Below are 55,246 nucleotides of genomic sequence, written 5' to 3' on the forward strand. Positions count from 1 at the left end.
CCGGCGCGGCCCCCCCACGTCGCGGTGGCCGAGGCGGAGCGGCTCGGCGCGCCCGCGCAGATCGCCGCGGCGCTGCACGCCCGGGCGCTCGCCGAGCCGGACGCGGCCCGGCGGATCGGGATGTGCCGCCGCGGGCTCGCGGTTCAGCCCGGCGGGCTCGAGGGGGTGCGGCTGCGGCTCGAGCTCGGGGCGGCGCTGGCCTACGTCGGCCGGCGGGTCGATGCGCGCGAGGCGCTCCGGCCCGCGCTGGCCGCGGCGGACGCGCTCGGTGCGGTGCCGCTGTCCCAGCGCGCGCGGCGGGAGCTGGTCGCGACCGGGCTGCGGCCGCGGCAGGCCGCCACCGAGGGCACCGCGGCGCTCACGCCGCGGCAGCGGCAGATCTGCGAGCTGGCGGCGGTCGGCAAGGGCAACCGGGTGATCGCGCAGGAGCTGTTCCTGTCGATCAAGACGGTCGAGACGCACCTGGCCGCGGGATACCGCAAGCTCGGCGTGAACACGCGCGCGGACCTGGCCGCCGAGCTCGCGGCGGCGGCCTAGCCCAAAGACCATTTCGCTCAGCCTTCGCGAACCGGTACGGTCGCGCGTGACGGATGAGTTTCGCCGTCGGGGGCGCCGCCGCCGCGGCGCCCCCGCGACTCGCCTACTCGAAGTCGAAGCCGTCCGCGCTCTGGGACGCGCGGAACTGGATGACCTGCACCGTCGCGACGCCCTCGCGCACGAACGGGTCGGCCGCCGCGAGCGCCTCGATCGCCGACCGGTCTTCGCCGCGCGCGAGGATCACGCCGCCCACCCGCGGGACCTGGCGGCCGCTGACGACGAAGTGCCCGTCGCGGTAGCCGGCGTTCAGCCACGCCATGTGCTCGCGCATCAACGCGTCCACTTCCTCGACCGGCCGGGTGTAGGTCAACACGATCACGAACATGCCGCAGAGAACCTCCTGAACGCCTCGCGGACCGCGTCGGGCCGCTCGAGCCACGGGAAATGGCCACCGCCGTCGATCACGGCGCGGTCGGCGGCGGCGAAGCGCGCCACGTCCCACAGCGACTGGTCGACGATCCGGTCCTCGCTCCCGCTGACGATCAGCACCGGAAGCGCTGCGGGCCACCACCGCGCCGCGTACGTGTGGTCGAAGTGCTCGTCGGACCACGCGACCGCCGCGCCGTTGTAGGGCATCCGCGCGAGCAGCTCCGCACCCGCCTCGACGTCCTCGAAGTTCCACGGCGCGGACGCCACGGCCAGCGCCCGCAGGTTCGCGTCGGACGGCTCCGCCTCGTAGCGCGCCGTCGCCTCGTCGACCGGCGGCAAGGGATGCGCCTGCGTCATCGCCGCGAACGTCGCCATCCAGGACGCGTCCGGCGCCGTGTCGACGAGCACCAGGCCGCGCAGCAGCGGCTCCAGCTCCGGCGTCGCCAGCAGGTACATCCCGCCCGTCGAATGCCCCACGAACACGGGCGCGTCCACGGCCTGCGCCGCCTCGACGACCGCACCCGGCCAGACCGAGTACGGATCGGCGGGGGCGCCCGGCGCGTCGACGTTCGACCCGTCACCGGGCAGGTCGACCATCCAGCACGTGCCGGGAACGTCCAGCGCGTCGACGAGCTCGTGCAGCGACTCGGACCCGATGCCCGGCCCGCCGGGCAGGAACAACCAGTCCGGCCCGGCGCCGCGCGACGCCCGCCGCCGCAGCCGCACGCCCGACGCCGTGTACCGGGTCACTTGCGGATGCGGCGCAGCATGTCCACGACCAGGAATGCGAGCTCCAGCGACTGCTGGGTGTTCAGGCGCGGGTCGCAGGCCGTCTCGTAGCGGGAACCGAGGTGCTCGTGGTCGATCATCTGGGCGCCGCCGAGGCACTCGGTGACGTCCTCACCGGAGTGCTCGACGTGGATGCCGCCCGGGTGCGTGCCGCACTTGGAGTGCACCTCGAAGAAGCCCTCGACCTCGTCCATGATGCGGTCGAAGTGGCGCGTCTTGCGGCCCGTCGGGGACTCCTCGGTGTTGCCGTGCATCGGGTCGCACTGCCACACCACGCGGTGTCCGGACCGCGTCACCGCGTCGACGATCGGCGGCAGCAGGTCGCGCACCTTGTCCGAGCCCATCCGCGAGACGAGCGTCACGCGCCCGTCCACGCGGTTCGGGTCCAGCGCCTGGACGAGCTCGACCGCCGTCTCGGGCGTCGTGGACGGCCCGATCTTCACGCCGATCGGGTTCGCCAGCAGCGCGCCGAGCGCCACGTGCGCGCCGTCGAGCTGGCGCGTGCGGTCCCCGATCCACACCTGGTGGGCGCTGAGCAGGTACAGCCGGTCCTCGTTCAAGCGCAGCAGGGCGCGCTCGTAGTCGAGCACCAGCATCTCGTGCGAGACGTACATGTCGACCGTCCGCAACGAGCTGTCGTCCACGCCGCACGCCGACATGAACCGCAGCGACCGCTCGATCTCCCGCGCGACCAGCTCATATCGCTGCCCCGCGGCGCTCCGCCGCACGAAGTCCATGTTCCACTCGTGCAGGTGGTGCAGGTCGGCCATGCCCGCGCCCGTGATCGCGCGCGTGAGGTTCATCGCCGCCGCCGCGTTCGCGTACGCGCGCACGAGCCGCCCCGGATCGGGCCGGCGCGCCTCCTCGGTCGCCTCCAGCGCGTTGACCATGTCGCCGCGGTAGGAGGGCAGGCCGGCGGCGTCGTAGTCCGACGAGCGCGGCTTGGCGTACTGCCCCGCGATCCGCCCGAGCTTCACGACCGGCGTCTCGGTGCCGTACGTGAGCACGATCGCCATCTGGAGCAGCGTCCGGATCGTGCCGCGCAGGTGCGGCTCGGTGTTGTCCATGAACGTCTCGGCGCAGTCGCCGCCCTGCAGCAGGAAGGCGTCGCCGCGCGCGACCTCGCCCAGGCGCTCCTGCAGGCGATCCACCTCCTGCGGCACCGCGATCGGCGGGACGCTCTCGAGCAGCGTCCGCACGCGCGTGAGGTACTCGAGATCGGGCCACGGTGGCTGCTGGGCGGCTGGTCGGTCCAGCGCATCTGCAAGCGCCTCGGCCAGGTGGTCGGGCAGCGGCGGCAGGACCGGCAAGGCGGCCACGGGCACGTCGACGGTCCAAGTCATGGACGAGACGTTAGTAGCCCTCACTCCGGGACGAACAAGCGGGCGCTCAACTGCTCGTCGGTGTGGGGGTGAAAGTCCCACAGTTGCTTGAGCTCGGCGCGCAGGTCCTCGGGAAGTCGGTCGACGCCCGCGGCGTCCACTTCCAGCAGGTTTCCGGCCGGGTCGCGCAGGTACAGCTGGACGACGTCGCCGGGCAGCTCGACGAGGTGGTTGCTGAACGCCTGGTCGTCGAACGCGCCGCGCGCCTGCGCCGCCCGGTACACCGGCTCGAGATCGTCGACGGTGATGCCGAAGTGGTGGTGACTGGTCGGGTGCAGCTCGCGCTCGAACAGGTGCAGCTGCGTCCGGCCGAGCGCCAGCCACTGCACCGGCAGGCCGAAGTTCGGCGTGGTCAGCGGCTCGGCGCCGAACAGCTCGACATAGAAGGCGACGGACTCGCGCAGGTCCGTCGCGTTCACGCTCACATGGTTGATCCGCAGACCCATCGGCTCCTCCGTCTGACCGGGACGGAGCAGAGCATCGCATGTCCGACAGTCAGACGTGGAGCCCGCCGGAGACCTCGATCCGCTGCCCGGTGATCCAGCCGTTGCCGGGACGCAGGAGGTTCGCGATCGCGGCGCCGATGTCGTCCGCCGTCGCGATCCGCCCGAGCGGGGTGAGCGACGCTATGTGCGCGGCGATCTCCGGCGTGTCGCGGATCAGGCCATCGGAGAAGTCGGTGGCGACCGGGCCGGGCGCGATCACGTTCGCGGTGATCGCGCGCGGGCCGAGCTCAACCGCCAGGTAGCGCGTGAGCACCTCGACGGCGCCCTTGACCGCGCCGTAGACGGCGCGCTGCGGCGAGGTGAAGCGGGTCAGACCCGTGGAGACGTTGACGATCGCGCCGCCGTCGGCGAGCCGGGGGAGGAGCGCCTGGGTCAGCAGCAGCGGGCCCTTGAAGTGGACGTCGATCAGGGCGTCGACGTCCTCCTCGCTGATGTCGGCGACCGTGCCGCCGCGGGAGAAGCCGGCGTTGTTGACGAGGAAGTCGAAGTCGTCGCGGCCGAACGGCGTGGTGTCGAGCGTGAAGCCGTGCGGGCGGGAGACGTCGAGCGGCACCGCGACCGCGCGCCGGCCGAGCGCCTCAATCTCCCGCACGACCTCCCGCGCCTCGTCCGCGTGGGAGCGGTAGGTCGCGATGACGTCGACGCCGTCGCGGGCGAGGTGCAGGGCGGTACTGCGGCCGATGCCGCGGTTGGCTCCGGTGATCAGGGCGAGCTTGGTCATGGACCGCATGCTGCGGCGCGTCGCCGCCCGCCACCAGAGACCGGTTCAGCCAGGGACAACCTGTCCCTGGCTACGGGCACGCCAGGCGCGATCATGTCCGCCATGGACCGCGACGGGCTCGCCCACTTCCTGCGCCGCCGGCGCGCGGCGCTGCAGCCCGAGGACGTCGGGCTGCGCCCGGGCCCGCGGCGGCGCACGAGCGGGCTGCGGCGCGAGGACGTCGCCGCGCTGGCGCACATGTCGACCGACTTCTACACGCGGCTCGAGCAGCGGCGCGGTTCGCGGCCATCGGAGGCGATGGTCGGCGCGATCGCCCGCGCGCTGCGGCTCACGCTCGACGAGCGCGACCATCTGCTCGCGCTGGCCGGCCACACGCCGCCGCCGCGCGGCACCCGCAGCGAGCACGTCACCCCGGCGCTGTTGCGCGTGCTCGACCGGCTCGACACGCCCGCGCAGATCGTCAACGACCTCGGCGTCACGCTCGCCCAGAACTCGCTCGCCGAGGCACTGATGGGCGCGCACGTGGGCGGCGCGAGCGTCTTCTACCGCTGGTTCACCGGCGACCCGGCCGAGCGCGCGCTGTGGCCGCCCGAGGACCACGACGAGCACTCGCGCCGCTACGTGGCCGGCCTGCGCGCCGTGCACGCCCGCGACGAGGAGGCGCGGGCGTTCGTGGCGACGCTGCTGCGCGAGAGCGAGGAGTTCGCGCGGCTGTGGTGCGAGCACGAGGTCCGGGCGCCGGCGACGACCCGCAAACGGATCGCGCACCCGCAGGTCGGGCTGATCGAGCTCGACTGCCAGATCCTCACGGCCGAGAACCAGACCGAGATGCTGGTCGTGTTCACCGCCGCGCCGGGCAGCGAGGACGCCGAGAAGCTCGCGCTGCTGGGCGTGATCGGCACCGAGACGTTCGCGCCGTAGAAGTTTCTCGCGCAGCATGTATCAGGGCCCGGACGGTGGGCTCTGTGTGGGTGTTCCTCCCCAACCGAACGGAGCACCATCCCAATGCGTTTCAAAGGGACACTGACGTCCACCATCCTGATCTCGACCTTGGCCGCGAGCGCCGCTCCCGCGCTCGCCCAGGAGAAGCGCTCCGAGATCCAGGACATGTCGGCGGCGATCTCGCGTGATCTGGGACTCTCGGCCGAGCAGGTCAAGACGCTCGGCTCCCAGCAGGAGCGCGCGATCGCGCTCGACCAGCAGCTGCAGAAGGAGCTCGGCGACGGGTTCGCTGGGTCGCACTTCGACATCAAGAGCGGCGTACTGACCGTCAACGTGAGCGATCGCGGCCTGCTCGAGCGCGTCAAGTACGCCGGCGCGCAGCCGCGCCTGGTCGAGCACAGCCTCAAGGAGCTCACCGAGATCAAGAACACGCTGTGGGGCGACCCGCACGTCGGCGGCGAGCAGCGCGAGATCGTCAAGAGCCAGTCCGCCTTCGCCGCGCTGGCGCTGGACCCGATCTCCAACACGGTGAAGATCACCGCCACGCGTGAGCAGGCCGGCGCCGCGCGCGAGGCGCTCGCCAAGTTCGGCGACGCCGTGTCGGTGGAGACGATCGACTCGCTGCCCGAGCCGACGATCAACTACATGGACGGCGGCGACGGCTACAACAGCAACAACTGCTCGGCCGGGTTCAACCTGCGCAACCCCTCCACTGGTGCCAAGTACATGCTGACCGCGGGACACTGCCTCGACGACGGCCAGCTGGTGTGGGGCCACGACGGCGTCTTCTTCGGCACCACGCTCGAGAGCTGGTTCCCGACCTTCGACGACGCGATCGTCCGCAACCAGAACACCGGCCACTGGATCCAGGGCCCGTGGTTCGATTCCAACCCGTCCAACGGCGCGTTCAACAGCTTCTCCGGCTGGACCGACGCTCCCGTCGGCACGGTCGTCTGCAAGGCCGGCATCAACACCAAGTTCACCTGCGGCACGATCTCCCTCAAGGACGAGGACGTCACCTACAGCAGCGGCGACACCGTGTTCAACATGACCCGCCACAGCGCCTGCGTCCAGCCCGGTGACTCCGGCGGCTCCAACCTCTCCTGGATCGGCGGCAAGTTCCGCGCCGAGGGCGTGACCAGCGGCGCCCGCATGCGCGTCAAGGACGGCAAGAAGCGCTGCCTGTCCGTCTTCGGCGAGAAGAACGTCTCCTGGTACTTCCCGATCGCCGACTCGCTGCCCTACTACGGCTCCAAGTACGGCGTGACCCTCTGGTAGGCGAATCTGGGTAGGGGCGGGCCATGGAGGCGCCGCCCCCACCACAGCATCTCCAGATCGAGGTCACCGGCGCCTGCAACCTGCGCTGCCGGATGTGCCTCGTCCGCTACGCGCCCGCCGTCTCGAGACGTGCGGGCGCGTTGTCGTTCGAGGACTACGTCGCGCTCGTCGACGCGTTGCCGGACCTGCGCCGGCTCACGCTGCAGGGGCTCGGGGAGCCGCTGCTCTCCCCACACCTGCGGGACATGATCCGGCACGCCGCGCGGCGCGGCGTGCACGTCGGGTTCAACACCAACGGCGTCCTGCTGACGTCCGTGGTGGCCGAGGAGCTGGTGGAAGCCGGCACCGGGCACGTGCACGTGTCACTGGACGGCGCCAGCGCCGTGACGTACGAGGACGTGCGCCACGGCACGGGCTTCGCTCCGCGACCCGGCCAGTTCGAGCAGGTCGTGCGCAACCTGCGCGGGTTGATCGCGGCGCGCGGGAAGCGTGAGGCGCCGCGCGTGGTGCTCGTGTTCGTGGCGATGCGCCGCAACGTCGGCGAGCTGTGCGCCCTGGTGGAGCTGGCGGCCGACATCGGCGTCGACGAGCTGTGGGTGCAGAACCTCTCGCACGTGTTCTCCGACACCGACGCGGCCGGCTCCTACGAGGGGATCCGGTCGTACGCGGAGTCCGAGGCGCTGTTCGCGGACGCGACCACCGCGGCGAGCGCGCGCAGGGTCTTCGGCGCCGCCGCGGAGCGCGCGGAGGCGGCCGGGCTCAAGCTCCGGCTCCCGCAGCTCTCGGACCCGGGTGGCGGACAGTGCACGTGGCCGTGGGACGGCGCGTACGTGACCCACCGCGGTGCCGTCCAGCCGTGCTGCATGGTCATGGGCTCAGACCGCGCGACCCTCGGGCGCCTGTCCGACGCGTCCTTCGCAGAGATCTGGCACGGCGAGCCGTACCGCGCGTTCCGGCGGGCGCTCGCCTCCAGCGATCCGCCCGACGTCTGCGTCGGCTGCTCGCAGTATCGCGGCGTGTTCTGAAGCGATGAACCTCGAGGCACGTGCGTCCCGCTGCGCTTCGCGTCCGAGCACCTGGACGCGGAGACGCGGGCGCAGCTCAGAGCGCGACCGAGCCGATGACCGCGAACGCGACGGCGATCCCGGCGGCGGCGATGGCGAACACCAGCCAGCGCGTCGCGCGGCGCACCAGCCACAGCACGAGGCCGAGGACCACGAAGGCGCCGATGATGATCGGCACCCACAGCGGCCCGCTCCAGTCCACGACGCGCTCGCTGACGCAGTCGCCGCCGGTCGGCCCGTCGATGCAGAAGCCCTGGAGCTCTCGCGTCTCGGCACCCGTGAGCACGACCGCGCCCACCACGGCGGCGAGGACCACGGCGCTGATCAGGAGCCTCATCCAGGGCGAGTACCCGCGCTGATCGCGATCACTGCGCCCTGTGGGTCGGCGATGACCGCGTTGCGCAGGCCTTCGGCCTCGAGCGGGCCGAGCAGGACGGTGCCGCCCAGCCCGGGTGCGCGCGCGACGGCGGCGTCCACGTCCTCGACGCGGAAGTTCACGGCCCAGTGCGGGGGCACGCCGTCCTGGACCGGGGCCATGACGGCGATGACGTCTTCCGCCCCGGCGAGCCGCCAGCGCACGAGCGGCGGCGTGTGCTCGGCCTCCCACCCGAAGGCGTCGGCGTAGAAGCGGGTCGCGCGCTCGGGGTCTGGGGAGTGCAGCGCGCTCATCGCCCACGCGCCGGGCTCACGCGTCAGCTCGAAGCCGGTGGCGGACTCCCACAGGCCGAGCGGGACGCCGTCCGGGTCGGCGACGGCCGCCGCGCGGGCCTCGCGGTTGATCTGCATCGGCCGGACGAGCACGGAAGCGCCGGCGGCGGCGAGCCGGTCGAGCGCGGGCTCGAGCGCGTCCACGCCGACGTAGGTGGACCAGAACGCGCCCGGCACGCCGGGCGGGGCCTGGCCGATGCCGGCGACCCGCCGCCCGTCCACCCGCGCGATCAGATAGTCACCGTCGGCGCTGAGCTCCCAGCCCATCAGGGCGCCGTAGAAGGCCGCGGCGGCCTGCAGGTCCGGCTGCATCGTGTCGGCCCAGCGCATGGCCCCGGGGGTCATGCGCGGACGGTATCAAGCAACGCCTCCACGTCCGGGCGGCAGCCGCCGCAGCCCGTGGCGGCGCCGGTGTGCTCGGAGACCTGCGCGACGGTCGTGAGCTTGCGCTTCCGGATCGCGCCCAGGATCTCGCTGCGGGACACGACCTGGCAGGAGCAGACGAGGTGATCGGCCTCGCTCGGCTCGGCGGTGCCGCCCGTCTCGAGCAGGTCTTCCGGGACCGCTTCGCCGGCGGCGATCAGCGTGCGCAGGCGGCGGGCGTCGCTGACGTCGCCGAGCAGGGTCGCGCCGGCCAGGGCGCCGTCGCGCAGGACGAGCTTGCGGTAGCGCTCGCGGCGCGAGTCGAGGACGATCACCTCCTCGGCCAGCGGGTCCGGCTCCGCGGCCGCGCCGGCGCAGAAGAGGTCGATGCCGGCGACCTTCAGCGTGGTCGCGGGGACGGCGCCGTGGAACGCGTTCGGGCGGCCGGCGATGGCCGCGCCGGCCGCGCGCGCCTGCTCGAGCACGGGCGCCCACAGGCCGTAGACCGTGCCGCGGTGCTCGGCGCACTCGCCCACGGCCCAGACGCCCGGGGCGGACGTCCGCAGGTTGTCGTCGACCAGCACGCCGCGATCGATCTCCAGGCCGGCGTCACGGGCGAGGGCGACCTCGGGCCGGATGCCGGTGGCGAACACGACCAGGTCCGCCGGCAGGTCGGTGCCGTCGGCCAGCGACACACCGCTCGCCGTCACCGCCTCCGTGCGCTGGCCGCACAGGACGTTGATGCCGAGCGCGCGGATGCGGCGCTCCAGCAGGCGCGCGGCGAGCGGGTCGAGCTGGAGCTCCATCAGACGGTCGGCGAGATGGACCACCGTGACCTCGACGCCGCGCTCGCGCAGGCCGCGCGCGGCTTCCAGCCCGAGCAGGCCGCCGCCGACGACCACCGCGCGCTCGGCGGTCCCCGCCGCCTCCCGGATCGCGCGCATGTCCGCCAGCGAGCGGAACGCGAACACGCCGTCGCGGTGCAGGCCGGGGACGGGCGGGACCCACGGCGCGGAGCCCGTGGCGAGCACGAGGTCGTCGTACGCGAGCACGCTGCCGTCGCTCAGCTCCACCGTCCGCCCGCGCGTGTCGACGGAGCGCGCGCCGGCGCCGAGCCGCAGGTCGACGCTGTCCGGGCGGCGCAGCGCGAGCCGCGCGTCGTCTATGTCCCCCGCGAGCGCCTGGGAGAGCAGGACGCGGTTGTAGGGCGCGTCGTCCTCGCGGCCGATCAGCGTCACGCGCCAGCTCGGCTCGTGGGCCAGCACGGCCTCGGCGACGGCGTTGCCGGCCATCCCCGCACCGACGATCACGACGTGGCGGCCGCCGGGCGCGGCCGTCACCACCGGCACGGGCTCCAGCCGCACCGCGCAGGCCTTGAGCTCCGGCTGCTTGGAGACCGGATCGATCGCGCGCGAGGTCACGTTGTTGAGCGCGCCCTCACCCGCTTCCAGGTGCAGCGCGCCCCAGTGGAAGGGCGCGAACACGACGCCCCGCGGCACCTTCTCGCTGACCCGCAGCCGCAGCACGGCCGAGCCCCGGCGCGAGCGTACGCGCACCTTCTCCGGCAGACCTTCGGCGTCATCCGGGTGCACTTCGACGAACGGGTGCGGCTCGGCGCTGAGCAGCGACGGCGACTTGCCCGTGCGGGTCATCGTGTGCCACTGCTGGGCGACGCGGCCGGTCGTGAGCGTCAGGGGGAAGTCGGGTGAGACGGGATCGGCGGGCGCGGTGTGCGGCGTCGGCGCGAGCCGGGCGCGGCCGTCCTCGGTGGCGAAGCGGCGCGACGTGTACAGCCGCTCGGTGCCCGGATGGTCCGGCGACGGGCACGGCCACTGCAGCGGGCCCTCGCGCCGCAGCCGGGTGTGGGAGATGCCGCTCTGGTCGCAGAGGCGGCCCTCGGTGGTCTGCACGTACTCGGCGTGGACGGCGGCGGCCGTCCGCCACGGGAACGCCTCGCGGTGGCCGAGCGCGCGGCCGACGCGGGCGAAGATGTCCCAGTCCGGCAGCGCGTCGCCGGGCGGGTCCAGCGCGCGCTGGACGAGCGACACGCGCCGCTCGGAGTTGGTCATCGTCCCGTCCTTCTCCGGCCATTGCGCGGCGGGCAGGATCATGTGCGCGAGCGCGCCCGTCTCGGTCGGGAAGTAGGCGTCCTGGCAGATCACGAGCTCGGCGCGGCGCACCGCGGCGGCGAAGCGGCCGGCGTCAGGCTGGGAGACGACCGGGTTGGTGGCGACGATCCACAGCACCTTCACGCGCCCGTCCTCGAGCGCCTCCACCAGCTCGGTGGCGGCCAGTCCCGGCTCGGGCGCGATTCCCGGCGAGTTCCAGAAGCGCCCCATCCACGCGCGGTCCTCGGCGTTGCTCACGCTCCGGTAGCCGGGCAGCAGCGTGGAGAGGCCGCCCGTCTCGCGCCCGCCCATCGCGTTCGGCTGGCCGGTGAGCGAGAACGGCCCGGCGCCCGGCCGCCCGATGTTGCCGCTGGCCAGGCAGAGGTTGATCAGCGCGCGGTTCTTGAGCGTGCCCACCGCGGACTGGTTGGCGCCCATCGACCACAGCGCCATCGAGCGCTTGGACGCGCCGAACCGCCGCGCGGCCTCGACGATGTCCTCGGCGGGCACGCCGCACACCTCGGCGGCGCGCGCGGGCGACCAGTCGGCGGCGACCGTCAGCGCGTCCTCGGCCCCGCGCGTGTGGCGCTCGAGGAAGCGCTTGTCCAGCAGCCCGTCGCGCTCGAGCACGTGCAGCATCGCGTTCAGCAACGGGAGGTCCGTGCCGGGTCGCACCGGCAGGTGCAGCGCGGCGTGCTCGGCCGTCGGCGTCACGCGCGGGTCGGCCACGATCAGGAACGCGCCGCGCGAGCGGATCCGGTTCCACACGATCGGGTGGCAGGAGGCGGCGTTGGAGCCGAGCAGGAACAGCACGTCGGCCTCCTCGACGTCCGCGTACGACGGCGGCGGGCCGTCGGAGCCGAGCGCGCCCGTGTAGCCGGCGACCGCGCTCGACATGCACAGGCGCGAGTTGGAGTCGAGGTTGTTCGTGCCCAGGAAGCCCTTGGCGAGCTTGTTGACCGCGTAGTAGTCCTCGGTGAGCAGCTGGCCCGAGATGTAGAACGCGATCTCGTCCGGCTTGTAGCGCTGCAGCGCCTTGGCGACGTCGCTGATCGCCGCCCGCCAGGACGCGGGCCGCCAGCGCTCGTCCAGCGACGCCCGCCGCAGCGGCGTCGTGGCCCGGTCGGGGGCGTGGACGGCCTCCGGCAGGCGGGTCGGCTTGCGGCAGGTCGCGCCGCGATTGACCGGATGGTCCGTGTCCCCGCGCACGGCGACGAGGCGGCCGTCGCGCACGTCCGCGACCAGGCCGCACCCGACCCCGCAGTACGGGCACGTCGTCTTCACGCGAGCCGGACCCAGAGCTCGTCGCCCTCGACGCGGACCTCGTGCACGGCCACCGACTCGTCCCCGTTGAGCGCCAGCCCCGTCTCCAGGTCGAACCGCCGCCCGTGCAGCGGACACGTGACGCACGAGTCGGCGACGATCCCGTCGGCGAGCGGTCCGGCCGCGTGCGGGCAGTGCGCGTCGATCGCGGCGAACCCGGTGAGCAGCCGGAAGACCGCGATCCGGCGCCCCTCGACGCTGGTCGTGCGGCCCTCCAGCAGCGGGATGTCTTCGACGCGGCCCACCCGCGTCCAGGTCGAGGCGACGGCGGTCATGAGTCGAGCTCCGCGAACTGCTTGGGATGGACGGGGTTGTGGCGCTCACGCCACGGGTCGGGGTCGGCGGCGGCCTTGGCGATCCGGTAGCGCTCGAGCAGGCCCTCCATGTCGCTCATCACCGCCTCACGCACGGGCTCGATGCCGACGCGCGCGATGTAGGCGTAGGTGCGCTCCAGGTACTCCGCCGACTCGCGGTAGTGCTGCAGGAACGCGAGCGAGACGCGGATCGCCTCGTCGGAGGTGGGGACGGTGGCGAGCAGGTCACCCTTACGGACGGTCGCACCGGCCGCGCCGCCCACATAGACCTCCCAGCCGCCTTCGACCGCCACGACGCCGATGTCCTTCACGTACGCCTCGGCGCAGTTGCGCGGGCAGCCGGTGACCGCGCCCTTGACCTTGTGCGGCGTGTAGAGACCCTCCATCGCGCGTTCGAGCTCGATCCCGACGCCCATCGCGTCGCCCAGCCCGAAGCGGCAGAAGTCGGTGCCGACGCACGTCTTGACCGTCCGCACCGCCTTCGCGTACGCGTGCCCGGACGGCATGTCGAGCTCCTCCCAGATCGCGGGGAGCTGCTCCTTCTTGATGCCGAGCAGGTCGATGCGCTGGCCGCCGGTGATCTTGATCAGCGGCACCTCGTGCTTCTCGGCCACGTCGGCGATCCGGCGCAGCTCGGCGGCGGTCGTGACGCCGCCGCGGATGCGCGGGACGACGCTGAACGTGCCGTCGTTCTGGATGTTCGCGTGCACGCGGTCGTTGATGAAGCGCGCGTGGCGCTCCTCGCGGTGGCGGTTGCCGTTGATCTCCGACATCAGGTAGGCCAGGCCCGGCTTGCACGCGCCGCAGTCGCGGCCCGCGCCGCAGGCGGCGGAGAGCTCGCTCACGCTCTCGATCCCGCGTTCGCGGACCACCGCGGCGAGCTCCTCGCGCGTCTGGCGCCGGCACGGGCACAGGAACGTCGCCTCCTCGGCCGCCCCGCCGCGCTCGTTGGCGAGCAGCTCGGCGACGACGGGCTTGCAGGAGCCGCAGCCCGCGCCCGCGCGGGTGACGTTGACGACTTCCAGCGTGGAGCCGAGCCCGCGCGTGCGGATGGCGTCGACGATCTCGCCCTTGCACACGCCGTGGCAGTTGCACACGCGGGCGCTGTCGGGCAGGTCGGCCGCCGTGGCCTGGCTGGCCTCGGCGAGCAGCGCGAGCGGGTCGTCCGCCTCGCGGCCGGTGCGGACGGCGTCCATCAGCAACTCCGAGCCGCGGATGTCGCCGAGCAGGATCGTGCCGACGGTGCGGCCGTCGGGGTCCACGACCAGCTTGCGGTAGGTGGAGTCGTCCGCCACGACCACCGCGCGGCTGCCGTCGGGCGCGCCGGCGCACACCAGGTCGACGCCCATCACCTTGAGCTTCGCGGTGGGGATGGAGCCGGTGTAGGCGGCCTCGACGCCGCAGATCGTGTCCGCCGCGACCTTGGCCTGCTCGTGGATCGGCGCGACGATGCCGTGGACGACGCCGCGGTGTTGCGCGCACTCGCCGACCGCGAGCACGCGTGGGTCCGAGGTCACCATGGCGTCGTCCACGACGATTCCGCGCTCCACGTTCAGCCCCAGGCGGCGTGCGAGCTCCACCTGCGGCCGGATGCCGACCGAGATGACGACCACGTCGGCGGGCAGCTCCTCGCCGCCCGCGAGCCGCACGCCGCCCGGCGTGATCTCCTCCGTGTTGCGCTCCAAGAGCACGTTGACGCCCAGCTGCTCCATCGCGGGCGTGAGCAGGGTCGCCGCGCCCTGGTCGAGCTGGCGCTCCATCAGGCGGTCCATCAGGTGCACGACGGTCGTCTCGCAGCCGAGGGAGGCGAGTCCGTACGCGGCCTCCAGGCCGAGCAGACCGCCGCCGATCACGACGGCCTTGCCCTTGGCCGCCGCCGTGATGGCCGCGCAGTCCTCGGGCCCGCGGAACACGTGCGCGTGCTCGGCCCCGGGGATCGGCGGGACGAGCGCGTCCGAGCCGGTGCACAGCACGTAGCGGTCGTAGCCGTCGAGCTCGTCCACCCAGGTGTCCAGGAGCACCTCGACGTCGTTGTCCTCGTACCAGGACGCGGGGCGCAGGGTGAGCGAGTCGACGTCCGCGCCGTTCGCGAGCAGGGTGGAGAGCGCGACGCGGTCGTAGGGGAGGCGCGGCTCGGCGCACGCGAGCGTGAGCTCGATGTCGCGGTCGCGCTCGCGGATCGCCTCGATCACGGCCTGTCCGGCGATGCCGCCGCCGACGACGAGGACCCTCATGCCCGTGCCCCCGCCAGCGCGACGGTGCTCGGGCGCATCGTCGTGATCAATGCGACGGCCGCGGCGACGGCGATCGCGCCGAGGCCCGGCCCGAAGGAGCCCAGCGCGTCCTTGACGACGCCGAGGATCGTCGGCAGGAAGAACCCGCCGAGCCCTCCGGCCGCGCCCACGAGCCCGGTCAGCACGCCGATCCGTTCCCGGTACCGGACGCCGACGAGCTGGAACACAGCGCCGTTGCCGATGCCGAACGTGCCCATCGCGAGGATGAACGCGGTCGCCGTGGCGGCCAGCGCGGGGAGCGCGCTGGTGAACAGCAGCAGCGCGGCGCCGATCCCGTACACGCCCGTGAGCACCGTGGTGCCGCCGGCGCGGTCGGCGAGGTAGCCGCCGAGCGGACGCAGCAGCGAGCCGAGCGCGGCGCCGACGGCGACGAGCGTCGCGGCGTCGACCTTGCTGATGCCGTACTGGTCGCGGAAGAAGATCGGCAGGAACGACGCGAGGCCGACGAACGTGCCGAACGTGACCGCGTAGAGGCCGCACAGGCGCCAGGCGTCCGGCTCGCGCAGGATGTTGCGCAGGTCGCGGGGCTTCACCGGGCTGGCGGGCGCCGGCGGCTCCTTGGCCAGCAGGGCAAACGCGCCCCACACGAGCAGCACCGGGATCAGCGCGAGCCCGAACACGGCGTGCCAGCCGTAGGCCTCGGCCAGGCGTGGCGCGAACAGCGTGGTGAGCACCGTGCCCGAGTTGCCGGCGCCGGCGATGCCCATCGCCAGGCCCTGACGCTCCGGCGGGTAGTGGCGGCCGGCGAGCGGCAGCGCGATCGCGAAGCTCGCGCCGGCGACGCCGAGCAGGACGCCGACGCCCAGCACCGTCGCGTAGCTCGTCGCGAGCTGCCACCCGGCGAGCAGCGCGATCACCACGAAGCCCATCGAGTACAGGCCGACGCGGCGCGGCCCGTAGCGGTCGCCGAGCAGGCCGAGCGCGACCCGGAAGGCGGCGGCCGACAGCAGCGGCACGGCCACCATCAGGCCCTTGGCTGAAGCCGACAGGCCCAGGTCCTCGCCGATGTAGGCGCCGAGGGCGCCGAGCAGCACCCAGGCCATGAAGCTGACGTCGAAGTGCAGGAGCGCGGCCGCCAGCGAGGGGGCGTGACCGGCGGTTCTCAGTTCCCTCAGGTGCATGACTCGACCGTATGGCGAGCCCCGCGCCGGGCCATCCGACCGCCGGTCGGACATGTGGTCGGCACTTGTCTCCGCGGAGTCGAATCTGAACCGCGCGGTTAGGATTCGGCGGAATGCCCCGGCCGCGCGCCTCGATCGACACCGCCGCGCTCGCCGCGGCCTTCGCCGCCGACGGCCTGCACGGCACGCCGATCGACCGTGTCGTGGCCGCCGCGGGCGTGGCGAAACCGACGCTCTACGCGCGCGGGGGCGACAAGGAGGAGCTGTTCGCGCTCGCGGTCGAGGCCGAGGTCGAGCGCCTGATCGAGCGCTTCGAGGGCGGCGTCACGCAGATCGCGGCCGCGCTCGACGACTACGTGGCGTCCGAGCCGGGCGCGCGGCTGCTGTTCGTCAGCGCCCGGCTGGCGTCCGGCCGCGTCGAGCGCTCCCTGCGGCGGATCTCGATCGCCCTCACCGCCGCCCTGGGGGACGAGCCGACCGCGGCCGCGCTGCTCGGCGCGACCTGGTCCGCGCTGCACGGCGGCCCGCCCATCACCCGTGTCGCCCGCCTGCTCCCGACCGTCGAAGACGCCGGCCCGCCTTCCGGCATCTGGACGGCCTGACCAACCTAAAGAAACATTAACGGGTCTGACCCTCTTAGGTTCCTTTAGGGTTCGAACACGCTGCTGCGGGAGGCCCGAAACCTGAAGGGGTCTGACCCCTTTAGGTTGGGAACGCGTCGCGCATCGGCTCGGGGAGCGGCTCGGCGTGGATCACGGAGAGCGCCCGGGTGGCGCGGGTGAGCGCGGTGTAGAGGCCGCCGACGCCGCCGTCGGGGCGTTCGCGCAGGATCGCTGCGGGTTCGACGACGACGATCGCATCGAACTCGAGGCCCTTGGCGACGTGCAGGTCGAGCAGGTTGATGCCGGCGCCGAGCGCGGCGTGGGTCGCGTCGGCGAACTCGCCCAGCGCCGCGCGCACCTCGTCCATGTGCGCGAGCGGTGCGACGACGCCGACGCTGCCGTTGACGGCCTCGACGAGCCGCCGAGCCTCGTCCGCCGCGGCGGCGCCGAGCGTGTCGGTGTGGACCGCGCGCGGCGGGAACGGGGCGTCGCGGACGCCGCGCGGGGCGGGCGCGCCCGGCGGCAGCAGCGTTCCCGCGATGCGCAGGAACTCGTTCGGGACGCGATAGCTGACCTCCAGCTCGGAGACGTCGAAGCTGTCCACGCCCGCTTCCCGCAGCACGCGCTCCCACGACGACACGCCCGCGTCGGCGGTGCGCTGGGCGAGGTCGCCGAGGATCGTCAGCGACTGGCCGCGGGCGCGCCGCACGGTCATGCGCAGCTCCATCGGCGTGAGGTTCTGGGCCTCGTCCACGACCACGTGCCCGAAGCGGCGGAAGCCCGGGTCGATCAGCCAGTGCGCCTCGTCGAGCAGCGCGACGTCGGTCGGCGTCATGTCGTGCTTGGAGGTCGCGGCGCTCGCCTTGAGCAGCAGCGCGATCTCCTCCGGCTCGAGCAGGTCGCCGGCCACGCGCTCCAGCCGTGCACGGTTCGTGAACAGTTTCTTGACCAGGCCCTCGGGCGTCTCCTTCGGCCACGCCTTCGTCACCGCCCGGCTGTACTCCTTGGCCTTGCGGATGGTGCGGACCGCCTCCTCGCTGCCCGCGAGCGAGTCGCGCGTGAGGATGCGCGAGGCCAGCGTACCCGCGAGGCGCTCGCGGAAGCGCTCGCGCCCGGCCTCGTAGGAGAACGTGCGCTCGCGGACGGCCGCCACGAGCTCGCGCTGCTCGTCGGCGGTCACCGTGGCCGTGACGCGCCGCGAGACGGGGATCTCGATGTCCTCGAAATGCAGCCGGTCCCACAGCAGCCGGTGCAGGACGACCGCGATCCGGGCGCTGCCCTTCAGCGTCGCCAGCTCGCGCGCCTCGTCGGTCTCGCCGTGCGGCTCGGTGACCAGCGAGCCGATCGCGCGCTGCTCGACGGCGCTCTCGCCCAGCGCCGGCAACACCTGCTCGACGTAGCGGATGAACGTCTCGTTCGGGCCGACGACGAGCACGCCCTCGCGGCCGAGCTGGGGATTGGCGTACAGCAGCCAGGCGGCCCGGTGCAGGCCGACGGCGGTCTTGCCCGTGCCCGGTCCGCCCTGGATCACCAGCGCGCCGTCCACGTCCCGCGCGATCAGCTCGTACTGGTCGGGCGTGATCGTCGAGATGATCTGGCGCATCTCGCCGACGCGCTGACGCGTGATGTCCTCGACGATCGCCTCGGTGAGGTGGTCCTCGAAGTCGGAGTCGAGCGGCTCGTCGACGAACCCGAGCACCGTCCGGTCCTCGATCTCCAGCCGGCGGCGCCGGCGCACGCCGTGCGGGTCGCGCTCGGTGGCGGTGTAGAACGGCTCCGCGGCGGGCGCGCGCCAGTTGACGGCGAGCAGGTCGTTCTCGGCGCTCCAGATCGCGTGGCGGCCGACGTACAGCGTCCCGCCCTCGGCGCGGTCGATGCGGCCGAAGTACAGCGGTCCGCTCGCCTCCGTGTACACGCGGATGCGCTCGCGCCGCATCGCTTCGAGCGCCTCGTTGGCGTACTCGTCGTCGCCGCGATACTCGCCGCGGCCGGTCAGCGCGGCGAACGCCGCGTCGAACGCGGCGCACGTCTGGTCTAAGTGCTCCTGCTCCTCCTCGAGCTCCTCCATGCAGAGGATCGTAGGCTGATGGCCGATGTCAGCGCCCGCGCGCAACCTCGTGAACCTCAAGGACGTGGCCAAGGGCTTCGCCGCCCGGACGATCCTGTCCGGTATCACGCTGGGCGTCTCCGCCGGCGACCGCGTGGGGATCGTGGGCCGCAACGGGGACGGCAAGTCCACGCTGCTGCGCCTGATCGCCGGGATCGAGGAGCCGGACGCGGGCGCGGTCACGCGGGTCGGCGGGCTCGCGTTGAGCGTGCTCGGCCAGGGCGACGACCTCGACCCGACCCGCACGGTCCGCGACGAGCTCGTCGGCGGGCTGGCCGACCACGAGTGGGCCGCGGACGCCCGCTACCGCAACGTGCTCGACGGCCTGCTCGGCGGCGTCTCCATGACGCGCTTCCCGCGCGGGCTGGACACGCTGATCGAGCCGCTGAGCGGTGGCGAGCGCCGGCGCATCGCGCTGGCCAAGACGCTGCTCGGCCACCCCGAGCTGCTGCTGCTCGACGAGCCCACCAACCACCTCGACGTCGAGGGCGTGGACTGGCTCGCGAAGCACCTCGCGGCGCGCCGCGGCTCGATGCTCGTCGTCACTCACGATCGCTGGTTCCTCGACGCGGTGTGCACGCACACGTGGGAGGTCTCGGACGGCGAGGTGCACCAGTACGAGGGCGGCTACGCGGCCTACGTGCTGGCGCGGGCCGAGCGCGCGCGCCAGGCCGCGGCGCGCGAGGAGCGCCGCCAGATGCTGATCCGCAAGGAGCTCGCGTGGCTGCGGCGCGGGCCGCCGGCGCGCACCGCCAAGCCCAAGTTCCGGATCGAGGCCGCCAACGCGCTGATCGCCGACGAGCCCGAGGCCCGCGATCGCGCCGAGCTGCTGCGGTTCGCGTCCTCCCGGTTGGGTGGCAAGGTCATCGAGGCCGAGCACGTGTCGCTCGCGTTCGGTGAGAAGCGGCTGCTCCGGGACCTGACCTGGCACATCGGCCCGGGCGACCGGATCGGGATCGTCGGCGTCAACGGCTCCGGCAAGTCGTCGCTGACCCGCATCCTCGCGGGCGAGCTCCAGCCCGACGCGGGTGCGGTCGAGCACGGCCAGACCGTCAAGCTCGCGCACCTGTCCCAGGACACGGCGGAGATCCCCGGCGAGCTGCGTGTGCTGCAGGCGGTCGAAGAGGTCCGCGGCTTCGCCCGCCTCGGCGACGGGAGCGAACTGACCGCCGGCTCGCTGCTCGAGCGCTTCGGCTTCCGCGGCGAGAAGCAGCGCACGCTGGTCAAGGACCTGAGCGGCGGCGAGCGCCGCCGGCTGCAGCTGATGCGCCTGCTGATGGGCGAGCCGAACGTCCTGCTGCTCGACGAGCCCACCAACGACCTCGACATCGACACGCTGACCGCGCTCGAGGACCTGCTCGACGGCTGGCCCGGCACGCTGATCGTCGTCTCCCACGACCGCTACTTCATCGAGCGCGTCTGCGACAACGTCTACGCGCTGCTCGGCGACGGCTCGATCACCCACCTGCCCGGCGGCATCGACCAGTACCTGTCGCTGCGCGCGCCCGAGCCGGCGCCCGTCGCGGCGAAGGAAGCCCGTTCGACCCCGAACCAGGCCGTCGTCCGCGCCGCCCGCAAGGAGGCCGCGCGGCTGGAACGGGCGCTGGAGAAGACCGGCACGCGCGAGGAGGAGCTGCACGCCGCGATGGCGGCCGCGGCCACCGACTTCGCCCGGCTGCGCGAGCTTCAGGACGAGCTGGCGACCGTGCAGTCCGAGCGCGAGGAGCTCGAGGCCGCCTGGCTGGAAGCCGCCGAGCTACTCGATTGACCAGTGGACGAGGATTTGGGTAGTCGCGGGTTCGTCCGTGGCTACGTTTACGGGCATGGTCTCCCGATTGGTCGCAACCGGCGTGTTCGGCGCTGCGTTGCTCGCGCCTGAAGTCGCGTCCGCGTGCAGCGTCGTCCCGGAGTCTGTCGCGATCAGCATCGGCATGTCTCCCGCCTCCCCGCGCGCAGGGTCCGAGGTCGAGCTGACCGGCGGGGCGGGCGCCGACGGCTACGCCTGGGACCTGGACGGTGACGGCGAGTTCGACGACGCGACCGGCAAGCGGGTGACCGCCACGTTCCCCGCCGGTGAGCGAACGGTGCGCGCCCAGGCGGTCACACCGCTGGGGCTGCTGACCGACAGCCGCACGTTCACCGTGCACGGCTGGAACGGCACGCCGACGGGCACGGTCAGTGCCACGCCCTACTCGGCTCGCGCCGGGGCGCCGGTCAAGGTCACCGCCACGGGGAGCGACCCGGACGGGCGCACCGTGCAGACCGCGCTGGACCTGGACGGCGACGGCACGTTCGAGACCACGGGAACGACCGGCACGGCGATGTTCGCGACCGCCGGCGAGCGCGTGATCCGCGCGCGGTTCACCGACGACGCAGGCGCCACGGCGGTCGCGACGACGACGCTCGACGTGCACGCCGGCAACCTCGCTCCCACCGTGGACCTCGATCAGGCCCTGTGCGGTCCCGGAGGGTGGAGTCTCGAGGCGCTCGATCCCGACGGGGAGATCGTCCGCTACGAGTACGACTTCGACGGTGACGGCACCTACGAGACCGACCGCGGCCGCGACGCGCGGGTGCCGAACGTCGACCTCTCTGGTGTCCGCGTGACCGATGACAGCGGCGCCACGGCGACGACGCGCACCTCGAGCCGGTTCCCGCAGGACCGCTCGCGCGTGGTCGAAGTCGGCAAGCCGGTGACGCTGAAGTCCTCGGGCCGGTACGACGCCCAGTGGGACGCGGACGGCGACGGCGAGTTCGACGACGGAACGGGCGAGCAGATCACCTTCACGTACCTGACCCCGGGCACCTACGAGGTGCGCGTGCGCCGGAACGGTGCTCCTGCCGAGCCGGTCACAAGCGTCTCCGCGCGGGACGCCGCCGACATCGCCGTGCCGCGGGCGCACTGGATGGCCGTCTCGCCGGCCCGTCCGTCCGCGGCCACTTTGCTCCAGTTCGCGGGCAGCGGGCCGACGGGCGCCGACTGGGCCGCCGACCTGGACGCCGACGGAGCGTTCGACGACGCGCCGCCGAACGCCTATTCGGTCTGGCGGCGGTTCGACGGGCCGGCGACCCTCGCGCTGCGCGCCACGGACGCCCGCGGCCGCACGGCCGTGAGCACGACCCAGGTGCCGTTCGTCCCGGGGAACCTCGGGCCCGACGCGACGATGCAGACCGGCGACGTCGCGAACCCGCTCCAGGCGGCGTACCGGCGCACGGCGATCGGTGGCGGTGGCAGCGATGCGGACGCCGGCGACCGATGCTGCCTCGGCACGGCGTGGGATGCCGACGGCGACGGGGAATACGACGACGGCCCCTCCTTTGGATGGGACGACGCTGGCCACCTGGCCGCGAGCTTCGGCCTGCGCGTCACCGACGACGGGGACGACTCGGTCACGCTGCGCCGGTCGGTCACGCCGGTCCCGGTTCCGCGCGTCGAGCCGCCGGTGTTGGACGGGATTCCCGCGCCGTGGCTGCGTGTCTCGGCGCGGCGCCCGCAGCTCAAGACGCTGCTGCGCCGCGGCGTGACCGTGGACGTCACGTGCACCAAGCCGAAGTGCCGCACGCGCCTGACGCTCACGGTGGACGCGAAGACGGCGCGCAAGCTCAAGCTGCGCTCCCGGACCGTCGCCAGCCGGACCGTCACCGGCACTCGCCGGGCGACGCTCAAGCTCACGCCGAAGGCGCGCAAGGCGCTCAAGGGCGTGCGCTCGGTCAAGCTCACGCTGACCGCGAAGGCCAGCGTGCCGGGTCAGGCGGGCAGTACGACGACAACCACGATGACGATCCGCAACCGGCGCTGAGGGCCGGCGTCAGCGCCGGTCCACGCGCGAGATCGCGTCGTCGATCAGGTCGCCGACGCGCTTGACGGCCGGGTGCCGGAGCCCTTGGGCGACCTTGCCGGACACCTCGTCCCGCAGGTCGCCGAGGATCTTGGCGATGCTGTCGTCGGTCTCCGCCACGCGCGGCTCGGGCTCGCCGTCGCGGACGGCGTCGCGCGCCGCCTGCCGGGCGCGCTCGCGCGCCGCCTGGGCCTCCCGGAGCTCGCGTTCGAGCTTGACCATCCGCTCCTTGACCGCGTCGGCCGCGTCCGCCGCCCGCTGCTGGGGGCGCGCCGCGCGGGGGCGTGACCGCACCGCCTCGTAGGCCTCCTGGACCTCCGCGAAGCGCCGTGCGGACTCCTCCGAGCCGCCGTTGCGGTCGGGGTGGTGAAGCTTGACGAGCCGCCGGTAGGCGTCGTGCAGCTCCTCCGACGAGGCGGTCGAGGGGACACCCAGCACGCGGTAGGGGTCACGAGGCATGCGTTCAACCTAACGCACCGCTTACACGCAACCTGTGCGCAATACGCACGTTGGAAGTCCCCATGATCAGGTTTTTCACCGCCGCTGTCGTTGCCGTCGCGATCCTCGCCGTCCCGGCGAGTGCCTCCGCCGCGGCGTTGCCCAAACCGGCGCGTGACTGCACCAAGGACGGGCGGATCGACAGCAAGTACTCCAAGTCCGAGCTGCGCCGGGGCATCAAGGCGCTGTCGGGCAAGTCGGCCAAGACCAAGGAGTGCAAGAAGCGCCTGAACCGCGTCCTCAAGCGCGGCGGCGACGGCCGTCTGAGCAGCTCCAGCCGCAGCACGAAGACGATCCTCCGCGACTGCGCCGACAACGGCTGGATCGACCGCCGCTACTCGGTCAGCGCCCTGCGCAAGGCGGTCAAGAACATCCCGACCGAGCTCGAGGAGTACAGCGACTGCGGCTCGATGCTGCGCTCGGAGATCCGCGCCCGCACCAAGAAGCAGCGCTGAGGACGTTCAGCGGCGGGCGGCGCCCCAGTCACGGGCGAACTCGTCCGCCGGCAGGGCTTGGGAGAACAGAAACCCCTGAATGCTGGTGGCTCCCAGCTCACGCAGGCGCGCGAGCTGCTGGTCGGTCTCCACGCCCTCCGCGACCGTCTCGAGCCGCAGCGCCGCGGCCAGCGAGGTGATGGCGGCGACGAACGCGTCGTCGTCGCTGTCCGCGCGGCCGAGCCCGGTGATGAAGGCGCGGTCGATCTTGAGCGTGTCGACCGGCAGGCGGCGCAGGCGCGCCAGCGAGGACGCGCCGGTGCCGAAGTCGTCGAGCAGCAGGCGGACGCCCAGCGCGCGCAGCTCGTGCAGCCGGTCGAGCGCGGAGTTCGGGGAGTTCATGAGCATCGACTCCGTCAGCTCGAGGCCGAGCACCGCCGGGGTGGCGTCGAGCCCGGACTCGGCGAGCGCGGCCGCGACGTCGGCCGCGAGCCCGCTCTGCTCGAGCTGGCGCGCCGAGACGTTGACGGTGACGCCGACGTCCTCGCCGACGACGCCGGCGGCACGCCACGCCGCGAGCTGGCGGCACGCCGTCCGCAGGACATGGCGCCCGATGTCGACGATCAACCCGCAGTCTTCGGCGACGGGGACGAACACCCCGGGGGACACGCGGCCGCGGACCGGGTGCTCCCAGCGCACGAGCGCCTCCATCGACTTCAGCGCGCCGTCGTCGGCGTACACGATCGGCTGGTAATGGACGACCAGCTCGTCCTTGACGAGCGCCGTCCGCAGCTCCTGCTCGACCCGCGCGCGCTCGCGCGCCCGTTCGCGCATCGTGCTGTCGAAGCGGATGTGGCGGCCGGCGGCGGAGCGCTTGGCGGCCATCAGCGCCACGTCGGCGTCCCCGAGGACGCGCTCGGCGTCCTGCACCTGCGTGCCGGCGGCCACGACGCCGATGCTCGCGCGGACGAAGATCTCGCCGTCGGAGGTCACGAGCGGAGCGTCGAAGGTCGCCTGCAGCCGTGCGGCCACCACGTCGCTCTCCTCCTCGGCGGCGAGGTCGGCGTAGACGACGATGAACTCGTCGCCGCCGGCGCGCGCGACGAGGTCGGTCTCGCGGATGGCACCGGAGAGCCGCGCGGCGATCAGCTTGAGGACCTCGTTGCCCACGGCGTGCCCGCGCGTGTCGTTGACGAGCTTGAAGTTGTCCAGGCCGACGGCGACCACGGCGAAGGGCTCGCCGTTGCGCCGCGAGCGCGCGATCAGATGCTCGAGCCGCTCGAGCAGCAGCGTCCAGTTGGGCAGGCCGGTCAGCGGGTCGCGCACCGCCTGGTGCTGCATCTGCGCGTACAGGTCGGCCCGGCGCAGCGCCGTCGCGCCGGCCGCGGCGCAGGCGTCGAGGAAGACGCGTTCCTCCGGGCTGAGCGCACGGTCGCCGAGGAGGGTGAGCGCAAGCGAGCCGATGCGCTGCCCGCTCACCTCCAGCGCCAGCACGCGCTCGACCGTGGGACCGGCCGCGCCCACGAGCTCCTTGCGCTCGTGGACGGTCGCGCCCTCGAGCACCACGGCGCAGTGCTCGGGCGCGACGGCGTCGAACACGGTGTCGACGAGCGCCTGCGCCACCGCGTCGACGCCGACGGCGGCCGACAAGGCGGCCGAGAGCTCCTGCAGCCGCTCGACGCGCTCGCGCGCGGCCCGCTCGACGTCGCGGGCGGCCACCAGCTCGCGTTCGTAGCGCCGCCGGTCGCTCGCATCGAAGAGGCTGGCGCGCACGCTGTCGCCGACCTGCACGGCGCTGAGCAGCACGGGCAGCCGGCTGCCGTCAGGCCGGACGAGATCGATCGGCATCTCGCGCAGCTCGCCCGCGAGGTCGAGCCGCGGGCGCCAGTGCGTCTCCGCGTACAGCCGCGAGCCGGCGGTCATCAGCGACTGCAGCCGCAGGCCCACGAGCGCCTCGGCGCCCATGCCGAGCGAGCGGGCGAACGTCCGGTTGGCACGGGTGATCGTGCCGTCCGCGGTCATCGACAGGTACCCGCACGGAGCGTCCTCGTAGAGCTCCTCGAGCGAGGGGTCGTCGACCGCGGAGCGGGGCATCAGACGGTCGCCGCGGCGGGCGAGAACGCGCGGATGGCGTCGATCGTCTCGGCGGGCGCGCTGAGATGCGGGCAGTGGCCGGAGGCGTCGAGCAGCACGAAGGTGCTGTCGGGCAGCTGCGCGTGCACGTACTCGCCGACCGGGATCGACGCGATCACGTCGTCCTGGCACTGCAGCACGAGCGCGGGCGTGGTCGTCCTGGGGAGGTCGGCGCGGTTGTCGGACGTGAACGTGACCCGGGCGAAGTGGCGCGCGATCGTCTGGTCTGAGCGGCAGAAGGACGCGGTCAGCTCCTCGCCCAGGTCGGGCGCGTCGGGCCGGCCCATGATGGCCGGCGCCATGACGCTCGACCACCCGAGATAGTCCGTCTCCATGTTCTCCAGCAGCCCGTCGATGTCCTCGCGGGTGAAGCCGCCGACATAGCCCTCGTCGTCGATGTAGCGCGGGGAGGGGCCGATCAGCACGAGCGAGGCGAACCGCTCCGGGGCCAGGTTCGACGCCAGCACGCCGATCATCGCGCTCACCGAGTGGCCGACGAACACGATGTCCGTCAGGTCGAGCTCCACGCAGAACTCGACGATGTCGCGCGCGTACGCGGTCAGGCTGGCGTACCGCGCGGGGCTGAACCCGGACGCGTCGGAGCCGCCGGAGCCGACATGGTCGAACAGCACCACGCGGTGCGTCGCCTCGAAGGCCGGCGCCACGCGCCGCCACATGCCCTGGTCGCAGCCGAAGCCGTGGGCAAAGACCATCGGCCGTCCGTCCGGGTTGCCGGTGATGTGGACGTTGTTGCGACGGCTCGCGCTCATACCGGTGGGTTCGGCGGGCCGATCCGGACCTTGAACCCACCGGCAGCGGTCTGACCACGGGATTAAGGACAGAAACTGACCGCAACGGTCCGTAGAGTTCCGCTCATGGACTACAAGCTCGAGCTGGTTGCGGTGCCCGTCTCCGACGTCGACCGGGCGAAGGACTTCTACGTCAAGGTCGGCTTCAACGCCGATCACGACCATCAGGTCAACGAGAACCTGCGCTTCGTGCAGCTCACCCCGCCCGGCTCCGCGTGCTCGATCGCGATCGGCACCGGCCTGACCGAGGTCGAACCCGGCTCGCTCAAGGGCCTGCAGCTCGTGGTCGAGGACATCGAGGCCGCGAAGGCCGACCTCACCGGCAAGGGCATCGAAGTCGGCGACGTCCAGGAGTTCCCGTGGGGCAAGTTCGTCTTCTTCAGCGACCCGGACGGCAACGCCTGGTCGGTGCAGGAGATCCCGAACTACGGCTGATCCGGAAGGGGGAAGTCCCCCATATGCGTGGCGGGCGGCGCAGCGGAGGATCGTCCGATGCGCCGACTGCTCCTCACCGTGGCGATCCTGCTCGCCGCCCCGGCCGCCGCCGCCGACGCGGCGGTCGTCTCCACCGTGTCCAACGGCACGCTCACCGTCGACGGCGACGCCGCGGCCGACCGGCTGACGCTGCGCGCCACGGCCGACACCATCCAGCTCGACCTCAACTCCGACGGGATCGCCGACGACGCGTTCGAGCGCCCGGCCGTCACGCGGATCGCGGTCCGCACCGGGGCGGGTGACGACAACGTGCGGATCGCGTTCGCCACGACGGTCCCGACCAGCATCGAGACCGGTGCCGGCACGGACGTCGTGACCGGCGGGGCCGGCGCGGAGACCGTCGTCGCCGGCGACGACAACGACTTGGTGCACCCGGGCGGCGGCGACGATGCCCTGTTCCTCGGCGCGGGGGACGACACGGCCGTTCACGCTGAAGGTGCCGTGACGATCGACGGCCAGAGCGGCACCGACACGCTGCGCGAGCTCGGCACCGACGAGGCCGAGGAGCTCACCGTGCAGGCGTTCAACGGCCGCGTCCTGCTCAACCGCGACCTCGGCCCCCGCGCGGACACGGCGGGCATGGAGACCGCCGAGATCAACACCGCGGGCAGCGGCGACTTCGTCGACGTCGGGGACCTGAGCGGCACGAGCGTCACGCGCCTGAACGCCGACCTCGGCCTCGCCGACGGCGCGCGTGACGGCCTCGACATCGCCGGCACGGGCGGGGCCGACACCGTCACGGTGAGCACGCTCGGCGAGGCCCGGCGCGTGACCGGCCTCGCGGCGGAAATCCGCGTGGAGAACGCCGACGACGTCGTCGTTCGGGCCGGCCGCGGCGACGACCGCTTCAGCGGCGCGGTCATCCAGCCGGGTCTGGTGCTCGAGGGCGACGAGGGCTCCGACCGCGTGACCGTGTCCGGCTCGACGGCCAACGACTCCTTCGACCTTCAACCCGCGGGCGGCCGCGCCCGGCTCAACACGCTCCGGTTCAGCGCCGAGGCGCTCCACCTGTTCGCCGGGGCGGGCACGGACTCGACCACCGTCGGCGACCTCAGCGGCACCGGGCTCACCCAGGTCCTCACCGAGCTCGGCGCCGCCGACCTCAAGACGGACACGATCGCCGTGACCGGCACCGCCGCCGCCGACGTCGTCAAGGTCACCAACCTCGGCGGCCTCCACGAGATCGAAGGGCTTCCGGCGCGGATCTCGATCCTCAACGCCGAGCCCGGGGACCGCCTGCCGATCTTCGCCGGCAACGGCGACGACACGGTCGACGCGAGCAAGATGGCCAAGGACAAGCTGCAGCCGTTCCTGGAGGGCGGCAGCGGCAAGGACGTGCTCGTCGGCTCGCCCGGGCAGGACCAGATCATCGGCGGCTCCGGTACCGACGTCGCACTCATGGGCGAAGGGCTGGACACGTTCACCTGGGGTGCCGGTGACGGCCGCGACATCGTCGAGGGCGGCGCGGGCACCGACTTCCTGATGATGAACGGCACGGGCCTGAACGAGGCGTTCCGCGTGGAGCCGATCGGCGGTCGCACGCGCGTGCTGCGCGACGGCGACGACGTCGACATGGGCGACGTCGAGCGCGTGGACATCCTCGCCGGCGCCGGGACCGACACGGTCCGCGTCGAGGACCTGAGCGGCTCCGACACCAACCACGTCACGCTCGAGCTGGCGCCGTCCCGCGGCACGACGGCCACCGATCAGGCGCAGGACAGCGTGACCGTCAACGGCACCAACGGCAACGACAGCATCGCCGTCACCGGAGCGAGCCAGCAGGTGGCCGTGATGGGCCTGCACGCGCGCGTGTTCGTCAACCGGGGCGACAAGGGCGACCTCCTGCACGTCGACACCAAGCTCGGCGCCGACGCGATCAACGTCGCCCCGAGCGCCCGCAACCTGATGACGGTGACTACGGCCTGAGGCAGTGCGCGTGCGAGCGCCAGTCGAACGGCAGGCGCTCCAGCCGGCCCTCGACGAGCGTGACCGCCGCGCCCCACGTGCCGCCGGGTGTCTCCAGCTCGAGCCGGACGACGCCCGAGCGGCTCGTGATGCCCTGGACCCAGCCGTCCTCGAACGCGTTCAGCAGCTCGGAGATGTGTGGGTCGTGCTCGCGCATCTCCAGCACGACGCTCACGGTCTCGGGCTCAGAGCGCGGCAGGCCGTTGTCGCCGCTCTCGATGCCGGAGGGGTCGGCGCCGGCTTCGAGCAGGATGCTCGCGACGTGCTCGTGGCCGTAGCGCGTCGCGACCTGCAGCGGGCTCACGAGCTTGCCGAAGTGGGTCCAGAGGCCGTTCGGGTTCGCGCCGTGCTCGAGCAGCCAGGCGGTCGCCTCGCGGTTGCCGCGCTTGGCCATCAGGTGCAGGACGCCCGGGCCGATCGCGCCGACCAAGCGCTCGGCGGCCTCGAGGTCGCCGACGCTTAGCGCCGCCAGCACGTCGATCTCGTAGCCGCGGGGCGCGCGCGAGCCGCGGTCGGCGCTGACGAGCTCGGCCTTGGCCAGCGCGTGGATGGCGCGCATCGCGGCGAGGTCGATGTCCGGCGTGCGCGCGTAGGTGGCGGCGAAGTGGCCGTTGCCGTCGACGCCCAGCGGGTCCGCGCCGAGCTCGATCAGCAGCTCGACCATGTCCGCCCGGCCGCGGTCGACCGCGAAGTGCAGCGGGAGGCGATGGTCCTCGTTGCGGCTCATGCGCCGGTTGAGCGCGCTCGGGTCCTCGGCGACGATCGCGCGCACGCGGTCCTCGACGCCCAGCGCGAGCGCTGAGAAGATGTGGTGCCGCGCGCCGCGCTCGATCAGGAACTCGGCGATCTCGGGCTGGGCGGGCTCCCAGCACGTCGCCCAGCCGATCACGCCGAGCGCGTGGTCGTCACCTTCGCCGTGGACGTCGGCGCCCGCGTCGCACAGCACGCGGACCACCTCCAGATGCCCGGCTGCCGCCGCCCAGTGCAGCGCGCAGGTGTGGTCGGCGCCTTCGCGCTCGTTGACGTTGGCACCGTCGCGCAAGAGCGCCTGCACCGCTTCGGAGTCCCCGGCCTTGGCCGCCTCGAACAAGGTCACGTCGGCGAAGGGTATCTCCCTGTGAATGCATGAGGGAGAGCTCGCGATCGACCGGGCCCTGGTGGAGCGGCTCGTCGCCGACCAGTACCCGGCGCGCTCCGCTCGCCGAGATCACTCAGGTGTCACGTACGCGCCGGACAGGCCGCCGTCGACCATGAACGTCGAAGCCGTGATGTAGGACGAGTCGTCCGAGGCCAAGAACAGCGCGGCCTGGGCGATCTCGCGCGCGTGGGCGAATCTGCCCATCGGCAGGTGGATCAGCCGGCGGGCGGCCTTCGCCGGGTCGCTCGCGTACAGCTCGCGCAGCAGCGGCGTGTCCACCGGGCCGGGGCAGAGCGCGTTGACGCGCACGCCGCGGCGGGCGAACTCCACGCCGAGCTCGCGCGAGAGGGCCAACACCGCGCCCTTGGAGGCGGTGTAGGAGATCTGGGACGTCGCCGCGCCCATCACCGCGACGAACGAGGCGGTGTTGATCACCGAGCCGCCGCCCGTGTCCAGCACGTGCGGGATCCCGTGCTTGCAGCACAGGAAGACGCTGCGCAGGTTGACGTCCTGCACGCGCTGCCAGGCCTCCAGCGTCGTGTCCAGCACGGAGACGTCGTCGTCGGGGGAGATGCCGGCGTTGTTGAACAGCACGTCGATGCGGCCGTACTCCTCGCGGGCGCGCTTCATCAGGCCGATCACGGCTTCCTCGTCGGCCACGTCGGCCGCGAGCGCGAGATCGACGCCCTCGAAGTCGTCGCGCAGGTCGACGCCGATCACGGTCGCGCCCTCGGCGCGGAACAGCGCCGCGGACGCCGCGCCGATGCCGCCCGCCGCGCCGGTGATCACGCAGACCTTGTCCCGCAGCCTCATACGCGCGCCGCCTCGACCAGCGCCGCGATCTCCTCGCCGCCGGACGCCTCCGGGTGCCACTGCACGCCGAGCGCGAAGCGCCGCGTCGGGTCCTCGATCGCCTCCACGAGCTCATCCACGGTCGCCCACCCGGTCACCTCGAAGCCTTCGCCGATCTCGTCCACGCCTTGATGGTGATGCGATTTGGTCGGATGTGACACGGCGCCCGCCGCGCGCGCCGCCAGCGAGTCCGGGAGCAGCCGCACGTAGTGATCGCCGAACGCGCCCGGCACGGCCCGGTGGTCCTCGTGGCCGAGCACGTCGGGCAGGTGCTCGATCAGCGTGCCGCCGCGCGCGAGGTTCATCAGCTGCATCCCGCGACAGACGCCGAGCAGCGGGACGTCGCGCTCCATCGCGGCCAGCCCGAGGGCGATCTCGAACGCGTCCCGGTCGGGCCGCTCGCCGTAGTCCGCGCCGCCGGCGAGGATGACGCCGTCGACGAGGGTCAGCACCTCCTCGGGCGCCGGGTCGGGCGGGAGCATGATCGCCAACCCGCCCGCGCGCTGGATCGCGTCGATGTAGCCGCGCGGCAGCAGCACCGCCTCGTCGTCCCACACGCTCCACCGCGCCCGCTCTACGGCCGCGCACAGGCCGATGACTGGGCGCGTCACGCGTGACCGCGAGTGAGGTCGGATGATCGGGGTGGGGTGGAGGGGATGTGCCTAACTTTCAACTCCGACGCCTTCTTCCTCGAACTCGATCGTCCGCACCGGGCCCTTGAACGTGTGCTTGGCCTTCAGCGTCCACCACAACCCGACGATCAGCAGCACCAGCCCGACCGTGATCGGCGCGTAGTTGACGTAGCGGATGTCGAACTCGTCGCGCCACGGCACGGCGGCCGGGGTGAACGGCAGGCAGAAGATGATCACGCAGATCCCGACCCACACGATCGCGAGCGGGTTCACCCACCGGTACTTGCGGCCCAGCGTCCACGGGCCGGGCTCGAACGCGTCGCCCATCCGCCAGCGCAGGTACACCGGCATCACGTAGGCGATGTACAGCCCGATCACGCAGATGGAGACGACGGCGAAGAACGCGTAGGGCGCGCCCGCCTCGTCACCTTCCAGCGCCGGCAAGGTCATCACCAACGCGGCCACGCACGACGCGATCACGGCCAGCGCCGGGACCCGGTGATGGTTCAGCCGCGTCCACAGCTGCCAGCCCGGCACGGCCCGGTCGCGCGAGAACGCATACATCATCCGCGAGCACGAGGTCACGCAGGCCATGCCGCAGAACAGCTGGCCGATCGTCGCGATCACCACCACCATCTTCTCCCAGCCGTCCGGCAGCGCGCTGCCGAATACGGCCAGCGAGGACCCGAGCCCTTCGTTGACCGCGTTCACGTCGGACGCGGCGAACGTGATCGCCAGCAGCACGAACCAGCCGCCGACGCCGCTCCAGAACACGCTGCGCCACACGCCCTTGGCCGCCGCCTCGGACGCGCCGTGCGTCTCCTCGGACACGTGCGCCGACGCGTCATAGCCCGTCTGCGTGTACATGGTCAGCAGGAAGCCGAGCGGGAGCACGTAGAACCAGAACATCCCGCCGCCGAAGCCCGAGTTGTTGATCGTCTCGGTGAACACGAAGTCCACGCTCTGGTGCTGGTCGGGGACGAAGGCGAGGATCGCGATGATCGCGGCCACGCCCGCCACGTGCCAGAAGACGCTGATGTTGTTGAGCATCGCCACCAGCGGTGACGAGTAGATGTTGATCAGCGCGTGCAACGTCAGGATGACGGCGAACAGGAAGAACGTCTCACCGAGCACGCCGGACGTGTCGCTCCAGTCCATGAACCCGAGGTTCACCCCGAACAGCGTGAACGTCGCGTTCAGGAACGTCGCACACCCGTAGTCCACGGACGCGACCACACCCACCAGGCCGATCAAGTTGAACCAGCCGGTGAACCAGCCCCACTTCGGGCCGCCCATCGTCGAGGCCCAGTAGTAGATCCCGCCGGCGGTCGGGTACTTGCTCACGAGCTCGCTCATCGAGAACGCGACCAGCAGGATCAGCCCACAGATGATCGGCCAGCCCCACGAGATCGCGATCGGCCCGCCGTTGTTCCACGCCTGCCCGTAGGTGGTGAAGCAGCCTGCGAGGACCGAGATGATCGTGAACGAGATCGCGAAGTTCGAGAACCCGCTCCAGGCGCGCTGGAGGTCCTGCTTGTAGCCAAGCTCTGCGAGCCTTCGTTCGTCGTCGCTCTGCACGGGCGTGGACGTCACGGCAACAACCCCGCTAGGACGTGTTCTGAACCGCGCAGATGATCCTGCATGGTGCGGACGGCAACGGCGCCGTCGCGCCGGCGCAGGCAGTCGACGAGCCGGCCGTGCTGCGCGTTGGCCCACGCCAGCACCTCGGGCGGGTGGGCGATGTGCGCGAACAGGTCGCCCATCGCGCCCTGGGTCTCGGTCATCGCCGCCACCAGTGCGGGGGAGCCGGTGGCCTCCGCGAGCCCGATGTGGAAGCGCACGTCGGCCTGGCGGTAGAGCCCGAAGTCCTCGACGTCCTCGGCCATCGCGGCCACGAGCGCGCGCAGCCGCTCGACATCGTCCGCGCTTGCGCGCTCGGCGGCGAGCACCGCCACACCGAGCTCCACCGCCACGCGCGTGTCGCACGTCTCACGCCAGGAGAGCAGGCTCTCCGGGCGCGGCTGCAGCGCGGGCGGTGGGTCGGCCACGAACGTGCCGCCGGCACGCCCGCGCAACGCCACCAGGTGCCCGGACTGGACGAGCGCCGTCAGCGCCTGGCGCAGCGTCGAGCGCGCGATGCCGAGCTGCTCGCACAGCTCGCGCTCCGGCGGCAGCCGCGCGCCGGGCTCCAGCAGGCCCAGCTTGATGGCCGTGGAGAGCCGCTCCAGCGTCTCCTCGAACGCGGTGGTCGATACAACCGGCGCGAAGAGGGAGTCGGCGATCACAGCCGTTCGAAACCCCGTACTCGTTCCCAGTCGGTGACCGCCGCCTCGAAGGCGGCGAGCTCGACGTCCGCGTTGTTGAGGTAGTGCGCGACGACCTCTTCGCCGAACGCGGCGCGCGCGACCGCCGACCCCGCGAACGCCTCCCGCGCCGCGCGCAGCGTCGTCGGCACGCGCGGCTTGTCGGCGACGTACGCGTTGCCCGTGACCGGCTCCTCCAGCTCCAGCTCCTGCTCGAGCCCGTGCAGCCCGGCCGCGATCATGGCGCTCAGCGCCAGGTACGGGTTCACGTCCGCGCCCGGCAGGCGCAGCTCGAAGCGCCCGTGCAGCACGCGCACGGCGCACGTGCGATTGTCGTGGCCCCACGCGACCGCGGTGGGCGCGAACGAGCCGGACGCGAAGCGCTTGTAGGAGTTGACGTTCGGCGCGTACAGCAGCGTGAGTTCACGCAGGCACGCGAGCTGGCCGGCGACGAAGCGGTCGAAGCCCTGCTCGTCGAGCCCCGGCACGCTCATGTGGATGTGGCACGAGGAGCCCTCGCGCTCGTTGAACTTGGCCATGAACGTGATGGCCATGCCCTCCAGCGCCGCGATCTCCTTGGCCGCCGTCTTGTAGATCGAGTGCTCGTCGGCGGTCTGCAGCGCCGGCCCGTAGCGGAAGTTGATCTCGTGCTGGCCGTCGTTGCACTCGCCCTTGGAGTCCTCCACGACGAGCCCGGCGGCGGTCATCTCGCGCCGGATGCGGCCGATCAGCGGCTCCACCCGCGCGGTGCCCAGCAGCGAGTAGTCGACGTTGTACTGATTGGCCGGCTTGAGGTGGCGGTAGCCGCGCTCGAACGCCTCCTCGTAGGTGTCGCGGAAGACGATGAACTCGAGCTCGGTGCCCGCGAACGCCTCCAGCCCACGCTCGGCCAGCCGGTGGAGCTGCGCGCGCAGGATCTGGCGTGGCGACGCGGCGACCGGCTCTCCGCCCGCCCAGCGCAGGTCGGCCAGGCACAGCGCGGTCCGCGAGTGCCACGGCACCGGCCGCAACGTCGCCAGGTCCGGGACCATCTCGAAGTCGCCGTAACCGCGCTCCCACGAGCTCATGGCGTAGCCCGGCACGGTGTTCATCTCGACGTCGACCGCGAGCAGGTAGTTGCAGGCCTCCGCGCCGTGCTCGACGACCTCGTCGAGGAAGTGCTTCGCGACCAGCCGCTTGCCCTGCAGGCGGCCCTGCATATCCGTCAACGCCAGTAGGACGGTGTCGATCCGCTCCTGCGAGACGGCCGTGCGCAGTTGGTCGAGGCTGAGTGCCGGCGGCATGCCGCCGGGAACGCTACACCCTCTAGGCCGCGTGGTTGCGGGCGCTCAAGCGCCGCGTGCGCGTCCGCTCTTCCTGCTTGGCCACGACGTTCGCGATCAGCTTCAGGATCTCCGGCGGGCCGCTGGCCTTGACGTGGCCGGACACGAACTTCTCGCGCCAGTGGCGGATCGTGTTCTCCTTGGCGAGCTCGTTGAACTCGGCGCGCGGGATCGACAGGCGGACCTTCGCGTCGGACGCGATGTCCTTGGTGATCTTGGGCCCGGGGACCTCGACGCGGAAAAGCTGGATGTCACCACGGCCGCGCAGCTCGAGCTCGAATACCAGCTTGAGCCTCTCGAGCGCCGGCACCTCGTGCTGGAAGCCGGCGATGACCTGCGCGATCTGGGCCTTGGTGTCCGCGGTCGACATGACCGCGAATCTTAGTGTGAAGCCCGCTTGACCTTCACGGCGTACTTCGACGGCTGCTCAGCGACCGTCGGGTTGTCGATCTCGCCCAGGCGGTCGATCAGCTTGATCCATTGCTGGGGCTTGAGGATGGCGTCGATCTGCTTCGCCGCCTTCTCGTTGGTGCCGTAGAGCGGGCGCCAGCCGACGTGGATGTGGTCGCCGTGATCGCCCATCGCGATCGTGTTGTCCGCGCCCTTGAACGTCATCAGCGAGATGATCTGGTGCGGCTTCATCGTGCCCTGCAGGTTCAGCAGGCGGGTGATCGTGAGGTCGGTGATCGAGCCCTTGCCCTGCGTGCCCGGCGTGATCGTGATGCCGTTGATGGCGGCGATGTCCATGGCGGTGCCCGTGCTGTGCTCGGACACGTTGCCGGACGCGGTCAGGTAGCCGTGGCCGCACTTGAGGCTGGAGACCGTGGGCTTGAGGCCGGAGTTGGCCAGGTACAGGAGCGTGGCCATGACGCGGCGGTCGATCGCGCCCGAGCGGATGTCGCCGCGGCCACAGCCGTAGACCTCGATCCGGTTGTCGGCGAGCACGCGGCGGATCAGGTTCTCCTTGCTCATGAGCATGATCTCGCCGATCGACATCTCGCCCGCGTCCTTGCCGAAGAGCGCGTTCTTGCCCTTGGCGCGGTAGACCTCGGTGGACTCGAGCAGCTTCCAGCCGTCGAGGATCGGCTTCGGGTCGATGCGCGGCGCGCCGCGGCCGGCCGGGCGGATCTCGAACAGCAGGTGCGGCGCCTTCTCGTTGACCTGGCCGATGCGGCCGAGCGTCGTGCCGCCGAGGACGCGCGCGCCCTTGACCAGCGGCTTGGCGACGAAGTCCTTGGGGTTGAGGCCGAGCGGGGCGCTGTCGGAGGCGAGCTCGCCGCCGTCCTCGGCCGAGACCTGCACGTCGCCGCCGGCGGCGCGGGCGTGCTTGCGCGTCGGGTTGGCGAACAGGCGCACCTTGGCCGTCGGGGCGGCCTCGACGGTCGTGTCGGGCTCGCTCTTCGCGGGCGCCTTGGCGTCGGCCTTGGACTCGTGCTCGAACGTCGTGCGGCGCTTGGCGTCCTCGCCCTCGTCCTTCTTGGCCGTGCGCTTCTTGGGCGACGGGTAGGTCGCGGCGACCGTCTTGAGGTGGCCGTACGTGTACGTGTTGCCGTAGACGTCCTGCACGATCACGTACTTGCCGAGGCGCTCGCTGGACCCGATCTTGAGGACCTTGCCGTCGTTGACGGCGATCACGGGCGAGCCGGCCTTGGCGAAGATCTCGATGTTGCGGCGCGTCTCGTCGGACTCGACGGTGACGGCGGCGTTGGAGCCCTTGACGTGGCTGTCGGCCTCCTTGAGCGCGCCGGCGTAGGTCGCCTTGGCGCGAACCGGGAAGCGGCCCTGCGTGAGGCCGGTGAGCGAGCCGACGAGGTCGCCGGGGATGCCGCCGATGACCTGGGCGCGCATCAGCACGCTGTCGACGTACCAGTCGGCGTGGTTGTAGGCGAAAACGGCCTTGCGGATGTCGGTCTCGGCACCGGCGGCCTTCAGGTAGCGCGCGGCGGCGAAGATCGCGTCGACCGGGTTGAACGGGTCCTTGACGCCGTCGCGGTTGGCATCGACGCCGTACGCCTTCCAGGTCGCGGGCATGAACTGCATCCAGCCCAGCGCGCCGGCGCTGGAGACGTTGAGGTTGCGGCCGTAGTCGGTCTCGATCTCGTTGATGCCGGCCAGGATCTCCCAGCGGATGCCGTACTGCATGCCGGCGGCCTGGTAGATCGGGAGCAGGAACGGAGGAATCCGGAACTTGTCGATGAAGAAGTTCGGCACGCCGATCTTGGCCGGGCCGGGCGTCGCGAGCGAGAAGCTCGGGTTCGACGGAGCGGGCGAGCCGTTGTCGTTGGTCAGACGCGGCGTCGGCGCGGCGGACGAGACCGTGTGGGCGTGACCGGCGTGATCACCGTCGTCGGCCTTGACACAGCCTGAAGCTGAGGTCGAGGTCGACTTCTTGGTGTTGGCCTCGCACGCGCGAGCCTGGCCGTTCTTCGCGCTCGAGCGGTTGGCGTCCTTCTTGGACCGCTTCTTGCGCTCCTCCGGCGTGGCCGTGGCGGTGGCGGTCTCGGTCGCGGCCGGGGCGGTGGGCGCGGCGGTCTGGGTCTCGGTCGCGGTCGGCGCAGGGGTCTGCGTCGTCTCGGGCGTGGGCGTCTCGGTGGCGGCGGGGGTCTCCGTGGGGACCTCGGTCGGGGCCTCCGTCGGCGCCGGGGTGCTCTCCTCGACGGTCGGCGCCTCGGTGGGCGCCTCTGTGGCGGTCGGCGTGACGACCGTCTCCACCATCGTCGCCACGGGCGAGGCCGTGGCGGTCGGCGTAGGATCGTCCGCGTTCGCGGGCATGCCGAGTAGGGCCGCGACGGCGGCGGCGCTGACGAGAGCGGTGGAGAGGATTCGACGGGTCACCTTGCCCCTCGGTGTCGGCAGCGTGGCTTTCGCGCTTGAATCCTGGGGGTAGGGTTCAGACCCGAACCGAGCGCTTCTTACCCTCGAGTAGAGCCTTATGCTTGACGCCGCCGCACTCGACATCCACCTCGCCGGCCCCGACGACGCCGCCGCGCTCGCCGAGACCACGCGGCTCGGCTTCGAGTCGTACTTCGAGTGGGCTCCGGCGGGCTGGCAGCCGCCGCCACGCTCGCTCGAGATCCGCGCGATCCGGGAACGGCTGAAGGCGCCGACCACCTGGTGCGCCATGGCGGTCGACGGCGGTGGCGAGCCGGCCGGGCACGTCGGCGTCGTCTGCGCCACGGAGCGAGACCGCCCGCACGCGGTCATCCCCGGCCTCGCGCATCTGTGGATGCTGTTCGTGCGCCCGCCGTGGTGGGGCACCGGGCTCGCGGCGCGGCTGCACGCGCTCGGGCTCGCGGAGGCCGCGCGCCAGGGCTACACGGCGATCCGGCTCTACACGCCGCACGGCGCGGCGCGGGCGCGGGCGTTCTACGCCCGCGAGGGCTGGGTGCAGGAGGGCCAGTCGTTCCTGGAGCCGCTGCTCGGGCTCGACCTCGTGAAGTACCGTCGGCCGCTGTGATCCCCGAGGGCCTGTTCGAGGACGCGGCGAGCCGCTCCCGCGTGTCGATGGCGACGCGCTGGGAACGCGTGAAGGCGGGCTGGCGGTCGCCGCTGCAGGCGGGGATCGCGGTCGCGCTGGCGTGGGCGCTCGCCAAGTGGCTGTGGGGCCACGACGCGCCGTTCTTCGCGCCGGTCGCGGCGATCATCGCGATCGGGCAGAACTACTACGAGCGCGGGCGGCGCGCGCGCGAGCTCGTGTTCGCGGTCACGCTCGGGGTCCTGATCGCCGACCTGCTCGCCTATGAGCTCGGCACGGGCATCGGGCAGCTCGCGCTGGCGGTGACGATCGCGGTCGCCCTGGGCATGTTCTTCGGGACGAGCGCGCTGTTCGTCAACCAGGTTGCGATCTCCGCCGCGCTCGTGTTCACGATCACGCCGCCGAGCGGCGGCGTGTCGCTCGCGCGCACGCTCGACGCGCTGACGGGCGGCGTGGTCGCCCTGGTCGTGGCGGCAGTCGTGCTGCCCACGGACCCGATCCGGGTGCTGCGCGGCGCGGCGCGGCCCGTGCTGGACGAGCTGACCGCGACGCTGCGCGACATCGCGCAGGCGCTGCGGCAGCGCTCGGCGGAAGCGGCGGAGGCGGCGCTGGTGCGGGCGCGCGGGATCGACGAGTTCGGCGAGCGCTTCTTCGCCGCCACCGACGAGGGCCGCTCGACCGCCCGCATCTCGCCCGTCCGGCGGCACCAGCGGGACACGGTCGAGTTCTATGCGGAGGCGGCGGCGCGGATCGACCTCGCGGTGCGCAACGTGCGCGTGCTCGCACGCGGCTCGATGCGCGCGCTCGCGCTGGACGAGAACGTGCCGCCCGAGGTGGCGGACGCGCTCGAGGACCTCGGAGCGGCGGTGGAGGCGCTGGCGGCCGCGCTGGAGAGCGGCGAGGGCTTCGACGTCGTCCGCGAGCCCGCACTGCGCGCCGCCGCGACCGCCACGCACGTGCTCGAGGGCACGACGAACCTGTCCGTGAGCGTGATCGTGGGGCAGATCCGCTCCACCGCCACCGACCTGCTGACCGGGATCGGGCTCACCTACGAGGAGGCGACGGGCGCGGTGCGCGCGGCCAGCGCGTAGCTGCGGCCGACGACGATCCACGCGCGGGCGGTGAGGGTGAACGGCTCATCGCCCACGGCCAGGCGGGTGCGGAACTCCTGCTTGAGACGTGCGCGCCGCTCCTCGTCCAGCGCGACGGTGAAGGCGCCGGACGGCGCGACGCCCGATTCAAGCGGCGCCCACAGGTCCTCGAAGCCGCTGTAGCTCGCCTGCACGGTGGTCTCCGTGACACGCACGTCGTCGAGGGCGCCGCGCCACAGCCCGGCGAGCTCGTCCGGGCTGCAGTAGGGCATCTGGCTCTCGTCGCCGGCGTCCGGGTCGACCGTACGAGCGGCGTCCCAGAACCGGCGCAGGATCGTCATGCCGTCGCGGTAGTCCCACACCGCCGCGGCCACGGTACCGCGGCTCACGCGGGCCATCTCGCGCACGCCGGCGGGCGCGTCGCGCATGAAGTTCACGACCAGCTGGGCGAGCACCGCGTCGAACGCGTCGTCCTGGAACGGGAGCTGTTCGGCCGCGCCCTGGTGCACGTCCGCGGCGGGGTTGCGCTCGGCGCAGGCGCTCACGAACGGCTCGGACGGGTCGATCGCCGTGACCTGTGCGCCGTGGTGGAGGAGGGCGGCGGTCAGCGCGCCCGGGCCGCAACCCACGTCGAGGACGTGCTCGCCGGCACGAACTCCGGCTGCCTCGATCAGGCGCTGCGCGAGCGCCGGGCCGTAACGTCCGATGTGGCGGTCGTAGTGGCCGGCGGCGATCGCGAAGAAGCTCATTGGCCGATGCGCTCGAGGTAGCCGGCCTCGCAGGCTACCCACAGCGCGCCGTCCGCGCCGACCGCCATGCCGTGCGGCTCGGCGCCCGGGTCCAGCGGGATCTCGGCGTAGTCGCCGTCATCGGAGACGTGCGCGATCGCGTGCGCGCCCCACAGGCTCACCCAGACGCCGTCGGCCTGTGCGGGGATGACGGCGTGCGGCTTGGCGCCTTCGGCCAGCGGGAGCTCCTGCACGACGTCGTCGACGCCGACCCGGCCGAGCTGGTTCGCGAGCAGCTCGGTGAACCAGACGGCGTCGTGGGTGCCGCAGATGCCGACCGGGCCGGCGTCGCGGGTGGGCAGCTCGCGGACGGTCATCGCGCCGTCGGGCGTGATGCGGCCGACGGCGCTCGTCGCGTTGAGCGTGAACCACAGCGCGCCGTCGGGGCCGGCGGCGATCATCGCGGGCGTGGAGGGCGCGCCGAACCACGCGAACTTGCCGTTGAAGCGGCCGATCGTGTTCTCGGCGGTGAACCAGACGGCGTTGTCGGGGCCCTCGACGATCCCGTAGGGCGAACCGACCACCTTCGTGGTCGTGACGAGGCCGTCGGGCGTGATGCGGCCGACGCCGCCGGCGAACGTGAACCAGCCGCGCGGCGTGATCTGCATCGGCTTCTTGCCCGCGCGGTGGCGGGTGACCTCGCCGTCGGTGGTGACCCGTGCGATCTCGCCGGCCTCGGTGAGCGTGACCCACAGGGCGCCGTCCGGGCTGGCCGCGACCCCGTACGGGCCGCCGTCGAGCGCTACCCGCATGCGAAGGACTGGGTCCGGATCACGGGCTCGCCGGCCGCGTCGGACGCGTCGAGGTCCACGGTGGCGACGATCGCCCAGTCGTGGTTGCCCTCGGGGTCGTTGATGATCTGGCGCACGGTCCAGAGCCGCGGGTTCGACGTGTCGACGATGAACAGCTCGGGGCTGCGGGCGTTCGGGCCGGCGTCGAGCTCCTCGTGCTCGTCCCAGTAGGCGCCGAGCGCCTCCTCCCAGTCGTTGGCCTTCATCGGCGGGCGCTCGCCGCCTTCGAGCGCGGCGAGGCGCTGGAAGTGGTCGCGGGACGCGAGCTGGACCTTCTGGAACATCGCGTTGCGCACCATCACGCGGAACGCGCGCGCGTTGGCACTGATCGGGCGCACCGGCGCGAGCTCCTCGCCGGCCGCGACGGCCTCGGCGGCGCGCTGCACGGACTCGGGGTCGGTCAGCGCCTCCCACTCGTCCAGCAGGGACGAGTCGGTCTGGCGGATCATCTCGCCGAGCCATTCGACGATGTCGTCCAGCTCATCGGTCTTGTGGCGGTCGGGGACCGTCTGTCTGAGTGCGCGGTAGGTGTCGCTCAGGTAGCGCAGGACGGCGCCCTCGGAGCGCATCACGCCGTAGTGCGCGATGAACTCGCTGAACGTCATGCCGTTCTCGTACAGGTCGCGCACGACCGACTTGGGGGACAGGTCCTCCTCGGACACCCACGGGTGCGTCTCGCGGTACTGCGCCAGCGCGTGGAACAGCGGCTCCTCGAGCGGCTTGGGGTAGGTGACCTCCTCCAGCAGCTCCATGCGCTCCTCGTACTCGATGCCTTCGGCCTTCATCTGCTGGACGGCCTCGCCGCGGGCCATCTTCGACTGCGCCATGAGGACCGGGAACGGGTCGTCGAGGATCGCCTCGACGACGGAGAGCACGTCCAGCGTGAACGTCTCCGAGTACGGGTCGATCTGGTCGAAGGCGGCGAGCGCGAACGAGGCGAGCGGCTGGTTGAGCGCGAAGTCCTGTTGCAGGGCGGGCGCGAGCTCGAGCGTGCGGCCGTCCTCGTCGGGCGGGTCCAGGCGCTCGAGCACGCCCGACGCCAGCAGCTCCTCCTTGAGCGACTCCGCCTGGTTGAGCAACCGGTCCTTGCCGCGTGCGTCCTCGTGGCTGTCCTCGATCAGGTTGCGCAGCAGCTCGTCGGAATCGCCGCGCTGGTTGATCACGTTGAGGATCACGGCATGGTTGACGCGCATGCGGGAGACGAGGCTCTCCGGCGTGGCGTGGCGGAGCCGCTCGAACGTCTCCTCGGTCCAGCTGACCGCGCCCTCGGGCGCCTTGACCTTCTGCACGCGCTTCTTCTTGACGGGGTCGTCGCCGGCCTTCGCGAGCCGGCGCGCGTTCTCGATCGTGTGCTCTGGTGCTTGGACCACGACGTACCCGGACGTGTCGAAGCCCGCCCGGCCGGCGCGGCCCGCGATCTGGTGGAACTCGCGCGCCTTCAGGATGCGGTGGTTGGTGCCGTCGAACTTGGCCAGGCCCGTGAAGACGACCGTGCGGATCGGGACGTTGATGCCGACGCCGAGCGTGTCCGTGCCCGCGACGACCTTCAGCAGGCCGGTCTGCGCGAGCTGCTCGACGAGCCGCCGGTAGCGGGGCAGCATGCCGGCGTGGTGGACGCCGATCCCGGCGCGGACCAGGCGGGACAGCGTCTTGCCGAAACCGGCGGTGAAGCGGAAGGCGCCGATGGCCTCGGCGATCTGGTCGCGCTCCTCGCGCGTGCAGAGCTTCGCCGACAGCAGGGACTGCGCGCGTTCCAGGGCGGAGGCCTGCGTGAAGTGCACGACGTAGACCGGCGCCTGGTCGGCCTTGACGAGGTCCTCGAGCAGCTCGTGCAGCGGCTCGAGCGACCACGTGAAGTGGAGCGGGACGGGCCGCTCGGCGGTGTCGACCAGCGCGGTCTCGCGGTTCGTGCGGCGCGTGAGGTCCTCGCGCAGGTCGCTCACGTCGCCGAGCGTCGCGCTCATCAGCAGGAACTGCGCCTGCGGGAGCGTGAGCAGCGGCACCTGCCACGCCCAGCCGCGCTGCGGCTCGGCGTAGAAGTGGAACTCGTCCATCACGACCTGGCCGATGTCCGCGTCCGGGCCCTCGCGCAGCGCGATGTTCGCGAGCACCTCGGCCGTGCAGCAGATGATCGGCGCGCGCGGGTTCACCGACGCGTCGCCCGTGAGCATGCCCACGTTCTCGGCGCCGAAGATCGCGCACAGCGCGAAGAACTTCTCGGACACGAGCGCCTTGATCGGCGCCGTGTAGTACGTGATCTCGTCCGCCGCCATGGCCGCGAAGTGCGCCGCGATCGCCACCATCGACTTCCCGCTGCCGGTCGGCGTGGCGAGCACCACGTTGTTGCCGCTGAAGAGCTCGATCGCGGCCTCTTCCTGGTGCGGATAGAGGGTGAGCCCCTGCTCCTCGCTCCACGCCATGAACGCCTCGTACAGGGCGTCAGGGTCGTTGTCGCGCGGAAGGGCGTCGACGAGGCCGCCGGCGGTCATGCCGTCCAGTATGGAAGGGCCGCGCCGCGCGCCGTCAGTTGACCACCCATACGGTGGTCAAGTGACCGATGGCGGCGCCGCGCGCTTGCGCGCGAGCGGTCGGGCGCGCTCGGCCAGCCCGAACAGGACCCGTTGGGCGTGCTCGTCGGGAAGCGCGTCCAGTGACTCCAGCGCGCCCGCCAGCTCGGCCAGCTGCAGATCCGGCGTCTCCAGGGCCAACCGTCCCGCCCAGCGCACCGCCGCGGCGTCGAAGCGCTCCTCGGCTTCGCGCTCGATGACCATCAGGATGCCGAGGGCGTCGCGCAGCGTGATGTAGCCGAGCTCGGCGGCGGTGACGTGGATGATCGCGAGGTTGCCCGCCTGGATGGCGCGGCGCAGGCGGGTGTGAGCGGAGCCGTCGCTGGTCATGCGAACGTATGTTCGCACGGCGGGCGGACGTCAACCGGGTGGCTTGCGCCAGACCGAGACGTGTTGGCGCGATTCGCTCGTGAACGGCGAGCGGGTCCAGTCCTCCCAGCGCCGGCGCAGCTCCATCCCGGCGAGCCGGGCCATCAGGTCCAGCTCGGCGGGCCACACATAGCGGAACGGGATCGAGTTGCGCCGCAGCTCGCCGTCCACCCGCTCGAAGTGGTGGGAGATCAGCCCCTGGTTGGCGACGTCGTACTCGTCGATGCCCCAGTGGTCCTCGTCCATCGCGAATACGACCCCGGTCTGGCCCACGGGCAACGAGCGCAGGTCGGGGACGCCGACCTCGATGACGAAGTGCCCGCCGCGCGCGAGGTGGCGGGCCGCGTTGGCGAAGCACGCGACCTGCTCCGACTGGCTCGTCAGGTTGCCGATCGTGTTGAAGACCAGGTAGACGAGCGAGAACTCCCCGTCCACCTGCGCATCCGCGAACGAGCCGACGACCACGTCCAGCGCCGCACCGCCCTCCTTGCGGCGCAGGTCCGCGACCATCGCCTCCGACAGGTCGATCCCCGCCACCGGCACGCCGCGCGCGGCCAGCGGCAGCGCGATCCGCCCCGTGCCGATGCCGAACTCCAGCGCCCGGCCGTCGCCGGCCAGCGACGCCAGCACGTCGACCGCCGGCTCGACGACCTCCGCCGCGAACATCGCCGCAGAGCTCTCGTCGTAGCGCCTCGCGACGTCGCCGGCGAAGTGGTCGGTCACTTCACGGTGAAGTCCGCCCGCATGCCGCCCGCGTAGTGGCCGGGAAGGTTGCAGACGAGCACGTAGTGGCCCTTCTTCAGCGTCACCGTGAGCTTCTTGGACTTCCCGCCGGCGAACACGCCGGTGTCGCCCACGCGGCCCTTCTCGCTCGCCCGCCCGCCGCTCTGGGGCAGCTTGGACGCCGCGGTGCTGGTCCGCAGGACGACCAGCTCGTGCCGGTCGGCGCCGTCGTTGCGCGCGTCGAACACGACCTTGCCCGCGCTGACCGACTTCGGGCTGGACTTGAGCGTGAACTCGTCCATCGTCACCTTGACCGTCCCTCCGGCGAGGGCGGAGCTGACGGGAACCAGGGACAGCGCGAGCGCGCCCACGAGCAGGCGGCGGTACGGAAGCGACGGCATGCCGACAAACTACGGCAATGCGCCTTCTGATGGCAGGGGTGAGCGCGCCCAGCCACATCTACCCGAGCCTGGCCGTGATCGCCGAGCTCGTCCGCCGTGGCCACCACGTCACGTACGTCGTCGGCGAGCGCCATCGCGCGCTGGTCGAGCCGACGGGAGCGACCGTCGTCGGCCACGAGACGGTCATGCCGCTCGGCGACGAGCCCTGGCCGGAGGACCCGGGCGAGGCGATGCAGGTGTTCCTCGACGACGCGATCGCGACGCTGCCGACCATCGAGCGACTCGAACCGCACGACGCCGTCCTGTACGACATCGGCGGCTTCGCGGGCCACGCCGCCGCGCACGAGTGGGATGTCCCCGCCGTGCAGCTCTCGCCCGCCTCGGTCGCGTGGGAGGGCTACGAGGAGGAGATGGCCGAGTTCTACGACGCGCTGAAGGCCTCGCCCTCCGGAGCGCGCTACTTCGCGACCCTGCGCACCTGGCTCGACGACCACGGCGTGCAACTGGACGCGCAGGCGTTCCTCGGCCGCCCGGAGGCCTGCGTGGTGCTGATCCCGAGAGCGCTCCAGCCGAACGCGGACCGCGTCAGTGACCGCTACGTGTTCGCCGGCCCCGCCATCGACGAGGCACGCCGGCAGGGCTGGACACCGCCGCCCGGCGACGCGCCGCTCGTCTACGTCTCCTTCGGCACCGCCTACACCGACCGCGGTGACCTGTACACGGCCTTCGCGGACGAGCTCAGCCGCGACCACCGCGTCGTGATCGCCACCGGCAAGGTCGACCCGGCGGCGCTCCCGGACACCGTCGACGCCAAGCGCACCCAGCCGCAGCTCGACGTCCTCGAGCATGCCGACGTGTTCATCACCCACGCGGGCATGGGCGGCGCGAACGAGGCGCTCTGGTACGGCGTGCCGGTCGTCGCTGCCCCGCAGGCGGTCGACCAGTTCCAGAACGCCGCCACGCTCGAGGCCATCGGCGCGGGCGTGCAGCTGGGGGACAAACCGATCCGCGAGGCGGTGAGCGAGGCGCGCGCCTGCGCACCGCGCGTGCGCGAGCTCCGACAGACGGTGCGCGCCGAGGGCGGCGTGGCGAAGGCCGCCGACGCCGTCGAGCGCCTCACACGGCCGTGAGCAGGGTCTCGGCCGGGCGCGCGAACAGGTAGCCCTGCCCGAGCCCGCAGCCGAGCTCGCGCAGCCGGGCGGAGGCGCCCGTCGCGACCGCCGTGCAGACCGAGAAGCCCGCCCCGCCGAGCGCGAGCACGACCACGCCGCGGTCGCCCGGGCCGTCGGTGGCGATCTCACCCGCGGTCGAGCAGCCGACCACCGGCACGTCGTCCCCGACGCCGGCGAGCCGCGCGTCCAGGTCGTGCGCGGGGGAGGCGAAGACCACGAGCAGGCGGGTGTCGTCGCGGCCGTCGAGCGCGGTGGCACGCGCCGCGGCTCCGGCCGTGGCCGAATCCGTGTCGGCCGACCGGCCGACGCCCACCCAGCGCTGAGCAGTCATCGCCCGGTTGATCAACCGTTCCTGGTCATGTTTGACACGAAGGGCACCAGAACGTCGTCCGCCCGCCGATCGTCGCGCGTTCCAGCGTGGTCCCGCACCGCGGGCACGGCGCGCCGCGCTTGCGGTGCTTGATGAAGGCGCCGGTGTGGACGCCGCCCTTCTTGATGGCGTCGCGGGTGGCGGCTCGCAGGACGCGGCGCAGGTGGTCGAGCTCCTCGGCGGTCAGCTCGCCGGAGACTCGCTGGGGAGACAGCCGCGCCTGCCACAGCGTCTGATCGGCGAGCAGGTTGCCGACGCCGGAGAGCGACTTCTGGTCGAGCAGGCGGGCCTTGAGGGCCATCGTGCCCCGTCCCACCCGCTCGCGGAAGGCGTCGCGCGAGATCAGTGCGGCGTCCGGGCCGATGTGTCCGAAATCGGGTTCGATGAGCGCGCGGCCGAGCCGTCGCTTGTCGCGCAGCGCCATCCGGCTGCCGTCCGCGAACTCGAGCGCGAAGCGGTCCCACGGCTCGTGCGGCGCCTCGTCGATGAGGATGCGGCCCGCCATGCCCAGATGGAGGCCCAGGTCCGGCCCGCCGTCGGTCTCCGCCCACAGGAACTTCCCGCGCCGGTGGGCGGCGGTGAGCCTGCGGCCGATCAGCGCGGCGGCGATCTCGCCCGGCGCGTGCGGGCGGCAGACGTACGTGTCACGGTCGTCGACGGCGACGATCTCGCGGCCCAGCACCTTTTCGATCTGGGCTCGCGCCCGCTCCGCCTCTGGCAGTTCCGGCATACCGGTGAGGCTACGATCCGCGCGCTATGTCGCGATCACGCCGCACCTGCCACGCCGTGCCCGGCTCCAACGAGCGCTTCATCGCCAAGGCCGTCTCGCTCGAGGCGGACGAGATCTTCCTCGACCTCGAGGACGCGGTCGCGCCCAACGAGAAGGACAGCGCGCGCGAGCGGGTCACCGAGGCGCTGCTCTCCACCGACTTCGGCGACAAGATCGTGGTCGTGCGCGTGAACGGGACCGACACGCCGCACTACTACAAGGACCTGATCGCGGTCGTCGAGCGGGCCGGCGACCGGCTGGACGCGGTGATGGTGCCGAAGGTGCGCACGCCCGGGGACGTCGAGATGACCGACAAGCTGCTCACCCAGATCGAGCTCGCGAACGGCTTGGAGGTCGGCCGGATCGGGATCGAGGCGCAGATCGAGGACGCGACCGGCCTGCTGGTGTGCGAGGCCATCGCCGCCGCCTCCCCGCGGATGGAGACGCTCGTCTTCGGACCCGGCGACTACAGCGCCGCGATCGGGATCCCGGTCACCACGATCGGCGCGGCCCCGGACGGCTATCCGGGCGACCACCTGAACTACGTCTATTCGAAGCTGGTGGTCGCGGCGCGCGCGGCGGGTATCCAGGCCATAGATGGGCCGTACGCACGGGTGGGCGACGACGAAGGGCTGCGCGAGCGCGCCCGGCTGGCCCGCGCGCTCGGCCTGGACGGCAAGTGGACCATCCACCCGGGCCAGGTCGCGATCGTCAACGAGGTCTTCAGTCCCGAGCGCGAGCAGTGGGAACGGGCCGAGGCGATGCTCGCCGCCTACCGTGAGGCGCACGCGTCCGGCGCGGGCGCGGCCGTCTTCGAGGGCGAGATGATCGACGAGGCCAACCGCAAGATGGCCGAGCAGATCGCGCAGGCCGGCCGGGCCGCGGGGTACGCGGCGTGACCCGCGGCCACCACATCGCGCTGGTCGTGATCGCGATCGTCGTCCTCGTGCTCGTGTTCCTGGTCATCCGCCCGGGCGTGGACGAGACCGACCCGGAGCAGTCGTCGCCGCCGACGGCGACCGCGACACCCTGACCCGATCGCCGACCGGTGCGCGCCGCTGGCGCTGGCCGACCTGCAGAATCGGCTGCGAGTGTTCGACAATGCGCTGCACGCGGATCGGGCTGCCCGCTACGGCGGCTGAGGAGGAGAGGGCATGGGACAGGGTGTGGATCGGCGGTCGTTTCTGGCCGGAGGGGCGGGCGCGGTCGGGCGCTGAGCACGATGTCGGCGCTGACCGCGGCGGCGGAGGCGCAGGGCCTCACACGGCCGAACTTCGTGTGGTTCCTGAGCGAGGACAACACCCGTTCATCGGGGCGTACGGTGACCCGTTCGCGCGGACGCCGAACCTGGACGCGTTCGCGCGTGAGGGCGTGCGCTACGAGACGGCGTACGCGACGGCGCCGGTGTGCGCGCCCTCGCGCTTCTCGCTGATCACGGGCAAGTACGCGGAGACGTGCGGGCCCGCGCACAACATGCGGGCGATCGCGAAGATGCCCGCGTCCGTCCGGGGCTTCCCGGAGTACCTGCGGGCGGCGGGCTACTACACGACCAACAACGCCAAGACGGACTACAACGCGAACATCGACCTGGCAGCGACCTGGAACGCGAACGGGGGCACCGCGCATTGGCGCGGACGGCCGACGCCGGAGACGCCGTTCTTCGCGCAGTTCACGTCGCAGCTCACGCACGAGTCGCAGCTGTTCTCGACGACGCCGCTGACGACCGACCCGGCGACGATGCGGGTCCCGGCGTTCCTGCCGGACACGGCGCGCACGCGTGAGGACCGGGCGCGGATGTACGACAACATGGCCCGCATGGACGCCGACTTCGGGCGGCGGATGGCCGAGTTGGAGGCCGACGGGCTGGCCGAGAGCACGATCGTGTTCTACTTCGGCGACAACGGCGGGATGCTGCCGCGCTCGAAGCGCTTCGCGAACGACTTCGGGCTGCGCGTGCCGTTGATCGTCCGCATCCCGGCCCGGTTCCAGAAGCTGACCGGGACGCGGCCGGGGATGGTCGTGCGCGACCCCGTCAGCTGCGTGGACCTGCCGGCGACCGTGCTCTCGCTGGCGGACGTGCGCGTGCCCGACCACATGGACGGCATGCCGTTCCTGGGCCGGCGATCACGGCCGCGCCGGGTGATCTTCGGCCAGCGCTCGAGGATGGACGAGCGCGTCGACCTGCAGCGCACCGCGCGCGACGAGCGCTTCGTCTACATCCGCAACTACATGCCGCACCGTCCCTACGGTCAGAACATGGGCTACATGTGGCAGCAGCGGGGCTACCAGGACTGGGAGCAGGCGCACCTCGACGGCACCGTCACGCCGCTGCAGGAGGCGTTCTGGGACGAGAAGCCGTCCGAGGAGCTCTACGACATCGAGCGCGACCCCGATCAGCTCACCAACCTCGTCGGCCATCGTCGCCACGAGGATGAGCTGCGCCGCCTGCGCCGCGCGCTCGACGACCACATACTCGAGACCAACGACAACGGGTTCATCCCGGAGGGCTCGCCGATCGAGGGCCACGACGAGAGCCGCGCGCCCGGGGCGTACCCGCTCCGTCAGGTCATGCGCCTGGCCGAGACCGCGATCGAGCGCGACCCGCGCAACCTCGACGAGCTCGTCGGCGAGCTCGACCATCCCAACGAGGTCATGCGCTACTGGGCGGCCCAGGGCATCCTGATGCTGCGCGAAGCGGCGCAGCCGGCCGTCGTGGCGTTGCGAGCGCGGCTGACGGCCGAGTCGTCCGCGGCCGTTCAGGTGGTGCTCGCGGAGGCGCTGGCCCGGCTCGGCCACGGCGGCGCGCCGGTGAAGCTGCTGACCGACACCGCCGACACGCATCCCAACGTGCGCGTCCGGCTGCTGGCGTTGAACGCGCTCGTCTACGTGGCGTCGCGGCGCTTCCGTACATGCCGGTGATCGAGCGCGCCGCGAACTCGCCCGACGAGTACGTCAAGAACGCCGGCCGGTACCTGCGGTTCGTGCTCACCGGCACCTACACCCCGGCGTCGCCGGTCTTCCCCGGGTTCTGATGTCGGACTGCTGCGGCGCGTCGCGTGGGTCCGGGGTGGCTGGGGAGCCGGCTCCGGTCGAGCCCGCGCCGCAGCCTCGCGCCGGCTGGATTGAGCTGCCCGGCGGCACGTTCCGGATGGGCAGCGAGGCGCCGTACGCGTGGGCCGCGGACGGCGAAGGGCCGGAGCGGGAGGTCACGCTCTCCCCGTTCGGGATCGCGCCCACCGCGGTCAGCAACGCCGAGTTCGCGGCCTTCGTCGACGCGACCGGCTACGTTACGGAAGCCGAGCGGTTCGGCTGGTCGTTCGTGTTCATCGGCCTGCTCTCGCGCCGGACGGCGGAGCGGGCGACGCAGGGTGCGGCGGTAGCGCCGTGGTGGCGGGTCGTCGAGCGGGCGAGCTGGCGGCACCCGGAAGGGCCGGACTCGACGCTGCGCGGCCGTGACCGCCATCCTGTCGTGCACGTCTCCCACGCCGACGCGCTCGCCTACTGCGGCTGGGCGGGCTGCCGGCTCCCGACCGAAGCCGAGTGGGAGTTCGCCGCCCGCGGCGGGCTGGAAGGCGCGCGCTACCCATGGGGCGACGACCTCGAGCCGTGGCGCTGCAACATCTTTCAGGGGTCGTTCCCCGACCGCGACACGGCCGAGGACGGGTTCCGCGGCACCGCGCCCGTCGATGCGTTCGAGCCCAACGCCTACGGGCTCTACAACACCATCGGCAACGTGTGGGAGTGGACGGCCGACTGGCACACGATGCGCCACGCCGGCCGTCCCCGCACCGATCCGGCCGGGCCGTCGTTCGGCGAGGCCAAGGTCACGCGGGGCGGGTCCTACCTGTGCCACGACTCCTACTGCAATCGCTACCGGGTGAGCGCACGGTCGTCGATGACGCCTGACAGCTCCACGGGCAACACCGGTTTCCGTTGCGCGCGCTAACGCGGCGGCCCGAGGTCGCTCGGGTCGACGGCGTCCGCGTGCAGGACGAAGTCCTCCTGCCGCGGCAGCCGCAGTTCGCGCTCGCCCGCGGAGTCCTCGTAGCGGATCAGCTCCGCGTCGCCGTCGATCACGATGGCGTTGTGCCAGACCGTGTGGCGGGCGGAGCCGGGCTCGACGGCGAGCGCCTTCAGGGTGTCCGGGAACGCCGCGACGATGCGGGCGCCGGCCGAGACGACGATCGGGAAGCGCGTGTCGGAGACCGGGCTGCGGCAGCCGCTGTTCTCGCTTCGGCCGGCGATCACGACCAGGCAGACCGCGTCGCGGCGCGGGACCAGCCATGCCGACACGCCGGCCTCGGAGCCCAGGCTCCGCGCGCCCGGCAAGCCCTCCAGGCGGTCCTGGGGGATCTCGACGTCCCAGAAGCGGCTCCAGAACGCCGCCGGACCGCGGCCGCGGACCTCGTAGGTGCGGGGGCTGCCGTCCGGTGCCGTCCACTCCAGGCGCACGCCGTCGCCGCCCGTCATCAGCATCAGCAGCGCGTCGGCGGGCAGCGTGGAAGGCCTGACGCCGGGGCTCATGGCCGTGACGGTCGTGACCGCGTCCGGGAGCACCGCGACGAGGCGGCCGCCGGAGGAGCGCGCGAGCAGCGCCTGACCGGACGCGAACACGCTCTCCGGGCCGCACGGCACGGGCTCGTTGCGGGTCGTGCGCACCGCCAGGCACAGCTCGTCCCCACGCTTGACCAGCCACACGGGGTGGGCGGCCGAGCCTCCGAGGAAGCGCGACTCCTCGCCCGCCTCCAGGCCGGGCACCTTGTCGCCGGCGGTCGCCGGGCGGCGGAACACGGCGAACGCCTCCTCGACCGTGTCCATCGGGCCGTGCACGGTGGGCGTCGGCGTCGTCGCGGGCCGCTCGGGGTCCGCCGCGCCGAGGTCGCGCACGAGCAGCGGCACGGCGGCGACCACCGCCGCCGCGACCGCCACCCGCATGGTCACGCGGCGCGCGCGGCGGCGCCGGCGGTGCCGGGTCGCCGCGTCCGTCAGGTCGGCCTGCAGCTGGGGCAGATCGGTCATGCGCGGTCCTCCACGTGGCGCCGGAGCGCGCTCAGCCCGCGCGAGACGCGCTTGCGCACGACCGCCTCGGACGCGCGCAGCTCGCGGGCGATGTCCTCGTACTCGCGCTCGTCGACGATGCGAGCGCGGACGGCCTCCGCCTGGTCGGCCGGCAGATAGGTCAGGGCGTCGTCCAGCAGCCGCCCGGCGTGGATGCGGTCGAGCGCGGCCAGCGTCTCGTCCTCGAGCACGAGCGGCGGCATCCCGAGCTTGGCCCGTGCCCGTGACTCCACCCGCCGCTGCTCGGCGCTGCGCCGCAGCACGTTGCGGGCGATCCCGAACAGCCACGCCACGGCCGGCGAGCCCTCCCGACCGCGGAACCGGTGTGCCGCGAGCAGCGCCGCGGCGAAGCACTCCGCGGTCAGGTCGGCCGCGACCTCGGCGTCGCGCACGCGCCGGTAGAAGTAGCGGAACACGGCCCGCTCGTGGCGCGCGTAGAAGTCCCCGAACGCCTGCGGGCCACCCGCCAGCAACTGCTCGTCGGAGAAGGCCATCGACTCCTACCTACGGGTTCGGGCACTCCTTGTGACCGGAATAGCGCGGGCGGGGACCGCGTCCTCGCGCTCAGACCCCCATCGCAAGGAGCCCCGCCATGTCCCGCCGTACCGACGAGATCCGCGCGCTGATCGAGGAAGGCGCGCTGCTCACCGCTCCGGTTCGTGCCCGCTGCGTCCGTGACGAGCCGCGGGTTCGGGCGGCGCTTGCCCTTCCGAAGCGCTGACCGGCCCGGCGTCAGGCGCGCCCGTGACGAAGTCGGCGGGCGCGTTCTGGCGCCGCGAGAGCGCGATGAACGGCAGGCCGAGCAGCGCGATGCCGCCGCTCATCACGTACGAGGTCGGGTAGCTCCAGACGTCCGCGGCGCGGCCGAGCACGGGCTGGGCCCAGACGCCGCCGCCCGAGGTCATCATCGAGTCGAACGACAGGATCGTCGCCCGCTGGCGGGACGGGATCAGCCCGTTCAGGTACGCCTGGCGGATCGGGGTCGTGGCCGCGAACAGCAGGCCCCAGGAGACCGTGAGGCCGATCACGACCCAGAAGTGCTCGATCAGGCCCATCAGGATCAGCGTCAGCGCGCTGGCGACCGCGACGAACAGCAGCGCGGACGTGCGGCGGTGGAACAGCCGCCGGATCTGCGGCGCGGCGATCCCGCCCATGATCTGCGCGCCCGCTGCGATCGCGGCCGAGAGGCCGGCCACCTGGTAGGCCTGCGGGTCCCCGTAGAGGTCGAGCAGGTACGGCTGCAGCGCGTAGAAGCCGTAGATGCCGACGCCGCCCGCGACCAGCGCCTGCACCATCAGCCACTTCACGGCCGGCACGCGCCAGCCGTGCTCGATCGACGCGCTCCAGATGCGGCGCACCTCGGTGAGTGGCCGCTCGACCTTCTCGGGCTTGGTGAAGCCGATGTCGTGCATCAGCCGCCAGGCGACGACGAACATGATCGCGAGCACGATCGAGCGGACCACGAACGGGAAGCCGAGGCTGACCTGCGCGGCGAGGAAGCCGCCGGCGACCGAGCCGCCCAGCATCGCGATCCCGCCGACGATCTGGCCACGTCCGAACACCGTCTCCAGCGAGCCGGTGTAGCCCGTGGCGGCGAGCGCGTCCACGAGCCACGCCTCGACCGCGCCGGAGAAGAACGTGAAGCCGAGCCCGAGCAGGACCGACGCGATCGCCCACGCCCAGAACGCCGCCTCGATCTCCCACAGGTAGACGTAGAGCAGCGTCGACAGCGTCAGGGTCAGCGTGCCGAGCAGGTAGGACGCGCGGCGCCCGACGCCGTCGGCGACGATCCCCGTCGGCACCTCGAACAACACCATGCCGGCCGAGAACAGCGCGTTGGCCGCGAACGCCTCGAGGTTCGAGAGGCCCGCGTCCAGCAGGAAGATCGTGTTGACGCCCCAGATGAACGACGCCGCCAGCGTGTTGCCGAGCATCAGCGCGAAGTAGGTGCGCTGCACGGCGCGCGCCGACGTCATTCAGGCATGGCGCACTCGTAGCGGTCGCCGATCACTTCAGTGCGCACCGCTGGACCGTAGCGCGCGGCGAACCACGCCGCGTGGTCCTGGCGCGTCGTGTACAGGCGCACGGCGACCGCCTGCCAGTCCGGGTTCGCGTCCGCGACCGCGAAACCGGCCCGGCCGTAGCCGTCGAGAAAGCCGTCGCCCGCCAGGGCGTCCTCGCCGATCCGCCGCGCCAGCGCCTCGAGCTCGGACGCGCGGAACTGGACGGCCATCACGCGTACCTTGCCGCGGTGCCGGGTGAGCCTCTGGATGGCGCGCTCGTGGCGCGCGGCGTCCTTGACGAAGCCGTAGACCATGTACGGCGCGGCCGCGGTGCCCTGCAGGTCGCTGCCGCCGAAGTCGGCGTAGTGCTTGCGCACGTAGGCGTCGACCTTGTCGTCGTCCTCGAGCTCGTAGGCGTTCGGCCCCAGGCTGGGCGGGGGCGCCGGCTCGGCGGGCCCGGGGCAGGGCGGGTCGCCCGGGCTCGGCCCGCTCTGCGCGACCCGCCGGCCGGTGCGCATGTCGATCACCGCGCGGGTGCCGAGCGGCGCGCTGAGCGCGGTCGCCGGCGCGTCGCGGATCTGGAGGTCGGCGGTGCGGAACCCGGTCGGCGCGCGCTCGACGATCCCGATCTCGATCCGGTCGGCGTGCTCGACGAGCTCGG

At 72.4% G+C, this 55,246-nt stretch carries 53 protein-coding genes (1 of these 53 cut by a window edge); 18 read left to right on the forward strand and 35 right to left on the reverse strand.

Annotated elements, in window-relative coordinates; all coding sequences use genetic code 11:
- A partial coding sequence (locus tag OJ962_RS08430; RefSeq protein ID WP_270006285.1) for a helix-turn-helix transcriptional regulator occupies nt 1-537 on the forward strand: 537 nt, incomplete at its 5' end.
- 103 nt (nt 538-640) lie between these two features.
- Here the strand turns inward: OJ962_RS08430 and OJ962_RS08435 are convergent.
- The 5 genes from OJ962_RS08435 to OJ962_RS08455 are packed head-to-tail and all read right to left on the reverse strand — an operon-like array spanning nt 641 to nt 4,364.
- Nucleotides 641-922 (reverse strand): YciI family protein, encoded by a 282-nt coding sequence (locus OJ962_RS08435; RefSeq protein ID WP_202957361.1) that lies wholly within the window; start codon nt 920-922, stop codon nt 641-643.
- On the reverse strand, nt 913-1,716 hold the full coding sequence (locus OJ962_RS08440; RefSeq protein WP_202957360.1) for an alpha/beta fold hydrolase: 804 nt from the start codon (nt 1,714-1,716) through the stop codon (nt 913-915). The genes OJ962_RS08435 and OJ962_RS08440 overlap by 10 nt, the downstream gene beginning before the upstream one ends.
- A complete protein-coding gene (locus OJ962_RS08445) occupies nt 1,713-3,098 on the reverse strand; it encodes a class II 3-deoxy-7-phosphoheptulonate synthase (RefSeq protein ID WP_202957359.1) in 1,386 nt (461 codons plus the stop codon). The genes OJ962_RS08440 and OJ962_RS08445 overlap by 4 nt, the downstream gene beginning before the upstream one ends.
- 20 nt (nt 3,099-3,118) lie before the next feature.
- Nucleotides 3,119-3,583: a VOC family protein gene (locus OJ962_RS08450; protein WP_238932276.1), complete on the reverse strand. Its 465-nt coding sequence runs from the start codon at nt 3,581-3,583 to the stop codon at nt 3,119-3,121.
- A 49-nt stretch (nt 3,584-3,632) separates the two neighbouring features.
- Entirely contained in the window at nt 3,633-4,364 is a 732-nt protein-coding gene (locus OJ962_RS08455; RefSeq protein ID WP_202957357.1) for an SDR family NAD(P)-dependent oxidoreductase, read from the reverse strand.
- Between the two features lie 102 nt (nt 4,365-4,466).
- On the opposite strand from OJ962_RS08455, the gene OJ962_RS08460 reads away from it, so the two are divergent.
- The 3 genes from OJ962_RS08460 (at nt 4,467) to OJ962_RS08470 (ending at nt 7,609) form a co-directional block, all read left to right on the forward strand.
- Nucleotides 4,467-5,285 carry a helix-turn-helix transcriptional regulator gene (locus tag OJ962_RS08460; RefSeq protein WP_270006286.1) on the forward strand — a complete coding sequence of 273 codons (819 nt, stop codon included), beginning with the start codon at nt 4,467-4,469 and terminating at the stop codon, nt 5,283-5,285.
- Between the two features lie 84 nt (nt 5,286-5,369).
- Nucleotides 5,370-6,584: a S1 family peptidase gene (locus OJ962_RS08465; protein ID WP_202957355.1), complete on the forward strand. Its 1,215-nt coding sequence runs from the start codon at nt 5,370-5,372 to the stop codon at nt 6,582-6,584.
- A gap of 23 nt (nt 6,585-6,607) precedes the next feature.
- A complete protein-coding gene (locus OJ962_RS08470) occupies nt 6,608-7,609 on the forward strand; it encodes a radical SAM protein (RefSeq protein WP_202957354.1) in 1,002 nt (333 codons plus the stop codon).
- Between the two features lie 76 nt (nt 7,610-7,685).
- On the opposite strand, the gene OJ962_RS08475 is transcribed toward OJ962_RS08470, so the two are convergent.
- From OJ962_RS08475 to OJ962_RS08500, 6 genes are read right to left on the reverse strand one after another with little or no spacing between them, the layout of a single operon-like run.
- Nucleotides 7,686-7,985 (reverse strand): hypothetical protein, encoded by a 300-nt coding sequence (locus OJ962_RS08475; RefSeq protein ID WP_202957353.1) that lies wholly within the window; start codon nt 7,983-7,985, stop codon nt 7,686-7,688.
- Nucleotides 7,982-8,701, reverse strand: coding sequence for a VOC family protein (locus OJ962_RS08480; RefSeq protein ID WP_202957352.1), 720 nt, complete (start codon nt 8,699-8,701; stop codon nt 7,982-7,984). Before OJ962_RS08480 ends, OJ962_RS08475 begins: the two co-directional genes overlap by 4 nt.
- Nucleotides 8,698-12,111 (reverse strand): molybdopterin-dependent oxidoreductase, encoded by a 3,414-nt coding sequence (locus OJ962_RS08485; RefSeq protein ID WP_202957351.1) that lies wholly within the window; start codon nt 12,109-12,111, stop codon nt 8,698-8,700. The genes OJ962_RS08480 and OJ962_RS08485 overlap by 4 nt, the downstream gene beginning before the upstream one ends.
- Nucleotides 12,108-12,425 (reverse strand): nitrite reductase small subunit NirD, encoded by a 318-nt coding sequence (nirD, locus tag OJ962_RS08490; RefSeq protein ID WP_202957350.1) that lies wholly within the window; start codon nt 12,423-12,425, stop codon nt 12,108-12,110. Before nirD ends, OJ962_RS08485 begins: the two co-directional genes overlap by 4 nt.
- The gene (gene nirB / locus OJ962_RS08495) at nt 12,422-14,698 is read right to left on the reverse strand and encodes a nitrite reductase large subunit NirB (RefSeq protein ID WP_202957349.1); all 2,277 of its coding nucleotides are present in this window, start codon (nt 14,696-14,698) and stop codon (nt 12,422-12,424) included. Before nirB ends, nirD begins: the two co-directional genes overlap by 4 nt.
- Entirely contained in the window at nt 14,695-15,879 is a 1,185-nt protein-coding gene (locus OJ962_RS08500; RefSeq protein WP_202957348.1) for an MFS transporter, read from the reverse strand. Before OJ962_RS08500 ends, nirB begins: the two co-directional genes overlap by 4 nt.
- Nucleotides 15,880-15,992: 113 nt before the next feature.
- Here OJ962_RS08500 and OJ962_RS08505 point away from each other — a divergent pair, with 113 nt between their 5' ends.
- Nucleotides 15,993-16,481: a TetR/AcrR family transcriptional regulator gene (locus tag OJ962_RS08505; RefSeq protein ID WP_202957347.1), complete on the forward strand. Its 489-nt coding sequence runs from the start codon at nt 15,993-15,995 to the stop codon at nt 16,479-16,481.
- 100 nt (nt 16,482-16,581) lie between these two features.
- On the opposite strand, the gene OJ962_RS08510 is transcribed toward OJ962_RS08505, so the two are convergent.
- Nucleotides 16,582-18,549 (reverse strand): HelD family protein, encoded by a 1,968-nt coding sequence (locus tag OJ962_RS08510; RefSeq protein WP_202957346.1) that lies wholly within the window; start codon nt 18,547-18,549, stop codon nt 16,582-16,584.
- Between the two features lie 25 nt (nt 18,550-18,574).
- Between OJ962_RS08510 and OJ962_RS08515 the strand changes: the two genes are divergently transcribed.
- A complete protein-coding gene (locus tag OJ962_RS08515) occupies nt 18,575-20,356 on the forward strand; it encodes an ABC-F family ATP-binding cassette domain-containing protein (RefSeq protein WP_202957345.1) in 1,782 nt (593 codons plus the stop codon).
- A gap of 55 nt (nt 20,357-20,411) precedes the next feature.
- Nucleotides 20,412-22,388, forward strand: coding sequence for a PKD domain-containing protein (locus OJ962_RS08520; RefSeq protein WP_202957344.1), 1,977 nt, complete (start codon nt 20,412-20,414; stop codon nt 22,386-22,388).
- 9 nt (nt 22,389-22,397) lie between these two features.
- On the opposite strand, the gene OJ962_RS08525 is transcribed toward OJ962_RS08520, so the two are convergent.
- The gene (locus OJ962_RS08525; protein ID WP_202957343.1) at nt 22,398-22,886 is read right to left on the reverse strand and encodes a J domain-containing protein; all 489 of its coding nucleotides are present in this window, start codon (nt 22,884-22,886) and stop codon (nt 22,398-22,400) included.
- A 62-nt stretch (nt 22,887-22,948) separates the two neighbouring features.
- Here OJ962_RS08525 and OJ962_RS08530 point away from each other — a divergent pair, with 62 nt between their 5' ends.
- Complete coding sequence (locus tag OJ962_RS08530; protein ID WP_202957342.1) at nt 22,949-23,380, forward strand: hypothetical protein; 432 nt, start codon at nt 22,949-22,951, stop codon at nt 23,378-23,380.
- A gap of 6 nt (nt 23,381-23,386) precedes the next feature.
- Here the strand turns inward: OJ962_RS08530 and OJ962_RS08535 are convergent, their stop codons facing one another.
- Both OJ962_RS08535 and OJ962_RS08540 read right to left on the reverse strand, forming a co-directional pair.
- Entirely contained in the window at nt 23,387-25,453 is a 2,067-nt protein-coding gene (locus OJ962_RS08535; RefSeq protein WP_202957341.1) for a putative bifunctional diguanylate cyclase/phosphodiesterase, read from the reverse strand.
- Nucleotides 25,453-26,262: an alpha/beta fold hydrolase gene (locus tag OJ962_RS08540; protein WP_202957340.1), complete on the reverse strand. Its 810-nt coding sequence runs from the start codon at nt 26,260-26,262 to the stop codon at nt 25,453-25,455. The genes OJ962_RS08535 and OJ962_RS08540 overlap by 1 nt, the downstream gene beginning before the upstream one ends.
- A gap of 105 nt (nt 26,263-26,367) precedes the next feature.
- Between OJ962_RS08540 and OJ962_RS08545 the strand changes: the two genes are divergently transcribed.
- Nucleotides 26,368-26,736: a glyoxalase superfamily protein gene (locus OJ962_RS08545; protein WP_202957339.1), complete on the forward strand. Its 369-nt coding sequence runs from the start codon at nt 26,368-26,370 to the stop codon at nt 26,734-26,736.
- A 57-nt stretch (nt 26,737-26,793) separates the two neighbouring features.
- The gene (locus tag OJ962_RS08550; protein ID WP_202957338.1) at nt 26,794-28,722 is read left to right on the forward strand and encodes a calcium-binding protein; all 1,929 of its coding nucleotides are present in this window, start codon (nt 26,794-26,796) and stop codon (nt 28,720-28,722) included.
- Here the strand turns inward: OJ962_RS08550 and OJ962_RS08555 are convergent.
- The 8 genes from OJ962_RS08555 to OJ962_RS08590 form a co-directional block, all read right to left on the reverse strand.
- Entirely contained in the window at nt 28,712-29,857 is a 1,146-nt protein-coding gene (locus tag OJ962_RS08555; RefSeq protein ID WP_202957337.1) for an ankyrin repeat domain-containing protein, read from the reverse strand. The genes OJ962_RS08550 and OJ962_RS08555 overlap by 11 nt on opposite strands.
- A 111-nt stretch (nt 29,858-29,968) precedes the next feature.
- Nucleotides 29,969-30,712, reverse strand: coding sequence for an SDR family oxidoreductase (locus OJ962_RS08560; protein WP_202957336.1), 744 nt, complete (start codon nt 30,710-30,712; stop codon nt 29,969-29,971).
- Nucleotides 30,709-31,362: a gamma-glutamyl-gamma-aminobutyrate hydrolase family protein gene (locus tag OJ962_RS08565; protein WP_202957335.1), complete on the reverse strand. Its 654-nt coding sequence runs from the start codon at nt 31,360-31,362 to the stop codon at nt 30,709-30,711. The genes OJ962_RS08560 and OJ962_RS08565 overlap by 4 nt, the downstream gene beginning before the upstream one ends.
- A 51-nt stretch (nt 31,363-31,413) precedes the next feature.
- Nucleotides 31,414-32,976: an amino acid permease gene (locus tag OJ962_RS08570; protein WP_202957334.1), complete on the reverse strand. Its 1,563-nt coding sequence runs from the start codon at nt 32,974-32,976 to the stop codon at nt 31,414-31,416.
- Entirely contained in the window at nt 32,973-33,668 is a 696-nt protein-coding gene (locus OJ962_RS08575) for a FadR/GntR family transcriptional regulator (RefSeq protein ID WP_202957333.1), read from the reverse strand. Before OJ962_RS08575 ends, OJ962_RS08570 begins: the two co-directional genes overlap by 4 nt.
- Complete coding sequence (locus OJ962_RS08580) at nt 33,665-34,969, reverse strand: glutamine synthetase family protein (RefSeq protein ID WP_202957332.1); 1,305 nt, start codon at nt 34,967-34,969, stop codon at nt 33,665-33,667. Before OJ962_RS08580 ends, OJ962_RS08575 begins: the two co-directional genes overlap by 4 nt.
- A 22-nt stretch (nt 34,970-34,991) precedes the next feature.
- A complete protein-coding gene (locus OJ962_RS08585) occupies nt 34,992-35,378 on the reverse strand; it encodes a hypothetical protein (RefSeq protein WP_202957331.1) in 387 nt (128 codons plus the stop codon).
- A gap of 11 nt (nt 35,379-35,389) precedes the next feature.
- Complete coding sequence (locus OJ962_RS08590) at nt 35,390-37,843, reverse strand: lytic murein transglycosylase (protein ID WP_202957330.1); 2,454 nt, start codon at nt 37,841-37,843, stop codon at nt 35,390-35,392.
- Between the two features lie 97 nt (nt 37,844-37,940).
- Here OJ962_RS08590 and OJ962_RS08595 point away from each other — a divergent pair, with 97 nt between their 5' ends.
- A complete protein-coding gene (locus tag OJ962_RS08595) occupies nt 37,941-38,465 on the forward strand; it encodes a GNAT family N-acetyltransferase (RefSeq protein ID WP_202957329.1) in 525 nt (174 codons plus the stop codon).
- A complete protein-coding gene (locus tag OJ962_RS08600) occupies nt 38,462-39,574 on the forward strand; it encodes an FUSC family protein (protein ID WP_202957328.1) in 1,113 nt (370 codons plus the stop codon). Before OJ962_RS08595 ends, OJ962_RS08600 begins: the two co-directional genes overlap by 4 nt.
- On the opposite strand, the gene OJ962_RS08605 is transcribed toward OJ962_RS08600, so the two are convergent.
- Genes OJ962_RS08605 through OJ962_RS08630 form a run of 6 tightly spaced genes read right to left on the reverse strand, consistent with a single transcriptional unit; the run spans nt 39,532 to nt 45,213 of the window.
- Nucleotides 39,532-40,323 carry a class I SAM-dependent methyltransferase gene (locus tag OJ962_RS08605; RefSeq protein WP_202957327.1) on the reverse strand — a complete coding sequence of 264 codons (792 nt, stop codon included), beginning with the start codon at nt 40,321-40,323 and terminating at the stop codon, nt 39,532-39,534. The genes OJ962_RS08600 and OJ962_RS08605 overlap by 43 nt on opposite strands.
- Nucleotides 40,320-41,114 (reverse strand): Vgb family protein, encoded by a 795-nt coding sequence (locus OJ962_RS08610; protein ID WP_202957326.1) that lies wholly within the window; start codon nt 41,112-41,114, stop codon nt 40,320-40,322. The genes OJ962_RS08605 and OJ962_RS08610 overlap by 4 nt, the downstream gene beginning before the upstream one ends.
- The gene (locus tag OJ962_RS08615; protein ID WP_202957325.1) at nt 41,105-43,642 is read right to left on the reverse strand and encodes a DEAD/DEAH box helicase; all 2,538 of its coding nucleotides are present in this window, start codon (nt 43,640-43,642) and stop codon (nt 41,105-41,107) included. Before OJ962_RS08615 ends, OJ962_RS08610 begins: the two co-directional genes overlap by 10 nt.
- Nucleotides 43,643-43,699: 57 nt before the next feature.
- Nucleotides 43,700-44,050, reverse strand: a complete 351-nt coding sequence (locus tag OJ962_RS08620) for a hypothetical protein (RefSeq protein WP_202957324.1) — start codon at nt 44,048-44,050, stop codon at nt 43,700-43,702.
- Between the two features lie 30 nt (nt 44,051-44,080).
- A complete protein-coding gene (locus OJ962_RS08625) occupies nt 44,081-44,755 on the reverse strand; it encodes a class I SAM-dependent DNA methyltransferase (RefSeq protein ID WP_238932373.1) in 675 nt (224 codons plus the stop codon).
- 53 nt (nt 44,756-44,808) lie between these two features.
- Nucleotides 44,809-45,213 carry a plastocyanin/azurin family copper-binding protein gene (locus OJ962_RS08630; protein WP_202957322.1) on the reverse strand — a complete coding sequence of 135 codons (405 nt, stop codon included), beginning with the start codon at nt 45,211-45,213 and terminating at the stop codon, nt 44,809-44,811.
- Between the two features lie 17 nt (nt 45,214-45,230).
- On the opposite strand from OJ962_RS08630, the gene OJ962_RS08635 reads away from it, so the two are divergent.
- Nucleotides 45,231-46,343 carry a macrolide family glycosyltransferase gene (locus tag OJ962_RS08635; RefSeq protein ID WP_270006287.1) on the forward strand — a complete coding sequence of 371 codons (1,113 nt, stop codon included), beginning with the start codon at nt 45,231-45,233 and terminating at the stop codon, nt 46,341-46,343.
- Here the strand turns inward: OJ962_RS08635 and OJ962_RS08640 are convergent.
- The gene (locus OJ962_RS08640; RefSeq protein ID WP_202957320.1) at nt 46,330-46,716 is read right to left on the reverse strand and encodes an FIST N-terminal domain-containing protein; all 387 of its coding nucleotides are present in this window, start codon (nt 46,714-46,716) and stop codon (nt 46,330-46,332) included. The genes OJ962_RS08635 and OJ962_RS08640 overlap by 14 nt on opposite strands.
- Nucleotides 46,717-46,741: 25 nt before the next feature.
- On the reverse strand, nt 46,742-47,485 hold the full coding sequence (locus OJ962_RS08645) for an Fpg/Nei family DNA glycosylase (protein ID WP_202957319.1): 744 nt from the start codon (nt 47,483-47,485) through the stop codon (nt 46,742-46,744).
- Between the two features lie 26 nt (nt 47,486-47,511).
- Between OJ962_RS08645 and OJ962_RS08650 the strand changes: the two genes are divergently transcribed.
- The 5 genes from OJ962_RS08650 to OJ962_RS08670 all read left to right on the forward strand — a co-directional run bounded on the left by OJ962_RS08650 (nt 47,512) and on the right by OJ962_RS08670 (nt 51,470).
- Nucleotides 47,512-48,423 carry an HpcH/HpaI aldolase/citrate lyase family protein gene (locus OJ962_RS08650; protein ID WP_202957318.1) on the forward strand — a complete coding sequence of 304 codons (912 nt, stop codon included), beginning with the start codon at nt 47,512-47,514 and terminating at the stop codon, nt 48,421-48,423.
- Nucleotides 48,420-48,557 carry a hypothetical protein gene (locus OJ962_RS08655; protein WP_202957317.1) on the forward strand — a complete coding sequence of 46 codons (138 nt, stop codon included), beginning with the start codon at nt 48,420-48,422 and terminating at the stop codon, nt 48,555-48,557. Before OJ962_RS08650 ends, OJ962_RS08655 begins: the two co-directional genes overlap by 4 nt.
- A gap of 245 nt (nt 48,558-48,802) precedes the next feature.
- Entirely contained in the window at nt 48,803-50,443 is a 1,641-nt protein-coding gene (locus tag OJ962_RS08660) for a sulfatase-like hydrolase/transferase (RefSeq protein WP_202957316.1), read from the forward strand.
- Nucleotides 50,434-50,556 (forward strand): hypothetical protein, encoded by a 123-nt coding sequence (locus OJ962_RS08665; protein ID WP_255526185.1) that lies wholly within the window; start codon nt 50,434-50,436, stop codon nt 50,554-50,556. Before OJ962_RS08660 ends, OJ962_RS08665 begins: the two co-directional genes overlap by 10 nt.
- Nucleotides 50,556-51,470: a formylglycine-generating enzyme family protein gene (locus OJ962_RS08670; protein WP_202957315.1), complete on the forward strand. Its 915-nt coding sequence runs from the start codon at nt 50,556-50,558 to the stop codon at nt 51,468-51,470. Before OJ962_RS08665 ends, OJ962_RS08670 begins: the two co-directional genes overlap by 1 nt.
- On the opposite strand, the gene OJ962_RS08675 is transcribed toward OJ962_RS08670, so the two are convergent.
- The 4 genes from OJ962_RS08675 to OJ962_RS08690 form a co-directional block, all read right to left on the reverse strand.
- The gene (locus OJ962_RS08675) at nt 51,467-52,543 is read right to left on the reverse strand and encodes a hypothetical protein (RefSeq protein WP_202957314.1); all 1,077 of its coding nucleotides are present in this window, start codon (nt 52,541-52,543) and stop codon (nt 51,467-51,469) included. The genes OJ962_RS08670 and OJ962_RS08675 overlap by 4 nt on opposite strands.
- Nucleotides 52,540-53,076, reverse strand: a complete 537-nt coding sequence (locus tag OJ962_RS08680) for an RNA polymerase sigma factor (RefSeq protein ID WP_202957313.1) — start codon at nt 53,074-53,076, stop codon at nt 52,540-52,542. Before OJ962_RS08680 ends, OJ962_RS08675 begins: the two co-directional genes overlap by 4 nt.
- Nucleotides 53,077-53,226: 150 nt before the next feature.
- Nucleotides 53,227-54,558 carry an MFS transporter gene (locus tag OJ962_RS08685; RefSeq protein WP_202957312.1) on the reverse strand — a complete coding sequence of 444 codons (1,332 nt, stop codon included), beginning with the start codon at nt 54,556-54,558 and terminating at the stop codon, nt 53,227-53,229.
- A protein-coding gene (locus tag OJ962_RS08690) for a hypothetical protein (RefSeq protein WP_202957311.1) crosses the window boundary here: on the reverse strand, nt 54,555-55,246 show its 3' portion. It continues 721 nt past the right edge of the window; only the last 692 of its 1,413 coding nucleotides appear in the window; the start codon falls outside the window, past its right edge — the gene reads right to left on this strand; its stop codon occupies nt 54,555-54,557. Before OJ962_RS08690 ends, OJ962_RS08685 begins: the two co-directional genes overlap by 4 nt.

The organism is Solirubrobacter deserti (genome assembly GCF_027587175.1).
Lineage (GTDB): Bacteria > Actinomycetota > Thermoleophilia > Solirubrobacterales > Solirubrobacteraceae > Solirubrobacter > Solirubrobacter deserti.

Coding starts and splice junctions, on each gene's coding strand:
- OJ962_RS08470 (WP_202957354.1), top strand. CDS start 6,608: ATGGAGGCGCCGCCCCCACCACAGCATCTCCAGATCGAGGTCACCGGC.
- OJ962_RS08665 (WP_255526185.1), top strand. CDS start 50,434: ATGCCGGTGATCGAGCGCGCCGCGAACTCGCCCGACGAGTACGTCAAG.
- OJ962_RS08460 (WP_270006286.1), top strand. CDS start 4,467: ATGGACCGCGACGGGCTCGCCCACTTCCTGCGCCGCCGGCGCGCGGCG.
- OJ962_RS08520 (WP_202957344.1), top strand. CDS start 20,412: ATGGTCTCCCGATTGGTCGCAACCGGCGTGTTCGGCGCTGCGTTGCTC.
- OJ962_RS08630 (WP_202957322.1), bottom strand. CDS start 45,213: ATGCCGTCGCTTCCGTACCGCCGCCTGCTCGTGGGCGCGCTCGCGCTG.
- OJ962_RS08540 (WP_202957340.1), bottom strand. CDS start 26,262: ATGAGCGCGAGCCGTCGCAACAACGTCCACATCACCGGCAACCCGGAC.
- OJ962_RS08545 (WP_202957339.1), top strand. CDS start 26,368: ATGGACTACAAGCTCGAGCTGGTTGCGGTGCCCGTCTCCGACGTCGAC.
- OJ962_RS08560 (WP_202957336.1), bottom strand. CDS start 30,712: ATGAGGCTGCGGGACAAGGTCTGCGTGATCACCGGCGCGGCGGGCGGC.
- OJ962_RS08580 (WP_202957332.1), bottom strand. CDS start 34,969: ATGCCGCCGGCACTCAGCCTCGACCAACTGCGCACGGCCGTCTCGCAG.
- OJ962_RS08515 (WP_202957345.1), top strand. CDS start 18,575: ATGTCAGCGCCCGCGCGCAACCTCGTGAACCTCAAGGACGTGGCCAAG.
- OJ962_RS08480 (WP_202957352.1), bottom strand. CDS start 8,701: ATGACCCCCGGGGCCATGCGCTGGGCCGACACGATGCAGCCGGACCTG.
- OJ962_RS08530 (WP_202957342.1), top strand. CDS start 22,949: ATGATCAGGTTTTTCACCGCCGCTGTCGTTGCCGTCGCGATCCTCGCC.
- OJ962_RS08685 (WP_202957312.1), bottom strand. CDS start 54,558: ATGACGTCGGCGCGCGCCGTGCAGCGCACCTACTTCGCGCTGATGCTC.
- OJ962_RS08505 (WP_202957347.1), top strand. CDS start 15,993: ATGCCCCGGCCGCGCGCCTCGATCGACACCGCCGCGCTCGCCGCGGCC.
- OJ962_RS08615 (WP_202957325.1), bottom strand. CDS start 43,642: ATGACCGCCGGCGGCCTCGTCGACGCCCTTCCGCGCGACAACGACCCT.
- OJ962_RS08435 (WP_202957361.1), bottom strand. CDS start 922: ATGTTCGTGATCGTGTTGACCTACACCCGGCCGGTCGAGGAAGTGGAC.
- OJ962_RS08625 (WP_238932373.1), bottom strand. CDS start 44,755: ATGTTCGCGGCGGAGGTCGTCGAGCCGGCGGTCGACGTGCTGGCGTCG.
- OJ962_RS08535 (WP_202957341.1), bottom strand. CDS start 25,453: ATGCCCCGCTCCGCGGTCGACGACCCCTCGCTCGAGGAGCTCTACGAG.
- OJ962_RS08675 (WP_202957314.1), bottom strand. CDS start 52,543: ATGACCGATCTGCCCCAGCTGCAGGCCGACCTGACGGACGCGGCGACC.
- OJ962_RS08595 (WP_202957329.1), top strand. CDS start 37,941: ATGCTTGACGCCGCCGCACTCGACATCCACCTCGCCGGCCCCGACGAC.
- OJ962_RS08670 (WP_202957315.1), top strand. CDS start 50,556: ATGTCGGACTGCTGCGGCGCGTCGCGTGGGTCCGGGGTGGCTGGGGAG.
- OJ962_RS08465 (WP_202957355.1), top strand. CDS start 5,370: ATGCGTTTCAAAGGGACACTGACGTCCACCATCCTGATCTCGACCTTG.
- OJ962_RS08620 (WP_202957324.1), bottom strand. CDS start 44,050: ATGACCAGCGACGGCTCCGCTCACACCCGCCTGCGCCGCGCCATCCAG.
- OJ962_RS08510 (WP_202957346.1), bottom strand. CDS start 18,549: ATGGAGGAGCTCGAGGAGGAGCAGGAGCACTTAGACCAGACGTGCGCC.
- nirD (WP_202957350.1), bottom strand. CDS start 12,425: ATGACCGCCGTCGCCTCGACCTGGACGCGGGTGGGCCGCGTCGAAGAC.
- OJ962_RS08525 (WP_202957343.1), bottom strand. CDS start 22,886: ATGCCTCGTGACCCCTACCGCGTGCTGGGTGTCCCCTCGACCGCCTCG.
- OJ962_RS08610 (WP_202957326.1), bottom strand. CDS start 41,114: ATGCGGGTAGCGCTCGACGGCGGCCCGTACGGGGTCGCGGCCAGCCCG.
- OJ962_RS08450 (WP_238932276.1), bottom strand. CDS start 3,583: ATGGGTCTGCGGATCAACCATGTGAGCGTGAACGCGACGGACCTGCGC.
- OJ962_RS08475 (WP_202957353.1), bottom strand. CDS start 7,985: ATGAGGCTCCTGATCAGCGCCGTGGTCCTCGCCGCCGTGGTGGGCGCG.
- OJ962_RS08445 (WP_202957359.1), bottom strand. CDS start 3,098: ATGACTTGGACCGTCGACGTGCCCGTGGCCGCCTTGCCGGTCCTGCCG.
- OJ962_RS08605 (WP_202957327.1), bottom strand. CDS start 40,323: ATGAGCTTCTTCGCGATCGCCGCCGGCCACTACGACCGCCACATCGGA.
- OJ962_RS08455 (WP_202957357.1), bottom strand. CDS start 4,364: ATGACCAAGCTCGCCCTGATCACCGGAGCCAACCGCGGCATCGGCCGC.
- OJ962_RS08640 (WP_202957320.1), bottom strand. CDS start 46,716: ATGACTGCTCAGCGCTGGGTGGGCGTCGGCCGGTCGGCCGACACGGAT.
- nirB (WP_202957349.1), bottom strand. CDS start 14,698: ATGAGGGTCCTCGTCGTCGGCGGCGGCATCGCCGGACAGGCCGTGATC.
- OJ962_RS08550 (WP_202957338.1), top strand. CDS start 26,794: ATGCGCCGACTGCTCCTCACCGTGGCGATCCTGCTCGCCGCCCCGGCC.
- OJ962_RS08585 (WP_202957331.1), bottom strand. CDS start 35,378: ATGTCGACCGCGGACACCAAGGCCCAGATCGCGCAGGTCATCGCCGGC.
- OJ962_RS08645 (WP_202957319.1), bottom strand. CDS start 47,485: ATGCCGGAACTGCCAGAGGCGGAGCGGGCGCGAGCCCAGATCGAAAAG.
- OJ962_RS08680 (WP_202957313.1), bottom strand. CDS start 53,076: ATGGCCTTCTCCGACGAGCAGTTGCTGGCGGGTGGCCCGCAGGCGTTC.
- OJ962_RS08650 (WP_202957318.1), top strand. CDS start 47,512: ATGTCGCGATCACGCCGCACCTGCCACGCCGTGCCCGGCTCCAACGAG.
- OJ962_RS08500 (WP_202957348.1), bottom strand. CDS start 15,879: ATGCACCTGAGGGAACTGAGAACCGCCGGTCACGCCCCCTCGCTGGCG.
- OJ962_RS08635 (WP_270006287.1), top strand. CDS start 45,231: ATGCGCCTTCTGATGGCAGGGGTGAGCGCGCCCAGCCACATCTACCCG.